The sequence below is a fragment of the Glutamicibacter uratoxydans genome (genome assembly GCF_006539925.1).
GTDB lineage: Bacteria > Actinomycetota > Actinomycetes > Actinomycetales > Micrococcaceae > Glutamicibacter > Glutamicibacter uratoxydans.
In genome coordinates this window covers 1-56,427 of record NZ_BJNY01000019.1, presented here as the reverse complement: position 1 = coordinate 56,427, position 56,427 = coordinate 1, and the positions used below count along the sequence as shown (strand labels likewise).

56 protein-coding genes and 1 riboswitch (1 of these 57 only partly in view) are annotated in these 56,427 nt (G+C 63.2%); of the genes, 24 read left to right on the top strand and 32 right to left on the bottom strand.

Annotated elements, in window-relative coordinates; translation table 11 throughout:
• Positions 1-991: the 5' portion of an amino acid permease gene (locus AUR04nite_RS14770; protein WP_141366491.1), read on the bottom strand. It extends 470 nt beyond the left edge of the window; 991 of the gene's 1,461 nt are visible here — the first part of the coding sequence; its start codon is at positions 989-991; its stop codon lies off the left edge, out of view.
• Positions 992-1,105: 114 nt separating this feature from the next.
• Between AUR04nite_RS14770 and AUR04nite_RS14765 the strand changes: the two genes are divergently transcribed.
• Both AUR04nite_RS14765 and AUR04nite_RS14760 read left to right on the top strand, forming a co-directional pair.
• Positions 1,106-2,707: a PucR family transcriptional regulator gene (locus tag AUR04nite_RS14765; RefSeq protein WP_141366489.1), complete on the top strand. Its 1,602-nt coding sequence runs from the start codon at positions 1,106-1,108 to the stop codon at positions 2,705-2,707.
• A gap of 123 nt (positions 2,708-2,830) precedes the next feature.
• Complete coding sequence (locus AUR04nite_RS14760; RefSeq protein ID WP_246055548.1) at positions 2,831-5,011, top strand: Orn/Lys/Arg family decarboxylase; 2,181 nt, start codon at positions 2,831-2,833, stop codon at positions 5,009-5,011.
• Between the two features lie 149 nt (positions 5,012-5,160).
• Here AUR04nite_RS14760 and AUR04nite_RS14755 read toward each other — a convergent pair whose 3' ends face one another.
• The 4 genes from AUR04nite_RS14755 to AUR04nite_RS14740 all read right to left on the bottom strand — a co-directional run bounded on the left by AUR04nite_RS14755 (position 5,161) and on the right by AUR04nite_RS14740 (position 7,893).
• Positions 5,161-5,544 (bottom strand): hypothetical protein, encoded by a 384-nt coding sequence (locus tag AUR04nite_RS14755; RefSeq protein WP_141366486.1) that lies wholly within the window; start codon positions 5,542-5,544, stop codon positions 5,161-5,163.
• Positions 5,545-5,645: 101 nt separating this feature from the next.
• Positions 5,646-6,119 (bottom strand): hypothetical protein, encoded by a 474-nt coding sequence (locus tag AUR04nite_RS14750; RefSeq protein ID WP_141366484.1) that lies wholly within the window; start codon positions 6,117-6,119, stop codon positions 5,646-5,648.
• Positions 6,120-6,144: 25 nt separating this feature from the next.
• Positions 6,145-6,543, bottom strand: coding sequence for a hypothetical protein (locus tag AUR04nite_RS14745; RefSeq protein ID WP_141366482.1), 399 nt, complete (start codon positions 6,541-6,543; stop codon positions 6,145-6,147).
• Between the two features lie 162 nt (positions 6,544-6,705).
• Positions 6,706-7,893: a DNA recombination protein RmuC gene (locus AUR04nite_RS14740; RefSeq protein ID WP_141366480.1), complete on the bottom strand. Its 1,188-nt coding sequence runs from the start codon at positions 7,891-7,893 to the stop codon at positions 6,706-6,708.
• Between the two features lie 46 nt (positions 7,894-7,939).
• Here AUR04nite_RS14740 and AUR04nite_RS14735 point away from each other — a divergent pair, with 46 nt between their 5' ends.
• Entirely contained in the window at positions 7,940-8,545 is a 606-nt protein-coding gene (locus AUR04nite_RS14735) for a pyroglutamyl-peptidase I family protein (protein WP_170184228.1), read from the top strand.
• On the opposite strand, the gene yczR is transcribed toward AUR04nite_RS14735, so the two are convergent.
• Positions 8,542-9,939 carry a MocR-like transcription factor YczR gene (yczR, locus tag AUR04nite_RS14730; RefSeq protein ID WP_141366476.1) on the bottom strand — a complete coding sequence of 466 codons (1,398 nt, stop codon included), beginning with the start codon at positions 9,937-9,939 and terminating at the stop codon, positions 8,542-8,544. The genes AUR04nite_RS14735 and yczR overlap by 4 nt on opposite strands.
• Positions 9,940-10,000: 61 nt before the next feature.
• Here yczR and yczE point away from each other — a divergent pair, with 61 nt between their 5' ends.
• Positions 10,001-10,627 carry a membrane protein YczE gene (gene yczE, locus AUR04nite_RS14725; protein WP_141366474.1) on the top strand — a complete coding sequence of 209 codons (627 nt, stop codon included), beginning with the start codon at positions 10,001-10,003 and terminating at the stop codon, positions 10,625-10,627.
• On the opposite strand, the gene AUR04nite_RS14720 is transcribed toward yczE, so the two are convergent.
• Positions 10,624-11,046: a DNA-binding protein gene (locus AUR04nite_RS14720; RefSeq protein ID WP_141366472.1), complete on the bottom strand. Its 423-nt coding sequence runs from the start codon at positions 11,044-11,046 to the stop codon at positions 10,624-10,626. The genes yczE and AUR04nite_RS14720 overlap by 4 nt on opposite strands.
• A gap of 86 nt (positions 11,047-11,132) precedes the next feature.
• On the opposite strand from AUR04nite_RS14720, the gene AUR04nite_RS14715 reads away from it, so the two are divergent.
• Both AUR04nite_RS14715 and AUR04nite_RS14710 read left to right on the top strand, forming a co-directional pair.
• The gene (locus AUR04nite_RS14715) at positions 11,133-13,037 is read left to right on the top strand and encodes a vWA domain-containing protein (RefSeq protein ID WP_141366470.1); all 1,905 of its coding nucleotides are present in this window, start codon (positions 11,133-11,135) and stop codon (positions 13,035-13,037) included.
• A gap of 4 nt (positions 13,038-13,041) precedes the next feature.
• Positions 13,042-14,235, top strand: a complete 1,194-nt coding sequence (locus AUR04nite_RS14710) for a hypothetical protein (RefSeq protein ID WP_141366468.1) — start codon at positions 13,042-13,044, stop codon at positions 14,233-14,235.
• A gap of 13 nt (positions 14,236-14,248) precedes the next feature.
• On the opposite strand, the gene AUR04nite_RS14705 is transcribed toward AUR04nite_RS14710, so the two are convergent.
• Positions 14,249-15,457 (bottom strand): serine/threonine-protein kinase, encoded by a 1,209-nt coding sequence (locus tag AUR04nite_RS14705; protein WP_170184227.1) that lies wholly within the window; start codon positions 15,455-15,457, stop codon positions 14,249-14,251.
• A 91-nt stretch (positions 15,458-15,548) separates the two neighbouring features.
• Between AUR04nite_RS14705 and AUR04nite_RS14700 the strand changes: the two genes are divergently transcribed.
• Complete coding sequence (locus AUR04nite_RS14700; protein ID WP_141366464.1) at positions 15,549-16,151, top strand: hypothetical protein; 603 nt, start codon at positions 15,549-15,551, stop codon at positions 16,149-16,151.
• A 74-nt stretch (positions 16,152-16,225) separates the two neighbouring features.
• Positions 16,226-17,650: a DUF222 domain-containing protein gene (locus tag AUR04nite_RS14695; RefSeq protein ID WP_141366462.1), complete on the top strand. Its 1,425-nt coding sequence runs from the start codon at positions 16,226-16,228 to the stop codon at positions 17,648-17,650.
• Between the two features lie 7 nt (positions 17,651-17,657).
• Here AUR04nite_RS14695 and AUR04nite_RS14690 read toward each other — a convergent pair whose 3' ends face one another.
• Positions 17,658-18,488 (bottom strand): HAD family hydrolase, encoded by an 831-nt coding sequence (locus AUR04nite_RS14690; protein WP_141366460.1) that lies wholly within the window; start codon positions 18,486-18,488, stop codon positions 17,658-17,660.
• Between the two features lie 105 nt (positions 18,489-18,593).
• A complete protein-coding gene (serS, locus tag AUR04nite_RS14685) occupies positions 18,594-19,871 on the bottom strand; it encodes a serine--tRNA ligase (RefSeq protein WP_141366458.1) in 1,278 nt (425 codons plus the stop codon).
• Positions 19,872-19,909: 38 nt separating this feature from the next.
• Here serS and AUR04nite_RS14680 point away from each other — a divergent pair, with 38 nt between their 5' ends.
• Positions 19,910-20,956: a diacylglycerol/lipid kinase family protein gene (locus AUR04nite_RS14680; RefSeq protein WP_141366456.1), complete on the top strand. Its 1,047-nt coding sequence runs from the start codon at positions 19,910-19,912 to the stop codon at positions 20,954-20,956.
• Here the strand turns inward: AUR04nite_RS14680 and pheA are convergent.
• Positions 20,953-21,876, bottom strand: coding sequence for a prephenate dehydratase (gene pheA, locus AUR04nite_RS14675; RefSeq protein ID WP_141366454.1), 924 nt, complete (start codon positions 21,874-21,876; stop codon positions 20,953-20,955). The two genes, AUR04nite_RS14680 and pheA, sit on opposite strands and share 4 nt — an antisense overlap.
• Complete coding sequence (locus tag AUR04nite_RS14670; protein ID WP_141366452.1) at positions 21,873-22,199, bottom strand: rhodanese-like domain-containing protein; 327 nt, start codon at positions 22,197-22,199, stop codon at positions 21,873-21,875. Before AUR04nite_RS14670 ends, pheA begins: the two co-directional genes overlap by 4 nt.
• A gap of 67 nt (positions 22,200-22,266) precedes the next feature.
• Here AUR04nite_RS14670 and AUR04nite_RS14665 point away from each other — a divergent pair, with 67 nt between their 5' ends.
• Both AUR04nite_RS14665 and AUR04nite_RS14660 read left to right on the top strand, forming a co-directional pair.
• Positions 22,267-23,619 (top strand): amidase, encoded by a 1,353-nt coding sequence (locus AUR04nite_RS14665; protein WP_141366450.1) that lies wholly within the window; start codon positions 22,267-22,269, stop codon positions 23,617-23,619.
• 52 nt (positions 23,620-23,671) lie between these two features.
• Positions 23,672-25,129: a peptide MFS transporter gene (locus AUR04nite_RS14660; protein ID WP_141366448.1), complete on the top strand. Its 1,458-nt coding sequence runs from the start codon at positions 23,672-23,674 to the stop codon at positions 25,127-25,129.
• Positions 25,130-25,183: 54 nt separating this feature from the next.
• Here the strand turns inward: AUR04nite_RS14660 and AUR04nite_RS14655 are convergent, their stop codons facing one another.
• From AUR04nite_RS14655 to AUR04nite_RS14645, 3 genes are all read right to left on the bottom strand, one after another.
• Positions 25,184-25,405 (bottom strand): helix-turn-helix domain-containing protein, encoded by a 222-nt coding sequence (locus AUR04nite_RS14655; RefSeq protein WP_246055549.1) that lies wholly within the window; start codon positions 25,403-25,405, stop codon positions 25,184-25,186.
• The gene (locus AUR04nite_RS14650) at positions 25,396-26,109 is read right to left on the bottom strand and encodes a hypothetical protein (protein ID WP_141366445.1); all 714 of its coding nucleotides are present in this window, start codon (positions 26,107-26,109) and stop codon (positions 25,396-25,398) included. The genes AUR04nite_RS14655 and AUR04nite_RS14650 overlap by 10 nt, the downstream gene beginning before the upstream one ends.
• A gap of 121 nt (positions 26,110-26,230) precedes the next feature.
• On the bottom strand, positions 26,231-26,551 hold the full coding sequence (locus AUR04nite_RS14645; protein WP_141366443.1) for a DUF4190 domain-containing protein: 321 nt from the start codon (positions 26,549-26,551) through the stop codon (positions 26,231-26,233).
• 56 nt (positions 26,552-26,607) lie between these two features.
• Here AUR04nite_RS14645 and pgm point away from each other — a divergent pair, with 56 nt between their 5' ends.
• The gene (gene pgm / locus AUR04nite_RS14640) at positions 26,608-28,206 is read left to right on the top strand and encodes a phosphoglucomutase (alpha-D-glucose-1,6-bisphosphate-dependent) (protein ID WP_141366441.1); all 1,599 of its coding nucleotides are present in this window, start codon (positions 26,608-26,610) and stop codon (positions 28,204-28,206) included.
• On the opposite strand, the gene AUR04nite_RS14635 is transcribed toward pgm, so the two are convergent.
• Both AUR04nite_RS14635 and AUR04nite_RS14630 read right to left on the bottom strand, forming a co-directional pair.
• Entirely contained in the window at positions 28,203-29,651 is a 1,449-nt protein-coding gene (locus AUR04nite_RS14635; protein WP_141366439.1) for an amino acid permease, read from the bottom strand. The genes pgm and AUR04nite_RS14635 overlap by 4 nt on opposite strands.
• 80 nt (positions 29,652-29,731) lie before the next feature.
• On the bottom strand, positions 29,732-31,165 hold the full coding sequence (locus AUR04nite_RS14630) for an aldehyde dehydrogenase family protein (RefSeq protein ID WP_141366437.1): 1,434 nt from the start codon (positions 31,163-31,165) through the stop codon (positions 29,732-29,734).
• 84 nt (positions 31,166-31,249) lie between these two features.
• Between AUR04nite_RS14630 and AUR04nite_RS14625 the strand changes: the two genes are divergently transcribed.
• From AUR04nite_RS14625 to AUR04nite_RS14595, 7 genes are all read left to right on the top strand, one after another.
• Entirely contained in the window at positions 31,250-32,764 is a 1,515-nt protein-coding gene (locus tag AUR04nite_RS14625) for a hypothetical protein (protein ID WP_141366435.1), read from the top strand.
• Positions 32,761-33,129 carry a GntR family transcriptional regulator gene (locus AUR04nite_RS14620; RefSeq protein WP_141366433.1) on the top strand — a complete coding sequence of 123 codons (369 nt, stop codon included), beginning with the start codon at positions 32,761-32,763 and terminating at the stop codon, positions 33,127-33,129. Before AUR04nite_RS14625 ends, AUR04nite_RS14620 begins: the two co-directional genes overlap by 4 nt.
• A gap of 36 nt (positions 33,130-33,165) precedes the next feature.
• A riboswitch (TPP riboswitch) is annotated at positions 33,166-33,260 on the top strand.
• Entirely contained in the window at positions 33,250-34,044 is a 795-nt protein-coding gene (thiM, locus tag AUR04nite_RS14615; RefSeq protein ID WP_141366431.1) for a hydroxyethylthiazole kinase, read from the top strand. Its footprint overlaps the riboswitch before it by 11 nt.
• On the top strand, positions 34,037-34,678 hold the full coding sequence (thiE, locus tag AUR04nite_RS14610; RefSeq protein ID WP_141366429.1) for a thiamine phosphate synthase: 642 nt from the start codon (positions 34,037-34,039) through the stop codon (positions 34,676-34,678). The genes thiM and thiE overlap by 8 nt, the downstream gene beginning before the upstream one ends.
• Positions 34,675-36,081, top strand: coding sequence for a bifunctional hydroxymethylpyrimidine kinase/phosphomethylpyrimidine kinase (gene thiD / locus AUR04nite_RS14605; protein WP_141366427.1), 1,407 nt, complete (start codon positions 34,675-34,677; stop codon positions 36,079-36,081). Before thiE ends, thiD begins: the two co-directional genes overlap by 4 nt.
• Before the next feature lie 47 nt (positions 36,082-36,128).
• A complete protein-coding gene (locus tag AUR04nite_RS14600; RefSeq protein ID WP_141366425.1) occupies positions 36,129-37,400 on the top strand; it encodes a uracil-xanthine permease family protein in 1,272 nt (423 codons plus the stop codon).
• Between the two features lie 119 nt (positions 37,401-37,519).
• Positions 37,520-38,926: a sugar porter family MFS transporter gene (locus AUR04nite_RS14595; protein ID WP_141366423.1), complete on the top strand. Its 1,407-nt coding sequence runs from the start codon at positions 37,520-37,522 to the stop codon at positions 38,924-38,926.
• Between the two features lie 58 nt (positions 38,927-38,984).
• Here the strand turns inward: AUR04nite_RS14595 and AUR04nite_RS17970 are convergent, their stop codons facing one another.
• From AUR04nite_RS17970 to AUR04nite_RS14585, 3 genes are read right to left on the bottom strand one after another with little or no spacing between them, the layout of a single operon-like run.
• Positions 38,985-39,161, bottom strand: coding sequence for a hypothetical protein (locus tag AUR04nite_RS17970; protein WP_170184226.1), 177 nt, complete (start codon positions 39,159-39,161; stop codon positions 38,985-38,987).
• 19 nt (positions 39,162-39,180) lie between these two features.
• Positions 39,181-39,705, bottom strand: a complete 525-nt coding sequence (locus AUR04nite_RS14590; protein WP_141366422.1) for a hypothetical protein — start codon at positions 39,703-39,705, stop codon at positions 39,181-39,183.
• 51 nt (positions 39,706-39,756) lie between these two features.
• A complete protein-coding gene (locus tag AUR04nite_RS14585; RefSeq protein ID WP_141366419.1) occupies positions 39,757-42,945 on the bottom strand; it encodes an HAD-IA family hydrolase in 3,189 nt (1,062 codons plus the stop codon).
• Positions 42,946-43,038: 93 nt separating this feature from the next.
• Between AUR04nite_RS14585 and AUR04nite_RS14580 the strand changes: the two genes are divergently transcribed.
• Positions 43,039-44,016, top strand: a complete 978-nt coding sequence (locus tag AUR04nite_RS14580) for a hypothetical protein (protein WP_141366417.1) — start codon at positions 43,039-43,041, stop codon at positions 44,014-44,016.
• A 285-nt stretch (positions 44,017-44,301) separates the two neighbouring features.
• Positions 44,302-45,030, top strand: a complete 729-nt coding sequence (locus AUR04nite_RS14575; protein ID WP_141366415.1) for a CDP-alcohol phosphatidyltransferase family protein — start codon at positions 44,302-44,304, stop codon at positions 45,028-45,030.
• Between the two features lie 4 nt (positions 45,031-45,034).
• Here the strand turns inward: AUR04nite_RS14575 and AUR04nite_RS14570 are convergent, their stop codons facing one another.
• The 10 genes from AUR04nite_RS14570 to uriH form a co-directional block, all read right to left on the bottom strand.
• Positions 45,035-45,820, bottom strand: coding sequence for a hypothetical protein (locus AUR04nite_RS14570; RefSeq protein ID WP_141366413.1), 786 nt, complete (start codon positions 45,818-45,820; stop codon positions 45,035-45,037).
• A 333-nt stretch (positions 45,821-46,153) separates the two neighbouring features.
• Entirely contained in the window at positions 46,154-46,882 is a 729-nt protein-coding gene (locus AUR04nite_RS14565) for a glycerophosphodiester phosphodiesterase family protein (RefSeq protein ID WP_141366411.1), read from the bottom strand.
• Positions 46,879-47,673, bottom strand: a complete 795-nt coding sequence (locus AUR04nite_RS14560) for an HAD family hydrolase (RefSeq protein WP_141366409.1) — start codon at positions 47,671-47,673, stop codon at positions 46,879-46,881. The genes AUR04nite_RS14565 and AUR04nite_RS14560 overlap by 4 nt, the downstream gene beginning before the upstream one ends.
• Positions 47,674-48,570: a carbohydrate kinase family protein gene (locus AUR04nite_RS14555; RefSeq protein WP_141366407.1), complete on the bottom strand. Its 897-nt coding sequence runs from the start codon at positions 48,568-48,570 to the stop codon at positions 47,674-47,676. It lies immediately after the preceding gene.
• Positions 48,571-48,579: 9 nt separating this feature from the next.
• Entirely contained in the window at positions 48,580-49,251 is a 672-nt protein-coding gene (locus AUR04nite_RS14550; protein ID WP_141366405.1) for an alpha/beta hydrolase, read from the bottom strand.
• Entirely contained in the window at positions 49,248-50,036 is a 789-nt protein-coding gene (locus AUR04nite_RS14545) for an enoyl-CoA hydratase/isomerase family protein (RefSeq protein WP_141366403.1), read from the bottom strand. Before AUR04nite_RS14545 ends, AUR04nite_RS14550 begins: the two co-directional genes overlap by 4 nt.
• A gap of 39 nt (positions 50,037-50,075) precedes the next feature.
• Positions 50,076-50,795 carry a substrate-binding domain-containing protein gene (locus AUR04nite_RS14540; RefSeq protein WP_141366401.1) on the bottom strand — a complete coding sequence of 240 codons (720 nt, stop codon included), beginning with the start codon at positions 50,793-50,795 and terminating at the stop codon, positions 50,076-50,078.
• Positions 50,796-50,859: 64 nt separating this feature from the next.
• Positions 50,860-51,291 carry a universal stress protein gene (locus AUR04nite_RS14535; protein ID WP_141366399.1) on the bottom strand — a complete coding sequence of 144 codons (432 nt, stop codon included), beginning with the start codon at positions 51,289-51,291 and terminating at the stop codon, positions 50,860-50,862.
• 55 nt (positions 51,292-51,346) lie between these two features.
• Positions 51,347-52,045: a dienelactone hydrolase family protein gene (locus AUR04nite_RS14530; protein WP_141366397.1), complete on the bottom strand. Its 699-nt coding sequence runs from the start codon at positions 52,043-52,045 to the stop codon at positions 51,347-51,349.
• 117 nt (positions 52,046-52,162) lie between these two features.
• Positions 52,163-53,131 (bottom strand): uridine-preferring nucleoside hydrolase UriH, encoded by a 969-nt coding sequence (gene uriH / locus AUR04nite_RS14525; protein ID WP_141366395.1) that lies wholly within the window; start codon positions 53,129-53,131, stop codon positions 52,163-52,165.
• A gap of 148 nt (positions 53,132-53,279) precedes the next feature.
• Between uriH and AUR04nite_RS14520 the strand changes: the two genes are divergently transcribed.
• Together AUR04nite_RS14520 and AUR04nite_RS17965 are read left to right on the top strand one after the other, a co-directional pair.
• Complete coding sequence (locus tag AUR04nite_RS14520) at positions 53,280-54,305, top strand: LacI family DNA-binding transcriptional regulator (protein ID WP_246055547.1); 1,026 nt, start codon at positions 53,280-53,282, stop codon at positions 54,303-54,305.
• Positions 54,306-54,458, top strand: coding sequence for a hypothetical protein (locus AUR04nite_RS17965; RefSeq protein WP_170184224.1), 153 nt, complete (start codon positions 54,306-54,308; stop codon positions 54,456-54,458).
• Here the strand turns inward: AUR04nite_RS17965 and AUR04nite_RS14515 are convergent.
• A complete protein-coding gene (locus tag AUR04nite_RS14515) occupies positions 54,455-54,991 on the bottom strand; it encodes a YdeI/OmpD-associated family protein (RefSeq protein WP_141366393.1) in 537 nt (178 codons plus the stop codon). The two genes, AUR04nite_RS17965 and AUR04nite_RS14515, sit on opposite strands and share 4 nt — an antisense overlap.
• A 125-nt stretch (positions 54,992-55,116) precedes the next feature.
• On the opposite strand from AUR04nite_RS14515, the gene AUR04nite_RS14510 reads away from it, so the two are divergent.
• The gene (locus AUR04nite_RS14510; protein WP_141366391.1) at positions 55,117-55,839 is read left to right on the top strand and encodes a Pr6Pr family membrane protein; all 723 of its coding nucleotides are present in this window, start codon (positions 55,117-55,119) and stop codon (positions 55,837-55,839) included.
• Positions 55,840-55,952: 113 nt separating this feature from the next.
• Here AUR04nite_RS14510 and AUR04nite_RS14505 read toward each other — a convergent pair whose 3' ends face one another.
• Complete coding sequence (locus tag AUR04nite_RS14505) at positions 55,953-56,330, bottom strand: DUF3021 domain-containing protein (RefSeq protein WP_141366389.1); 378 nt, start codon at positions 56,328-56,330, stop codon at positions 55,953-55,955.
• Positions 56,331-56,427: the final 97 nt, after the last annotated feature.

Below are 56,427 nucleotides of genomic sequence, written 5' to 3'. Positions count from 1 at the left end.
CGGTGGAGTACATGCCGGCGTTCAGCGAGCTCATCGCCGCGGTGAGCACCACGAGGTTCATGATCACGTCGGTGCCCTCGATGCCGGTGCTGGAGAAGAAGGTCACGAACGGCGACTCGTCAGCCTTGTAGGCGGTGAAAGGGAGCAGCAGGCACAGCAGCACCAGCGAGCCGATGTAGAACAGGCCGATGCGCAGCAGCACGGTGTTCACCGCGCGCGGGATGAGCTTGCGCGCGTCCTTGGTTTCACCGGCGGTGGTGCCGATCAGCTCGATGGCGGCATAGGCGAAGATGACGCCCTGGATGGCGATCAGGCCCGGCAGCACGCCGGTGGGGAAGATGCCGCCGTTGTCGGTGATCAGCGAGAAGCCCACCTGCTGGCCCTCGACCGGGGTGCCGAAGATGACCATGTAGATGCCGATGCATAAGAAGCCCACCAGGGTGGCCACCTTGATCACCGAGAACCAGAATTCCATCTCGCCGAAGAGCTTGACGGAGACCAGGTTCAGCGCGGTGACCACCACAAGCGCCACCAGCGTGTAGACCCACTGCGGGATGGCGGTGAACACCGGCGAATACTTGCCGAAGAACTGCAAGTACAGGGCCACTGCCGTCACGTCGACCACCGCCGTCATGACCCAGTTCATCCAGTACAGCCAGCCCGAAGCATAGGCCGCCTTCTCGCCGAAGAATTCGCGGGCGTAGGAGACGAAGGATCCGCTGGATGGGCGGTAAACGACCAGCTCGCCCAGCGCGCGCAGGATCGCATAGGCGGCAAGCCCGCACAGCAGGTAGGTGATGATGATCGACGGGCCGGCGGTGCGCAGCGCGCCGCCTGCTCCCATGAACAACCCGGTACCGATGGCGCCGCCGATGGCGATCATTTGGATCTGGCGGGCGCTCAGCCCCTGCTGGTAGCCGCGGTCTTCTCCGGTCTGCCAGGAGGCATCGTTTGATGCCTTTGCGGACTGTTGTTCGGTGCTTGCACTCATGCGGTGGATTTGCCTTCCCTGGACCCATCGGTGATGCGGGTCACTCATTGACTAGGTGCCATCCTAAAAGAAATGTATAGGGTTCATTTTGTATTTTTCCCCTAAACTTTTCCCATGGCTTCATGGATTCCACCAAATGTGCCCGACGACGATGCCGGCGCACCGGTTACTATTTCCGACCTAGTCACCGCCTTGGGATCTTCCAATGTCCAACTGCTCAACCCGCAGACCACCGGCCACCCGGTAGTCACCGGCACCGAATTCGCCGACTCCTCCGCGGCCCTGAGCATCGACCCCGGAATGCTCTACTACGTTGTCTCCGCAGAGTCGCTGGGCTTCAGCGTGGGCGGCGGGCTGGAAAGCATGCTGCGCCGCGCGGCGGCCGCCAATGCCAGCGCCGTGGGGCTGAAGGCGCCGCTGGATGCGCTGCCGACGCTGGCCGAGCTCGGGGAGCGCACCGGTGTGCCGATCCTGCACTTCGCGCAGAACATCCCCTGGCGCTACCTGGACGCAATGATCTCCCGATCGCTGGGCGAGCGCGACTGGCAGGGCAGGCCGCTGGGCACCGGCAGCGGCTCGCTGCACGACCTGGTCAACGCACTGGCCAGCCACTTCGGCGGAGCGGCGGCCATTGAAGACCTGGGCCGCGCGGTCCTCGCCTATTCCACCCACCCGGGCCAGCTCATCGACCCGCTGCGCACCGCGGGCATCCTGGGCCGCCACGCCTCGCAGTCCCCGCATAACAACGCCCGCTACCGCGATGTGCTGCGCACGGAAGGAGCCCTGGTCTTCCCGGGCGATGGGCAGCAGCTGCCCCGCGCGGCCATCGCCGTTCGCTCGGGAACCATCAACCTGGGCAGCATCTGGGTGATCCGCTCCGACCATTCCCCGCTCACCGACGCACAGCACGAAGCGCTGGACACCGCAGCCGCCAGCGCAGCCGGGCTCATGATGGAATCAATGCGGCGCGCCACCGAATCAAGCAGGGCACGCCTTGAAGCCGTCCGGAAGCTGCTGGCCTCCGAGGAATTATCTGCCTCGGACCTGGACGAGTTGCAGGTGCGCTCCGCCCCGCTGCAGCTGGTGGCCTTCCAAATGCTCTCCACCGAGGTGCCTCCGCTGATCATGGACCAGATCCGCGCCCTGCTGGGCCGCGCCTTCCAGGCAATGCTGGGGCCCACCGCGCTGGTGACCGTCGGCCACCGCTTCTACGCGCTGAGCCAGCCGCGCGATGCCCAGGGGCTGGAGCGGCTTGCCCAGCTGGGGCTGGAACAGGTCAGCTCTGCCATTGGCCAGCAGATGCGCGCGGCCGTCGGCTCCGAATTCCCTGCCATCGCCGACTTCGCCGCCGCCAGAACGCAGATCGACGAGATTCTGGACGCCCAGCTGCCCGGCGATGTCGTCACCGCACAGGCGGCCCAGCCCACACTGCTGCTGCGCGCGGTGGCCCGCACGGTGAATGCCACCAGTTGGATCCGCGGCGATCAGGTGCAGGCGCTGCTTGACCACGACGCCGCCCATGACACCGACTACGGACCTAATGTCCTGGCCTGGCTGCGCGCCCACGGCAACTATGCACAGGCAGCCCGGGATTTGGATGTCCACGAGAACACCGTGCGCTACCGGCTGCGCCGTGCGCGCAGCCAATTCCATCTAGACCTCGATGATCCGGCCCGACGCCTGGCCGCCTGGGTGCAGCTCGAAGCTAGTTTGTAGAAATCCACCAAGCTCCTGCCAAATTCCCACAAACTCCGACAAATCCCGGCGCCCCGCCGGCTGGCACAATGATCTGGTTATTGTGCCGCCCGGTCTCCCGGGCACCAGTTGAGGAGTGGATGAGTGAAGCTGGAATTCCCCATCATGATCGTGTCGAACGAGGCAGGCCAGTCACATGCTGGCTCGGCCGCACTGACCGAACTGTCCGAGTCGCTGAGCGCGCTGGACTTGGAAGTGGTCCACGTTCCCAGCGCCCATGAGGCGACCATCAGCTCCATGACCAGCCGCGTCTCCTCGGTGATCGTCTCCGACGCGAACCCGCAGCCGCTGGTGGATGCCATCCGCGAACGCAATGAGAACCTGCCGATCTTCCTATTCGGCGAACGGCTCACGGCGCGCGTGATCCCTTCCGAGGTGCTGCGCAATGTGCACGGCTTCATCAACGCCTATGAGGACACCTCTGAGTTCGTCGCGCGCTCCATCGCCCGCGAAGCATCGCACTATGTCTCCCAGCTGGCCCCGCCGTTCTTCTCCGCGCTGATGAACTACGCCAACGACGGCGCCTACTCCTGGCACTGCCCGGGCCACTCCGGAGGCACCGCCTTCCTCAAGAGCCCCACCGGCACCCTGTTCCACCAGTTCTTCGGCGAAAACCTGCTGCGCTCGGACGTCTGCAACGCGGTGGAGGAGCTCGGCCAGCTGCTCGACCACACCGGCCCGGTGGCCGAGTCGGAAAAGCGCGCCGCCCGCACCTTCAACGCCGACCACCTGTACTTCGTCACCAACGGCACCTCCACCTCAAACAAGATCGTGTGGAACTCGATGGTCGGCCCCGGGGACATCGTGATCGTAGACCGCAATTGCCACAAGTCGGTGCTGCACGCGATCATCCTCACCGGGGCCATCCCGATCTTCCTGACCCCGACCCGCAACCTGGCCGGCATCATCGGCCCGATCCCGCGCAGCGAGTTCACCGCCGAATCCATCCAGGCCAAGATCGACGCGAACCCGTTCATCAAGGACAAGACGCGCAAGCCGAAGATCCTGACCATCACCCAGAGCACCTACGACGGCATCATCTACAACGCCGAAGAGATCAAGCACCAGATGGACGGCCGCGTAGAGGCGCTGCACTTCGACGAGGCGTGGCTGCCGCATGCAGGCTTCCACGAGCTGTACTCCGGCATGCACGCCATCGGCAAGGACCGCCCGCGCGCCAAGGACACCATGGTCTATGCGACCCAGTCCACGCACAAGCTGCTCGCCGGCCTGTCCCAGGCATCCCAGGTACTGGTGCAGGAATCCGAATCCCGCGAGCTGGACCAGACCATCTTCAACGAGTCCTTCCTGATGCACACCTCCACCAGCCCGCAGTACGCGATCATCGCCAGCTGCGATGTCTCGGCCGCCATGATGGAAGGCCGCGGCGGCCATTCGCTGGTCGAAGAGGCCATCACCGAGGCCATGGAGTTCCGCCGCGCGATCATCCGCATCCGCGAGGAGCAGGACTGGTGGTTCGACGTCTGGGGCCCGGACACCCCTGCCCGCGAGGGCCTAGCCGCCCGCGAAGAGTGGGAGCTGACCAGCGAGCAGTCATGGCACGGCTTCGAGAACATCGACGACGGCTTCACCATGCTCGATCCGATCAAGGTCACCGTGATGACCCAGGGTCTGGACGTCAACGGTGTCTACTCGGACACCGGCATCCCGGCGAACATCCTCTCCCACTATCTGGCGGAGAACGGCATCGTCGTGGAGAAGACGGGCCTTTACTCCTTCTTCATCCTGTTCACCATCGGCATCACCAAGGGCCGCTGGAACACCATGATCTCCGAGCTGCACCGCTTCAAGGAGGCCTATGACGCAAATATGCCTCTGGGCCGCGCCATGCCGAAGTTCGCGGCGGAGAACCCGCAGTATGCTTCCACCGGCCTGCGCGATCTGTGCCAGCGCATCCACGAGGAATACCGCGAGCACGATGTGGCTCGCCTGACCACCGAGATCTACACCTCCCCGGTGCAGGCGGAGATGACCCCGACCGACGCATGGACCGCCATGACCGCCGGCGAGGTAGAGCATGTGCCGCTGGATCAGCTCGAAGGCCGCATCACCGCGGTGCTGCTGACCCCATACCCGCCGGGAATCCCGCTGCTGGTGCCAGGCGAGCGCATCAACGCCACCATCATGGGCTACCTGCGCTTCGAAGAGCAGTTCAACGCGAAGTTCCCGGGCTTTGAAACGCTGACCCACGGCATGACCGAGGCCAGCGGCGACGCACCACGCACCGTGGTCTGCATCCGCTAAGCACCACAACAGGCGGCGATCAATTGATCGCCGCCTGTTTGCTTTAACCTCTTATTTTGCTGATCCATCGACGGCACGCAGGTCTTTTCATCGCCCCACGTGGCTTCTCTACAGCGAAAATCTGCGACTACCGCCCTCGGGGAAAACCGCTACCTTGCATTGTCGCCGCTCGTTGGAAGGTAGATAAATTCGAAAGCTTCCATAGGGCTCAACCAGTGAACGTTCAGACTGCGGAATTTCTGATTCAGCAGTTCAAGTTCTTCAATGGGCCAAAGTCCTAAAACATCTCTCAATAGCCGATGGGAATCCTCCGACAGGTCAAAAGGAGTGTCAGCCATGAACCTGATTCCACCCGGCTGCTCGCCATCCCAATAGATCGCACACGTCAAATACGTTATGGAGCCATGAGGGTCTTCATATACTCCAACGAAATCCTCTCTGCCTTGAACGATGGCATCAAGAGTAGGACCCCACCCCTCAACCGGTTTACCAAGATCTTGAAACCGTTGGAATTCCGGGCGAATCTTACGCACACGCCACTGACGATACTGCGCTCTCAAACCACTAAAATTCATCCGTCGCCCCCACAAATATCAACAGAAATAACCTCACCCAGGATTCTCGGCTCGAAAAACTACGACTCCCATGACTCTAGATCAGCCTTCTGCTGCAAAAGTTCAGGCTCTTCACCAAAGTCTTCAATAAGGACATCCAATGCCAAAAGAGCCTTGTCCAACCCGGGTTTATCAATGCGTCCAGTAAGCCGAATCAAGGCAAAGGCAGCAGAGACGACCAAAGCGGCATCGAATGAGGCGTCGTCCTCATCAAAGGCTTCGTCCCAATCGATATTAAGAGGAGCATCAGCAACATCTAAAAGTTCCTCGACAGTGGTCTGAGCCGATACTTCCCTTCTGCACTCTGCTGCCGAGAAAATCATGTCATAGCCCTCATCCGAGCCAAATGGGGCAAGGTCGTTGGCTACATCTTCATAGATATCTGCTGTGAAGTGCTTCAGGAAATTTGGGTGTGCCACCGGCAATCCGTCTTCGTTCATCGCGCCGCTTCCGATAGAAACTATTTCTCCCGAGGAAAATTTTGTTGCCTTCATGGTTGACGCTTAGGCTCCTACCCCGTCAGAAAAAGTTGTCAAAATCCTTTTCTTGAATTTTTGACTCTTGATGGCTGAACCAGCGGATCGGCTGAACGCTAAGCCATTCATCACCCTCCCACGGACCCAGAGAATGAAGGTCCCAAGCCTCTGCATCATCGGGAAAGAGCGTATACGAGCCTGGCCCCACTGATCTGAACAACACTAGAACGTCCAGGTCCTTAGGAAACATGACCTGACCAGCATTAGCCTCAACGAGACGTTTGGTTGTTCTCCGTGATGATTCGACAGTGGCAAGGACGCGTGTGCCGCGCGCCGGCCCTTCAGAATACTCACCGTAGAACACCCGATGGCCAGCCCGAAGGGCTTCGATACTCGGACCGCGCAGTCCATCATCGTTCTTCTTGCCAAATAGAGAAAACAATAAACTTCACTCTCTGCAGATCAGGTTCGGCAAATCTGTATCCAAGTTCAGGTAGCTACCAGTTGCAGTGTTTACCACGTCCAGATAGGCAATTGCCAACCCATAGCCTCTGAGGCAGTGCCGGCCCCTGTTTCTCTTGAACTTTCCTTAAAAGCGTTTTCCTCAGATCTCCGGCAGGATCCCGGGCAGCTGCGTCTCAACGTTCAGCGACTGTACATCGCGCAAAGTCCGCTCCACCGCACGGGTCCTGGTCCCAGCGGCCTGCACGGTATTCTGCGCCGCGGAGAGCTGCTTGCCCAGCTTGTCCCAGACATCCCCGTACTTCCTGAACTCCTCCTTGGCTGCCGCCAGCACCTGCCACACCTCGCTGCTGCGCTTTTCGATGGCCAGGGTCCTGAACCCCATCTGCAGGGAGTTGAGCAGGCTCATCAACGTCGTCGGCCCGGTAACCAACACCCGGTGTTCGCTCTGCAGCCGGCTGGCCAGCCCCGGACGGCGGACCACCTCTGCAAACAACCCCTCGGTAGGCAGGTACATGATGGCGAAATCGGTGCTGTGCGGAGCTGCGATGTACTTGGAGATCAGCTTGGCCTGCTCGATGATCGCACGGTCCAGCCCCCTGCTTGCCTGCTCCAGCGCCGCCGGGTCACCCGATTCCTGGGCATCGAGCAGCCGCTCGTAGTCCTCCTGCGGCAGCTTCGAGTCGATCGGCAGGTAGACCACGCCGTCCTCGCGCCCGGGGAGGATGACGGCGAATTCCACCAGCTCGCGGCTGCCGGGAACAATGCTGACATTCTGCGCGTACTGGTCTTTGGTGAGGATGTCTTCCAGCTGCCGCTCCAGCTGGACCTCGCCCCAGGTGCCGCGGCTCTTCACATTGGTCAGCACGCGCTTGAGGCCGCCCACGTCCTGGGCCAGCGACTGCATTTCGCCCAGCCCCTGCTGCACCATTTCAAGGCGCTTGCTCACCAGCTCGAAGCTTTCGCCCAGGCGCTTCTCCAGCGTGCCCTGCAGCTTCTCGTCCACTGTCTGGCGCATCTGGTCCAGCTTGGCCTCGTTGCCGGCACGCAGCTTGTCCATCTGCTCTTGCATCAGCGTCTGCAGCTGCAGGTGACGCCGTGCATTCGCCTCCGCCATGGACCCGAGCTTTGCGTCGATCTCGGCACGGATCTCCGCAAGGTTCTGCCGCAGCTCCCCGCGCTGCGCGCCGAGGTCTTGGCGCAGCTCTCCATGGGTTGAGCGCACAGCTTCGCTGACAGCATCGCCTCCGGTGCGCCGCACCAGTAGCAAAGCAATACATGCCGTTGCGAGAATATTGATGACCACCAGTACAAACACAGCAATAACCATGGGATCAACCTACCGCTGCACACCGACAGTTGGGCATAATGGGCTCATGCGTATTCTGGTGACAGGCTTCGAGCCCTTCGGCAATGACAGCATCAACGCCAGCGGCGAAGTGGTCCACCGGCTGCCCTCGTCCATCGGCGCGCACCAGATCACCACCGCGATCCTGCCGGTCGCCTTCGCCAGCTCAGGACCCACCCTGGAACAGCTGATTACCGAACACCGGCCGGAGGCTGTCATCTGCCTCGGCGAAGCCGGCGGACGCGATGCGATCACCCCTGAATCCCAGGGCGTCAACATGGACGACGCCCGCATCCCCGACAACGACAGCGACCAGCCCCGCAACTCCCCCATCGACCCAGCCGCCCCGGATGTACGGCCCGCCACCATCGACCCGAACGCCGTGGTCCAAACCCTGATCCGTCAGGGCTTCAACGCCGCGGTGTCCGATGACGCGGGCAGGTTCGTCTGCAACCATATTGCCTTCACCGCCTACGGCAGCGGCGTCCCCGCGCTGTTCATCCACGTCCCCGCGGTGCGTCCGGAAGGAGCACAGGCATTGGTCGGCGCGGAAACCGACGGGTCGACTACGCAGTCCAGCTGGAGCTTCGATCAGCTGGCCGATGCCCTCAAAACTGCCCTGGCAGGCCTCTAGGCCACCTGCTTCCAGGCCTGGACGATCGCCGGCAGCGCCGCCTCCAGCTCTGCCCGGCTCTGGGCAAAGGGGAGGCGCACATAGTGCTCCAGCCCGTGCCCGTCCACCGCGAAGGTGGACCCGGGTGCGAGGATCACCGATGTCAGCTTTTGCGCCAGCGCGGTGGAGCGCCCGGTCGGCAGGTGGCACCACAGGCTCAGCCCGCCGGCAGGGTGGTTGGGCTCCCAGTCCGGCAGGTGCTGCGCCAGCTGTCCGCGCATCCAGTCGCGGTTGCCGCGCAGCGCGGCCCTGGTTTCATCACTGAGCGCGGCGCCGGAATTCAACAGGTTTTTCAGCACCAGCTGCTCGAGGACCGGCACCCCCAAATCCATGCTCATCCTGGCCCGGGCCATGGCGCCTGCCAGGTGGCGCGGGGTGCGGATCCAGCCTAGGCGCAGCCCGCCCCAGTGCGATTTGCTGGCGCTGCCCACGGTGACCAGGTTCTTTGAATAGGCGGCCATGGGCAGCACCTGCGGGCGCTCATCCAGCCAGAGATCCACGCAGGTTTCATCCACGATTCCCACCGCACCGGCTCGATCCAGCTGCTGCGCCCAGGCTTTGCGGCCGGCATCGTCCAGCAGCGTTCCCACCGGATTGTGGAAGTCCGGCAGGCAGAGCATGGCCTTGGCCCCGGTGGTGTGCAGCATCTGTGAAATCTGGGCGATGTCCGAGCCTTCCGCGCCAATGGGCACGCCCACGGCCCGGGCGCCATGGGCCTTGAGCGCCAGCAGCGAGTTCGGGTAGGTGGGAGATTCGGCGAGCACCACCTGCCCGCGGCCCAGCACCGCGCGCCCGGCGGCGGCGACCCCCGGCAGCGCCCCGGTGGTGACGATAATCTGGTCCGCACCGGTGGGCAGGCCGCGCTGGGTGTAGTAGTCGGCGAGCGCCTGGCGCAGCGGCTCGATGCCCAGCGGGTAGTAGCCCATGGTCGCCGCGTAGGCCGGCAGCTCTGCCACCGCCTGCGCGTACTGGTCCATCATGCCTGCAGGTGCATTGGGTGCGGCGCAGGTCAGGTCGATGACGGTGCTGCCGGGAACCGGGCCGAATCCGCCCAGCGGCAGCGGTTCGGCCCCTCCGGCAACGGGTCCTCCGGGAATCTGGGCGATGGTTCCCGAGCCCTGCCGGGAGACCGCGTAGCCGGCCTCGCGCAGTTCTGCGTAGGCGCGGGAGACGGTGGTGCGGCTCAGGTTCAAGGCAGCGACCACGTCGCGTTCGCTGGGCAGGGCTGTGCCGTGCAGGATGCGGCCGTTGGCAATCAGCGAGCGCAGCGTCGAGAAAAGCCAGCGGTAGGCCGGCTGGCGCTGGTCGATCTCGCCGAGCATGCCGGCCAGCGCAATGGCGGTGATGCGCCCCATGATGCCACTCCCTGGAAATTGGCTATTTTTTCAAGGTCCAATCTAGTCGAGAATTTTTAGCATGACGATCACCAACTTCACCCCGCGCCAACAGCTGAGCTCCGGCCGGGTGCCGCTGCGCCTGCTCAACCTCTTCATCGGCCTCACGCTCTACGCGCTGGCCATGGCGCTGATCATCCGCGCGCAGCTGGGCGTGGACCCCTGGGATGTCTTCCACCTGGGACTGGCCAACTATCTGCCGCTCTCCCTGGGTGTCATCGTCATCCTCACCGCTGCAGTGGTCCTGCTGGCATGGATTCCGCTCAAACAGTGGCCGGGTATCGGCACCATCGCCAATGCGCTCTACCTTGGCGTGGCGCTGGACTTCTTCCTCTGGATCCTGCCCGAGGTGCAGGGCCTTGGCTGGCAGATTCTGGTGTTCGCGGCCGCCATCATCATCAATGGGCTGGGTGGTGCGATGTACATCGGCAGCCACTTCGGCGCCGGCCCGCGCGACGGGCTGATGACAGGGCTGCACCTGCGCACGGGCCTCTCCATCCGCCTGGTGCGCACGGTCCTTGAACTTTCGGTGCTTGGCATCGGCTGGCTGCTGGGCGGACCGGTGGGCGTAGGCACCGTGGCCTACGCGCTGCTGATCGGACCCGCCACCCAGCTGTTCTTCCGATTCACGATCGTGCGCCTGCCCTAGTCCCCCGCGGCTTCCAGCAGCAGGGCCGCCAGCGCCGGGGCAGATTCCCCTGCTTGGCGCCCCGCTTCGCGCAGCTGCCGCGCGTCGGCCAGCTGCCGCAGATAGTCCACCGCGGCCGACCGCGGGCCCGATACCGAATGCGTCGCCGTCACGGGATCTGCCTGGCTCACCTGCTCAAGCACCTGCTGCAGATCCGGCTCTTGCACCCGGCCTTCGAGCATCAGCAGGCGCCCGTACACGGCGGGGTTGCCGATCTTGATGCGCCGCCCGCTGATCAGCTGGGAGAGCATGGGCGCGCTGATGCCGAGCACCGAGGCCAGCGAACGCTGCGAGAGGTCGTAGTGCTCCATCATGGCGCCGAAGCGTTCAGCCAGGGTGGAGCCGTACATTGCCCGCTGCTGCGCCAGTGTCTCTTCCATGGAAATATTTTTGCACGTATATTTGCAATCGCAAATCCATCGGTTATATTTGCTATTGCAAACACTCGCTATGGAAGGACCGACCCGTGCGCCGCCTATCCAAACTCCTGGCCCTGCTGGCCGCCTTCGCCCTGCTCATCCCGGGGCTTCCGGCCGCCGCCGATGAAGCGCCCACCGAGCTCGAACCGGTCATGCTGGTCATGGACTACTCCAGCTCGATGCTTGAAAAGGACGCAGACCCCCAGGGCACCAGCCGCATCGACGCGGCCAAGAAGGCCACCAAGCACCTGATCAACAACGCGCCGGACGACGCCACCATGGGACTGGTGGTCTACGGCTCCACCACACCGAAGAAGTGCGATGACATCACCACCGTGCAGCAGCCCGGACCCGTGGACAAGTCGGCGCTGAACTCGAAGATCGACGAGCTCAAGGCGGTGGGCGAGACCCCCATCGGCGCTTCCCTGCTGCACGCGGCCAAGGATCTGGAGAAAGTCAAGGGCGCCAAGTCCATCATCCTGGTTTCCGACGGCGAGGAGAACTGCTCCCAGCCGCCCGCCTGCGAGGCCGCCAAGGACCTCGCCGCCCAGGGCATCGACCTGACGGTGCACACCATCGGCTTCAAGGTGAACAAGAAGGCCAAGGGCGAACTTGAATGCATCGCCAAGGCCACCGGCGGCAGCTATGTCACCGCCGACGACGCCGACTCGCTGACCGAGCAGCTCACGGTGCGCACGCTGCGCGCCTTCGCTGGCTACCAGGCCTCCGGCGCCCCGATCGCCGGGGCCGAGCAGATGCACCGCGCACCGGCCATGGCCCCTGGCCAGTACCTCGACACCCTGGAAAAGGGCGAGTCCCAGGCCTTCACCTCCAAGGACGGCACCACCAAGTACTACAAGGTCGGCCCCATCAAGCCCGGCGAGCGCGTGCACTTCTCCGCCACGATCATCCCGGACCAGTCGGATCACTCCGAGGTTAGGCTCCAGGAAGTTGTCCAGAGCCGCGTCGAGCTGGTCAACGGCCAGGGCCGCGAATGCTCCACCGGCACCAGCGACACCAGCGACAACTCCAGCCTGGGGCGTCCGGTCAGCGCCTACGCACTGAGCCCGGACTACCGCGAAGACACCACCGTCGGCTGCTTCGCCGACGGCACCGGGGAGCTCTACGCCAAGGTGATGCGCATCGGCGAGCTGCAGAAGGACCAGCCGATGGACGTGGAGCTGCTCTACGTGCTTGAACCTGCCGTCGACGCCACCCTGCTCGGCGCCCAGGCCGCCAAGGAAGATGCGCCCCAGTCGGTCAAGGTCACCGCAGCCCCGCAGCCCGTGCTCGGCGGCTCCAGCTTCAACGACGCCCTGCAGGTTGAATCGGAGAAGAGCTACTCGGACTCGGTGATGTCCAACGAGGCCCGCTACTACAAGATCCACGTCGGCAACGGGCAGAAGCTCAATGTGCGCACCACCGGCAAGGCCAGCGAGGACTCCGCCGTCGCCGGCCTGCGAACCCGCGTCTACTCCTCGGTGCGCAACGACGTGTCAATGATCGGCAGCAACTCGATCTCCAAGGTCTCCAACGACCAGGTGGCCACCTTGAACATGCGCACCGCGGTGAGCCAGTCCAACCGCGAAGGAACCTACGGCAAGGACTCCTACCTGGCCGGCGACTACTACGTCGTCGTCCACGCGCAGACCTTCAACAAGAACAACGGCGTGCCCTTCGACTATGAGCTGGCCTTCGACGTGAGCGGCGCCGAGCAGCCCTTTGCCGGCGAAGCACCGATCTTCTCCGCGCCGCCGGTTGACCAGCCTGCTGAGGAAACTCCGACAGAAGCTGCAAGTCCTGAACTTACCGCCACCCCAGTAGCCCAGGCGCCGGCCGCGCCCACCGACGGCCCGCTGTGGCCGTGGTTCATCGGCGGCCTGGCAGGCACCGGCCTGCTGCTGGGCGTCGGCGCCTTCCTGTACTCGAACCGCGCTACCACCAGGAACTAGGACCATGAAAACAGTTCTCATCGCATTGATCGCGGCCAGCGCAGCGGTGCTGCCGGCCATCGCGCCCGTCGGCCCGGAGGTGGGCGGCGCCGAAGACCTGGCCTCCGCGCCGCTGCTGGGCGCAGGCAGCTCCACCGACAAGATGCCGGGGGACTCGGTGCGCTACTACAAGCTGCCCACCCCTGCCGAGGGCGAGCGCCAGGCCGTCACCGCGCAGCTGCTCATCGACCCGATGATCGAGCCCAGCAGCACCGGCTATGTCAATTTCGAGGCGAACCTGGTGCGGGCCGACGGCAACAACTGCGACTTCGGCGGCTCCACCACGGTGGACCGCTCGGGCATGTACCGCTTCGCCCTGGCAAGCCTGGACACCGGCGTCTACAACCCGGACCGCTTCACCGGCTGCTATTCCGGAGGCAACCATGAGGTCTTCCTCAAGGTGGCGCGTTCGGGTGCCTGGCAGGCGGACAACGAGATCCCGCTGCAGCTGAACCTGGTGACCGAGCCGGCAGTGGACGCCACCACGCTGTCCGGTAGCACCCCTGAAAAGCTGCCTCCGGCCAATGTCGACCTGGACCAGCCCGCCGCGCCCGCCACCGGCGGCTCAAGCTTCCTGGCCGCCGCCGAGCTTGCAGGCACCTCGGTGTCCAGCGACCAGCTGCTGCCGCTTGAAACCAAGTACTACAAGGTGCACCTCTCCGAGGGCCAGCGGCTGAACTACCGGGTGACCATGGGCGATTCGCGCGATGCCAGCGCCACCGAGCTGGTGGCCCAGGAATTCAGCCCCACCCTCGGCTCTGGGATCTCCTCGCAGCCGCGCAGCGAGCTCAAGCGCGAAGACGTCGGCGCCTCGATCACCCGCAGCACCGACACGGCGGTCTCCCGCGACCTGTTCGACGCCTCCGGCACCAGCCGCGAACTGCGCAACCCCGGCTACTACTACATCGCACTCACCGGCAGCGCCAATAATCCGCGCGGGCTGAACCCGATGAAGTACGAGATCGCCGTCCAGGTGACCGGCGAGGCCTCGGGCAACGGTGCCTGGGAGCCGCAGCTCGCCTCCGATGCCGCGGCCCAGGGTGCCGGCAAGGATTCCTGGCTGCCCTCCAGCGCCCAGCTCGGTGCGCTGCTCGGCGGCGCGGCGGTGGCCCTGGCAGGCTTCGCCGCGCTCTGGATCCTCCGCCGCAAGTCCGCCTAGGGCAGGCTGCCAGCTAGGGCGCCGGGTGCCATTGGTACCCGGCGCCTTCGCGTTCACAGACCAGCTTGGCGTGCTGCGCACCGGTCACCAGCAGCCCCTCTTCAAGCTGGGTGCACTTCTCTCCTGCGCTCGCATTCGAGCTGATGCCCACGTCCAGCGGGCTTGGCGAAACTGAAGATTCCGAGCTTTTAGCGGGGCTCGGCGAAGCTGGAGTTGAGCTTCCTGACCGGGTCGGTGAGGCCGCCACGGAGGCCGACGGAGCCGCTGGGGCAGGTTCCGCGGCGGGCTGCCCGAAGACCAGCCACAGCGCCAGCACTCCCAGAAGCACCGCCACGCCCGCCGCAACCCACGGCATCACATGCATTGCCTTCGCCGGGGCAACTGCCGGGGCAATCGTCTCGGGAACCGCCTGGACGACCTTCCGCGTCGACTCGGCCTCTTCGGGCTCGAAGTGGTTGAAGACTTCGAATTCCTCTCCGCTGGCCACTAGGTAGCCGTCGGCATTTAGCAGACCCTCCAGCAGCGCAGGCGCCTGCGCCGCCATCCGCACCCGCACCGTGGGGTCCTCGTCCAGCAGCGCTGCAATTACCCGGCCCACCGCGCCCGATCCTGGACCACCCAACATCCTGGTTCCCAGCACCCCCAGCGCGTAGAGATCGCCCGCAGGATGCGGCTCCGCGCCCAGCTTCAGCTCCGGCGCCAGATAGCCCTCGGTGCCCACCGTCATTCCCAGTTCGGTCAGCCGCGCGGCGTCCTTGTGGGCGGCGATCCCGAAATCCGCCAGCCTTACGTGCGGCACCCCGGCCCCGGTGGGCTCAAGCAGCACATTGGCGGCCTTCACGTCCCGGTGCACCCAGCCCGAGGCATGCACATGGGCCAGCCCGTCGAGCAGCTGCACCAGGATCTGGGCGGCGAGCTCTTCGGAAAATGCGCCGTAGTCGGCCATGGCGGTGTGCAGGTTTCCGCCGCGCATCAGCTGACTGGCGATCACCACCTGGTCGTCCACCGCCGCCCAGCCATAAGGGGTGAGCAGGTGCTCGTGGTCGAATTTCACGCCCTGCTCGCGCACAAAGCGCAGCAGCTCCCCCGAGTAGCTCTGGCGCATCACCTTGGCAGCGCACAGCTGGCCGGAGCGCAGGTCGCGCGCCAGCCACACCGACCCCGAACCACCCTGGGCGATGTGCTCGATCAGCTCGAACCGGCCGGCGACGACCTCAGCCATGAGAACTCCTTGCATGAAACTTAATCGCCTCAAGCCTAATATGCCCGCGATCTTCCGCGACAAATGAAGCTCCACACGCAATACTTAAGTCATGTTTGTCGTTGCGCTCAGCCCCCGGCCCCGGTCCGTCACCGACGTCGCGGCCGCCAGCGAGCAGCTGTGGGAGCAGCTCGACCAGGTGTGCACGCTCGCGCCGTTCACCGCGCTGTCCGGCCAGCTGCTGCTGGGCGTGCCTGCGGATGCCGACGCCGCGGTGGACGCCATCCTGCGCACCGCACGGCTGAACTTCTGCAACATCGGCCTGGGCGTGGGCAGCCTCTACGAGCCGGTTCCCGCCGAGGCCGACCTGGTCGACGGCCGCGCCCTGCGCCGCGCCCAGGGAGCCCTAGATGCCGCCGAGCACCGTGGCGAACGCGTCCCCATCTGCGTCTCCACCGCCAACACCGAACTGGACGGGGAGCTCGAAGGCCTGCTGCGCCTGATCGGCCAGTCCATCCGCACCCGCACCGACTCGGAATGGGCCGTGGTCGACCTGTTGACTCCGGGCGTGCGCGGCCAGCAGAAGGCGGTGGCCCAGATTCTGGGCATCACCCCGCAGGCAGTCTCCGCGGCCATCGTCCGCTCCGGATACAACGACGAGCTCGGCGCCCGCTCCGGCATTGCCCGCCTCTTGGACCTCGCCGACCAGCTCTAGGACCATCTGGGCCTTGGTCTAATCGTTACCCTATATTCGAATGTATGTTCGATCAATAAAAGTATAATTAGTACATGCACGAAGCAAGGGCGCAAAGGCATCGCTCACCGTCGCCGACGCTGCACCAGGAGGTCAAGGACCTGATGCAGGAGTTGGAAACCAGGCTGGCATGGATCGAATACCATGGCACGAAAGACGAATGCGCCCGGGCCATCGAGGAACTTGAAACGGTCACCTCCGCCTACCACTACCACCAGTCGGCTCTTGCCCACCAGCTGGAAAAGGAAGTCTTCCGCGACCACGAAGAACGCGGCGTCAACATCGACGACCTGACCCGCGGAGCCGCCAGCACCGTGGCCATGGCGCGGTCGCAGGATCCTTCCACCTATCGCGGCAAGCTCGTCAGTTACCGCATCCTCTTTGAAGACACCCCAAATCTCGCCCAGTGCTATTCACGCGGCGAATATACCGAAGCTCAGATCGAGGCGATCCTCAGCCCGCTGAAGAAGATCGACGCCGAATACCGCACGGCCTTCGACGACTTCCTCCGGCAGAACCCCGACATGTTCGAATCCCAGGGAACCCGCCAGATCCGCGACACCGTCACCAAGTTCACCCTGCAGTACCTGGAAGACGACCAGTGCCACGAGGCAGAGGACGCCGCCCAGAAACGCCACATCCGCTTCCACCGCGACGGGGACCTCATCAGGTTTAGCGGCTGCCTGCCAGTTATCCAGGGTGTAGCCCTGCGCGAACATCTGCGCCACACATCATTCACCATCAAGCAGCACGGAGATCCACGCACCAGGTCCCAGATCGAGGCCGATCTGCTTGTCGCCAATCTCGTCTCTGGCAGCAGGAAAAAGCTTCCCCTGGCCTTGAGCCTCAACCTGATCATGACCGACAGGAGCCTGTTCCTTGGAGACAAGGAGCCAGCCTTCCTGGAGGGATATGGCTATATTTCCTCGCAGATCATCAGGGAAATGATTGCCGGACCGCCGATAGACGGCGAAGTCAGCTACAGGAACAGCACCCAAGAGAACTACTTGGAACAGCTGGATACCGTCACGGAAATCGTCCGGCTCTACACCGCCCCGGGCGACAGCGAACTCGTGGCCATGGATTCAAAAGCCAGGCTGTTTCCCGAAAAGCTGCGCGCATTCCTCCGCGTGCGGGACCGCTACTGCCGCACTCCGTTTTGCAACGGGCTGGTGGAAGAGGCCGACCATATCATCCAGCACCATCTGGGCGGAGAAACCAGCGCCGGCAACGGCGACGGCAAATGCTCGCTGTGCAATAAAGCCAAGGAACTTCCCGGCTGGGACGAATATATGGCGCTGGATAATCCGCACAGCATCATCATCAACAACATGGGCATGCGATACCTGTCGAAATCGCCCCCGGCCACCGGGCTGGTCCACCAGCCATTCCCGCAGCTGATGTGCGACTCGAAATGGATCCAGGGATTCAGGCGCCGGTTGGTCCAGCACCCTGGGTAATAGCCACTTAGTGGTTCAGCAATTCTTCAAGAACTATCGCCAAGCCGTCGTCGTCAACACCCTCGGTCACCGCGTCGGCAACTTCCTTGACCTCCTCGGGAGCCTGGCCCATAGCAACACCCATGGCGGCCCACTGCAGCATCTCGATGTCGTTGCGGCCATCGCCCACGGCCAGCGTGTCCGCCGCGTCGAACTTCAGCACCGTGCGAAGGCGCTCCAGGCCGCTGGCCTTGGTGGTTCCCTCTGCGGCAATGTCCAGCCAAGCGGTCCAGCCAACCGAGTAGGTCACGCCAGACAGCCCCAGCCCCTGAACCGCTCTGCCAAAGTCCTCCGCGGTCGCATCGGTGGAGAAGACCACCACGCGCACTGCCTTGCTGTTGACAAGTTCTTCGAAATCTACGACCTGGGATTCGGCGCCGAAGCTGGCATCGGTAAAGACATCGCTGGACAGGAATTCTCCGCGCTCATTCTCCAAGGCGTATTTGGCGGTCGGCAGCGAACGCCACAGCGCCGCCAGGGCAAGCGACGGGTCGAACACTTCGCGGTGGATGACCTGAACGTCATCACCCTGCACCTTGGCCAGCACTCCGCCATTGCTGGCGACGACGTAGCCGTGCTCGATGCCCAGCTCCCGGACGATGGGCAGGGCGGCGCCGAGGGAGCGTCCGGTGGAAATCACCACCTCGTGCCCACGCCACACGATTTCACGGGCTGCTTCGCGCACCCGCGGGCTCATCACGCCCTGGTGGTCGACGATGGTGCCGTCGACGTCGAGGCAGATCATCAGTTTCCGCTTGGTCAGCCGGTCGTCGTTGCCGGTCTTAGTTAATACAGTCATGTTTCCAGTGAACCATCACCGGCTGAATTTAGCGATGACACAAAGCACAAGGACAGGTGAACTGCCGATAAACAAACAAGCCGGCCCGAAGGCCGGCGTGTTCGTCTACTTCAGGACTTCAAGTCCACCGAGGTAAGGCTGCAAGGCCTTCGGCACGTTGACGGTGCCGTCGGCATTCTGGTGGGTTTCCAGAATCGCAACGATCCAGCGGGTGGTGGCAAGGGTGCCGTTCAGGGTTGCCACCGAACGGGTCTTGCCCGGCTTGCCGTCGACGATCTCGCGTTCGCGGATGTTCAGGCGGCGCGCCTGGAAGGTGGTGCAGTTGGAGGTCGAGGTCAGCTCGCGGAAGGTCTCCTGGGTTGGAACCCACGCCTCGCAGTCGAACTTGCGGGCGGCGCTCATGCCCAGGTCGCCGGCGGCGGTGTCGATCACGCGGTAGGCCAGCTCCATGCGACCGAGCATGTCCTCTTCCATGGCCAGCAGCTTCTCATGCTCTGCCTCGGCGTTCTCCACGCTGGTGTAGATGAACATCTCCAGCTTGTTGAACTGGTGCACGCGGATGATGCCGCGGGTGTCCTTGCCGGCCGAACCGGCTTCGCGGCGGTAGCAGGAGGACCAGCCGGCGTAGCGGATCGGGCCCTCGGACAGGTCCATGATCTCATTGGCGTGGTAGCCGGCCAGGGCGACCTCGGAGGTGCCAACCAGGTACAGGTCGTCGCGCTCCAGCTTGTAGATTTCGTCGTCGTGCTCGACGTCGAAGCCGGTGCCCTGCATGGTTTCCGGGCGCACCAGGGTCGGGGTGATCATCGGGATGAAGCCGTGCTCCATGGCCACGTCAAGCGCCATGTTCATCATCGCGATTTCCAAGCGGGCGCCGATGCCCTTGAGGAAGTAGAAGCGGGATCCGGAGACCTTGGCACCGCGTTCCATGTCAATGGCGTCCAGCTTTTCCGCGATCTGCAGGTGGTCCAGCGGCTCAAAGCCCTCGGCCTTGAAGTCGCGCGGGGTGCCCACGTGCTTGACGACGGCGAAGTCGTCCTCGCCGCCGGCCGGAATGCCGTCGATGATCAGGTTCGGAATGGAGCGCTGCAGCGCCACGGACTTCGCACCTGCCTCGTCGGCGGCCGCCTGCGCGGACTTGACCGACGCGGCGAGTTCCTTGACCTCTGCCAGCAGCGCGGTGCGCTCCTCGCCCTTGGCCTGGCCGACCTTCTTGGAGAACGCGTTCTGCTCTGCGCGCAGGCGTTCGAAGGTGGCGATGGTTTCGCGACGCGCCGTGTCAGCTTCGATGAGCTGGTCAATCAGCGACTCGTCGGCACCGCGCGCGCGTTGCGAGGCGCGGTACAAATCCGGATTTTCGGTGAGCATTTTCAGGTCGATCACATGTTAAGGGTAGCAACCATGAGTACGATGAGAGCACTATGCAGACAAATCGAGCAATCATTTTCTCTGCCGCGGCCGCAGCAGCCGCCGTCGCGGCGACCAGCTGGTACTCGGTGCGCAAGCTATCTGTGCCCGGAAAGCCGCTGAGCAAGCCAGCGGAATCAGTGGTCCAGTCCGAGCCCGCCAAGATCGCGCTGATCGTCAATCCTTCCAAGTCACGCGGTGATGAAGCCGAAGAGGCAATCATCCGCGTCTGCTCCGAGGCGGGGCTTGAAGCGCCGCTGATTCTGCATACGACCCCTGAGAACGCGGGGCAGGATGCGGCCCGCGAGGCGCTGGATGCAGGCTGCGACACGGTCGTCGCCGCAGGAGGCGACGGCACGATCCGCGCGGTGGCAGAAGTGCTCGAAGGCAGCGAAGCCACGCTTGGCATCATCCCCTTGGGCACCGGCAACCTGCTGGCGCGCAATGTGGAAGTGCCACTGGACGACCTGCATACGGCCGCCTTGGTCGCCGCCCGCGGCACCGTGCGGCGCGTCGATGTGGGCCACATGAAGCTGCACCTGCTGGATGGCACGGAAGCAGACCATGCGTTTTTGGTGATTGCCGGTGTGGGTACCGACGCCGACCTCTTCGACGACACCGACGAAGAGCTGAAGTCGAAGGTCGGCTGGCTGGCCTACTCGGAAGCCGGCCTGCGCCAGCTGCCGGGGCGCCGCAAGCGCGTGCATTTCAAGCTTTCCGGAGACTCCCAATGGCAGACCCGCAAGGTTCGCTCGGTGTTATTTGCCAACTGCGGCAAGCTACAGGGCCTTGACTTCGTGCCCGATGCGAAGATCGACGACGGCCTGCTCGATGCCGTCGTCCTCTCCCCGCGTTCGGCCGCTGGATGGAGCTGGATCTTCTTGAAAACCGCGTTCCGCGCGAAGAATAAGATCCCGGTAATGAGCTTCTACCAGACCAGCGGGGTATCCCTGCGCTGCGCCGAGCCGATGAACACGCAGATCGACGGGGACCCCACCGGCCAGGTCAACGAGCTCGAGGTATCGGTGAACCCCGGCTCGCTGCGCCTGCGCACTCCCTAGAGCCGGTCGCGCAGCGACTGGATCCAGCCGCGGGCGTCGATGAAAGCCTCATCGGAGTTGTGCGTGTCGATGAACGGGGCCGCGCCCTGGGCCGCCGGATAGGAGCCCAGGAAGCGAAGCTCCGGGCACAGCCGGTGCAGGCCCGACAGGGCGGCGGCAACGCGCTCCTCCCCTACGTGGCCCTCGACGTCCACGGAGAAGAAGTACTTCCCCAGGCCTTCGCCGGTGGGACGCGACTCGATGCGCGACAGGTTCACGCCGCGCGCGGTGAACTGCTCCAAGATGCCCATCAGCGCACCGGGGCGGTCCTCCGCCAGCGGAAGGATCAGCGTTGACTTGTCCACGCCGGTCATCGCTGGGATCTTGCCTTCGGTCGTCACCAGGATGAAGCGGGTGACCGCGCCGAGGTTGTCTTCCACCCCGCGCACCAGCACCTTCAGGCCGCGCTCTTCGGCAACCAGCGGGCTGCAGATCGCCGCGTCGTGATGCTGCTCGGGATCCAAGAGCCCCAGCGCGCCGGCCGCGGTGGAGGATGCAGGCGAGAATACCGCACCGGGAATATTAGCTTCCGCCCACAGGCGGCACTGGGCCCAGGCATGCCCGTGGGTTGACACCTGCTTGATCTGGCTCAGGTCCTCAATGCCTTCACGCACCGCAAGCACAAAGGTGATCGGCACCAGGATCTCCGCAATGATCTGCAGGGACTGCCCGGTGGCAATGGAGTCCAAGGTTGCCGAGACGCCGCCCTCCACCGAGTTCTCGATGGGGACCACTGCCGCGTCGACATCGCCGTCGCGCACCATGGACAAGGCTACGTTCACATTCGCCGCGGGGATGCGCTCGGCGTCGGCGGCCCCTTCGACCTGCAGCAATGCCGCTTCGGTGAAGGTTCCCGAGGGGCCTAGATAGGCATATTTCATCGGACGGCTGGTTCCTGGCCGTTTTCCGATTCCATCGGCAGCTTGGCCTCGATCCATGCGTCCGAACCGCCGGCGATGTTGAAAGCGGTGTAGCCCATGCCGGTCAGCCAGGCGGCGGCCTGCGCCGAACGCCCGCCGGTGCGGCAGATGACATAGGTGTCGACATCTGGATCCAGCTCCGATACGCGCTCCGGCAGGGTGCCCAAAACGATGTGGGTTGCTCCGGCCGCGTGGCCTGCTTCCCACTCGAAGTCTTCGCGCACATCCAGAATGAAGGCGTCCTTGGGCACGTCGGTCACTGATACGGTCTCGAAATCGCTCATGGTTGGCGTTCCTCTCCAATTGGGTGTTTGCTTTTAAGACTAGTCATTTCCTGCGTCGAAAGCCGACATGTTGCCCCAAAGCGCCCTGATATTGCGCGACCAGCTGGCCAGTGGAGAAGTCTCCAGCCGCGAAGCCACCGAGCACTACCTGAACCGGATCGCCGATCAGCGCGAGCTCGGCGCATTTGTGCACGTGGCCGAGAATGCCATGGACGCCGCGGCGCGGGCCGACGAGGCTTTCGCCAAAGACCCTGCGGCGATCGGCAGGCTGCATGGCATGCCCACGGCATTCAAGGACCTGAACGACGTGGCTGGCATGCCAACCACCTTCGGTTCGGCCGCGGTCGAGCACAAGACCGCGCTGCGGGACCACTCGCTGGTTGCCCAGCTGCGCAGCGAGGGCGTGGTGATCCTGGGCAAGACCCAGGTACCCGAGTTCGGGCTGAGCAGCTACTCAGAGAACCTCGTCGCCGCCCCCTCGCGCAATCCGCTGGATCCCGCGCGCTCCTCCGGCGGCTCTTCGGGCGGACAGGCGGCCGCCGTAGCCGCCGGCATGATCCCTTTCGGCCCCGGTTCCGACGGCGGAGGATCTGTGCGCATTCCCGCGGCCGCGTGCGGACTGGTGGGGCTCAAGCCATCGCTGGGCCGCGTTCCCAGCGATGTCATCGAAGGGTTCTCCGACTCCTTTGGAGCGCCGAAGCTGACCGTGTCGGGCCCCTTGGCCGCAAATGCCTTGGATGCGGCCCTGCTCATGGATGCCATGCGCGGGGTGGATGAATATCTGCCGCTGCTGCGCTCGGGATTTGCCGAGCAGCTTTCGGGATTAAAGATCGGCTACAGCGCCCATTCGCCCTTCGAGTCCGCCTATGACATCAGCTTGGACCAGGCAGCGCGAGAGGCCTTCGAGGCCGGAAAGAAGCTGCTGACCCAACGGCATCACCTGCTTCCGGCCAAGTTGAACTACGCCAGCGACTACCCTGAGACCTTTGCCGCCGTCTGGACCAACGGCCTCAAGGACCTGCCGCTGGATGACGAGTCCAAGCTTGGCGTGCTGGCCCAGGATTTCCGGCGGCGCGCCCAGCGGCGCAGCATCTCAGAAAGCGAACAGGCTGCGAGTCGGATGCGGCAGATCGCCGCCGACTTCGTCACCCAGTGGTCGGCCTACGACGTGGTCCTCACCCCGGCCCTCGCCTCGGTCCCGCCGCTGCTGGGGCACTATACCCAAGGCTCGGCGGATCGCGATTATATGTTGCAGTGCCAGTACTCCCCCTTCAGCTCCATGGTGAACGTCGCCTCAGTGGCCGCAATTACTGTACCTGTCAGTACCACTAAAGAGGGGTTTGTCATGGGAATTCAGCTGATTTCACCCCGTTCCAACGAGGGCATGCTGCTTGCTTTAGCGTCACAGATCTCAATGTGAGCTTTCCTACATAAGTAGGTAATCACGTAGAGAAAAGCGAAAAATATTACGTATGTCTACTGCAACATCGAGCACCCAAAGCACGGGAAAGACCTTTTTCGGTCACCCGAGAGCGCTCGCAAACCTGTTCAGCGTGGAAATGTGGGAGCGCTTCAGCTTCTACGGCATGCAGGGTTTGCTGGCCTACTACATGTACTACTCCGCCACTGAAGGCGGCCTGGGCATGGACAAGACCTTGGCCTTGTCCCTGGTCGGCGCCTACGGCGGCGCCGTGTACCTGTCCACCATCCTGGGTGCTTGGCTCTCCGACCGCCTCTTCGGCTCGGAGCGCGTGCTGTTCTTCTCAGCCATCGGCATCATGGCCGGCCACGTGGCCCTGGCCCTGATTCCGGGCTTCGTCGGCCTGATCCTCGGCCTGGTCTTGATCGCCGTCGGGTCCGGCGGCTTGAAGGCGAACGCTACCGCCCTGGTCGGCTCCCTGTACTCCAAGGAAGATCCGCGCATTGACGCCGGCTTCTCCATCTTCTACATGGGCGTGAACATCGGCGGCCTGGTCGGCCCGCTGCTGACCGGCTGGCTGCAGGTTAACTTCGGCTTCCACGTCGGCTTCGGCGCAGCAGCCGTGGGCATGGCCATCGGCCTGAGCATCTACACCGCTGGCCGCAAGAACCTGCCGGAGTCGGCAGGCATCCCGAACAACCCGCTGCCTGCCGATGAGCGCAAGCGCTACGTGGTCATCTTCGCCGCCGTGATCGTTCTGATCATTGCAGCATTCGCCACCGGCATCGTCACCCCGGCAAACTTGGCCAGCACCCTGGCCTACGTGGTGATCGCGGCTTCTATCGTGTACTTCACCCTGATCCTGCGCAGCAAGAAGGTAGACGCCACCGAGCGCAAGCACGTCCTGGCCTTCATTCCGTTCTACATCGGCTCGGCGGCTTTCTGGGCACTGTTCCAGCAGCAGTTCACCTTCATCGCCGCCTACTCGGATGCTCGACTGGACCGCACCATCGGCAACTGGGAAATGCCGCCGAGCTGGGTCACTTCGATCAACCCGATCTTCATCATCATCTTCGCTGGCGTCTTCGCGGCCATGTGGACCAAGCTGGGCAAGCGCCAGCCGGCTACCGGCATCAAGTTCGGCCTGGCGCTGATCGTGGTGGGCATCGCGTTCCTCTCCTTCATTCCACTGGAATCCTTCGAGAAGACCCCGCTGCTGGCGCTGGTCGGCATCCTGCTGCTGTGCACCTTCGCTGAGCTGCTGCTCTCCCCTGTGGGCCAGGCAGTGGCCACCAAGCTGGCGCCAGCCGCCTTCGGCACCCAGATGATCGCACTGTTCTTCCTGTCGATCTCGCTGGGCACCACCCTGTCGGGCGTGCTCGCCGGCTACTACACCGAGGGCAATGAGATCGCATACTTCATCGGCATGGGCGGCACCGCCGCCATCCTGGGCGTGGCAATGATGGCCGCTACCCCAGCGCTGAAGAAGCTCATGGGTTCGGTCCGCTAGGACTTCCCGTGCAGGCGGCCCCTTCGGGGGCCGCCTGTTTGTTTAACCGGGAAATCAGCGAAGGACCAGCAGTTCGCCGATCTCGCAGTCAAGCGCCTGGCAGATAGCCACCAGGGTGCTGAAGCGGATGGCTTTGGCTCGGTCGTTCTTGAGCACCGAGAGGTTGACGACCGAAACATCGACCAGCTCGCTGAGCTGAACCACAGTCATGTTTCTGGCCGCCAGCAGCTCCGATAATCTGCAGTGGACATTGCGTAGCTGCACGTCTATACCAATCCATCCGTATCTGCCTTCAGTGTTTCATTCTGCCGAGCCAGCTGCATGCCGGAGCTGATCAGCTCCACCACGACGAGAATCGCCAATGCAGTGAACAACGGCGCAAATTCGAAGTTGACGCTGAAGCTGGGGATGGGCCACGGAGAATCAGTCGGAAAATTTTGATCGCCCAAGGATGCGTATGAGAATCCGTTGACCCTTAACGTTTCCTCTCCAACCCGTGCGCTACCGATTCCGATCAGTATCTGCCCGATAAGGCCGCCGAAGGCTACTGCTGTGGCAGCGAGGTGTCCCGAACGACGCAGGGCCCTGTCAAAAGGCGAACCAGCGAGCAGCTTGGTACAAAGCATGATGACCGAGCCCAGAACAGCGATCGTTCCCAGCGTGGAGACTAGCATGCCTGATATGAGCAGGAAGCGGGATGCGAAGCTCAGGTGCGAGGCAGTAACCATGACCGAGGTGATCTTGCCTTCCACCAAATCCCCGTGGTCGGGCACGACATCGGTGACATTAGGGAACTGCGGCCAGTAGGGTTCCACCGGGACCTCAACGGTGATCTGCTCATTAGATACCAAGGTGGCAATATTCGGCACTACCGCGATGAGCATAATTCCCATTCCCGCCCAAGCGGCGATGCGGGCGACCGCGACTGCGCTTGACACCGAGCGGCCCGAATACCTGGATCGCAGAAATAAAATACCCACGATCAGGAGCATCGGGATGGCAACGAACACCAACAGTGAGGTAAAGACAAAAGACATCACAAACCTATCGATAGTCGTTAATAACGATTATCGATAAGATAGCACCCGGTGCCCCGCCGATCTAGGCGTAGCTCAAGTCCTCGTAGTAATAGTCGTTGAAAGACTCGGGAACGAAGTAGATCAGCCAGGCGAAAAAGGCGATCACCAGCAGCCACAACGCCAGCGCCGCCCAGGAACAAATAAGTCCAGCCAGGGACAGCCCGCGGGACGCCGGTTCGCGGCGGTATCCGAGGTGGCCGGTAATGATTCCTGCCAGCGGAACTAGAATGAGAATGCCGAACCCCAGCATTGAAAGAATGCCAAGCACCAATGACGCCACCGACAATCCATTAGATTCAGGCGGCCGCTGGTAATAGTTTGGAGGGTAAGGATAGTAGCTCATCACCACCCATTGTTCTATGAGCTTGCAAAAAACGCACCATCGACGAGAGGTACGCAGTGGCACACGAACGGGCAGGCCAACCGGCCCAGGAATCCGACCTGATCGATCTCCAGGAGGTGCTCGACGCCTACAGTGCGATCATTCCCTCCACCGAGAATCCAGATCAGGCAGTGGTCTTCGGTACCTCGGGACACCGCGGAACTTCCCTGAACGGCACCTTCAACGAAGCCCACATTGCCGCCATCACCCAGGCCGTCGTCGACTACCGCACTGCTGCAGGCATCACCGGGCCCATGTACGTCGGCAAGGACAGCCATGCGCTCTCCGAGCCCGCCTACCGCACCGTGCTTGAAGTATTGGCCGGCAACAGCGTGCAGGTGCTGGCCGAAGACGGGCTGACTCCTACTCCGGCGCTGAGCCATGCAATCCTCGTACACAACGCGGCCGGCGGAGAGCTGGCCGACGGCCTGATCATCACCCCCTCGCACAACCCGCCCACTGATGGCGGCATCAAATACAACCCGCCGCACGGCGGCCCGGCAGAATCCGAGATCACCGACCCCATCGCCGCCCGCGCCAACGAGCTGCTGGGCAGCGCAGAGATCAAACGCGGCGAGCCGAACGCCCAGCCATTCGACTTCCGCGAACTGTACATCACCGACCTGGCGCAGGTCATCGATTTTCCGGCCATCGCGGCCTCGGGAATTTCCATTGGGGCCGACCCGCTGGGCGGGGCCTCGGTGCACTACTGGGGAGAAATCGGCCGCCGCTATGGGCTGAACCTGCACGTAGTCAACGACCAGGTCGATCCACGATTCAGCTTCATGACGCTGGATAAGGACGGCAAGATCCGCATGGACTGCTCCTCTGCCCACGCCATGGCATCACTGGTATCCAACCGGGACAAGTACGATATCGCCACCGGCAACGACGCGGATGCCGACCGCCATGGCATCGTCACCCCTGATGGAGGGCTGATGAACCCGAACCACTTCTTGGCAGTTGCCATCGACTACCTGCTGACCCACCGTCCGCAGTGGCCTGCCGATGCCAAGGTCGGCAAGACCCTGGTGTCCTCGGTGCTCATCGACCGCGTGGTCGCAGCCCACGGGCGCGAGCTGCTGGAAGTGCCTGTCGGATTCAAGTACTTCGTCGCGCCGCTGGCATCTGGCAGGGTCGGCTTCTGCGGCGAGGAATCCGCCGGCGCCAGCTTCCTGGACTTCGCAGGCAGGGCTTTCAGCACCGACAAGGACGGCCTGATGCTGGCGCTGCTAGCCAGTGAGATCCGCGCAGTGACAGGCAAGAGCCCTAGCCAGATCCACGCCGAACTGGTGGCGGCGCACGGCGGCAGCTTCTACGACCGCTTCGACGCGCCTGCCGGCCGCGAGCAAAAGGCGGTCCTCGGCAAGCTCGACCCGTCGATGGTCAGCGCCACCGAGCTCGCCGGAGATCCAATCACCGCCAAGGCCACCGAAGCATCGGGGTTCGCCATCGGCGGCTTGAAGGTCTCCAGCGATCACGCCTGGTTCGCAGCCCGCCCGTCGGGCACCGAGGACATCTACAAGATCTACGCAGAATCAACAAAATCACCCGAACATCTGCAGCAGGTGCTGGCAGAGGCCCGGGTGATTGTGGATGCGGCGCTGAACGCCTAGTGCAGCTCGGCCGTCCAAGGATCGACCTTCACGGCTGGCTGCTTTCGGGTAGCCAGCCAGTGGCCCAGCCAGAGCAGCAGGAAGATCGGTAGGCCGATGTAGCTGGAGACGACCTCCATGACCCGCCCGTCGATCACCGCCTGGTAGTTTTGGCCGGCGATGACGACGATCAGGATCACGAACGCCAGGATTGGGCCCAGCGGGAACAGCGGCGCCTTATATGGCAGCGCCTTGAGGTCTTGGCCGCTGGCTATGTACTGCTTGCGGAATTGATAGTGGCACACGGCAATGCCGATCCACGCAATGAAACCGGAAAGCCCGGAGACGTTCAAGAGCCAGGTGTAGGCTGCGCCCTGGCCGATGATTGCCGTGAGGAATCCAAAAAGTCCTACTGAAGCGGTCATCAGCATTGCCGGGACCGGAACGCCTCGGCGGTTGAGGCGGCCGAAGATCTTCGGCGCCTTGCCATCGAGCGCCATTGAATAAAGCATGCGTGCTGAGGCATATAGGCCCGAGTTGCCGGCTGAAAGGATCGCCGAGAGGATCACGGCGTTCATGAGCGCGGCGGCGAAGGCAATGCCTGCACGCTCGAAGACCAGCGTGAACGGCGAGGTGGCGATGTCGGTGGCTTCGGCCGACAGCAGCGAGGGATCGGTGTAGGGAATCAGCATGCCGATGACGAAGATGGCGCCGATGTAGAAGAGCATGATGCGCCAGAAGATCGCCTTGATGGCCTTGGGGATATCCCGCTTCGGGTTTTCAGCCTCGCCAGCGGCGACGCCGACCAGCTCGGTTCCCTGGAAGGAGAAGCCGGCGATCATGAAGACCGAAACGATCGACAACCAGCCGCCGACCACTGGAGCTTCGCCCGTGGTCCAGTTGCTGAATCCAGGCGAGGTGCCGCCGATGATGCCGAAGATCATCGCTACGCCGCAGACCAGGAACACGATGACGGTAACGACCTTGATCATTGCCAGCCAGTACTCGCCTTCGCCGTAGGCCTTGGCCGACAGGGCATTCAGGCCGGTCAGCAGGGCGAGGAATACCGCCGCCCAGATCCAGCTTGGAACGTCGGGGAACCAGTAGGACATCACGATTCCGGCCGCGACGAGTTCCGCGGCAACGGTGATCGCCCAGTTGAACCAGTAGTTCCAGCCGATGGCAAAGCCGAAGTGGCGGTTGACGAAGACCGTTGCATAGGTCTGGAAGGAACCTGCCACCGGCAGCCTTGCGCTCATCTCTCCCAGCGACTGCATCAGCAGCAGAACCATGAGGCCGATCAGCGCATAGGCGATCAGCGAACCGCCGGGGCCCGCTTCGGAGATGGTGCCGCCCGAGGCGACGAATAGTCCGGTGCCGATCGACCCGCCGATCGCAATCATTTGCAAGTGGCGGGCCTTGAGACCACGCTTCAGGCCGTCTTGAGACGGTGCGGGCTCGCTCATGCGTTACATCTCCTGATGCTTAGAAAAAATTCAACCTTTCAATCCAAGCACCCTGACAAGCCCAAACGCTATGAAGCGCGCTACAGTAAGCGATCAATAATCTTTCGCTTAGCCCAAGAATATGGAGGATATATCGCGCTCAGGGTGTCAACAACCGTAGTTTTGCTCAGTTCCGCCCGGTTCTGCGAAAGCCTGTCGAAGCCATGCTTGCCGTGGTAGGAGCCCATCCCGCTGGCCCCGACCCCGCCAAACGGCAGGGATGGAACGATCATTTGGGCCAGCGGCGCGTTGTGGACAATCGACCCGGCGCGCACCCTGTCGGAGAAGATCGACTGCAGGCGCGGGCTTTCACTCATCAGGTAGGCGGCCAGCGGGGTTGGCCGGGCAGCGATGAACTCCAGCGCTTCCTCAAAGTTGGCGACCTCGATGACGGGGAGGATCGGCCCGAAGATCTCCTCCTGCATCAGAGTTCCCTCAAGGTCGACATTGCGCATGATCGTCGGGGCGATGCGCAGGGACTGCTCGTCGTATTCTCCGCCATGCACCACCTCGCCCTGTTCAAGCATCGCCAGCAGGCGGTCGAAGTGCCGCCGACTGATGATCCTGCCCAGATCCTGGTGGGTCAGCGGATCCTTGCCGTAGAAGCTGGTGATCGCCTGGGCCAGGCGGTCGATCAGGGGCTTGGAGTCGCCGATGCACAGTACATAGTCAGGTGCCACGCAGGTCTGGCCGACGTTCATGAACTTTGCGTAGGCCAGACGCTTTGCGGTGGCCGGAAGGTGGTTGTCCACCACCGCCGGCGACTTGCCGCCGAGCTCCAGGGTGACCGGGGTCAGGTGCTTGGCAGCCGCCATGGCGACGACCTTCGCCACCTTTTCGCCGCCGGTGAAGAAGATATGGTCCCAGCGTTCTGCCAGCAGGGTCGTGGCGGTATCCACGCCGCCCTCGATCACTGCGTAGACGCGCCGGTCCAGGTACAGCGGCAGGAACTTCGCCAGGGAGCCGGAGGTGGCAGGTGCGATCTCCGAAGGCTTGAGCACCGCGGCATTTCCGGCGGCAATCGCCGCGACCAGCGGGGCAAGCATCAGCTGCAGCGGGTAGTTCCACGGGCCGATGATCAGCACGACGCCCAGGGGGCGCGGCTCGACCTTCGCCATGGCCGGCTGCAGGGCCAGCGGCACCTTTACGCTGTCGCTGTCCATCCATTCGGCGAGGTGGCGCTGGGCGTAGTCGATTTCCGCGCGCACCACGTCAACCTCGGAGAACTTCGCTTCGGTGGGTCCCTTGCCGAGGTCCTCTTCCAGCGCTTCGAGGAATTCCTGCAGATGCTCGTCGAGCATCTTCTCCAGCCCGCGCAGCTGCTGGGCGCGGAAGCGGCGCGGGTGGGTGATGCGGGAGTCCGCAGATTGGCGCAGGTTCTCCAAAGTGGCGGCGATATTCGACGGATGCTCATCCACCGGCGGAGCTGAATCGCCGACGGGCTCGGGCAGCGGATTGGAAGTAAACAGACCCATGTCTCGAGACTACGGCAACTGCCCGAAAGGAGTGTGTGCGAAACAGCCTTTTCTTTGTATCAATCAATTGATACATTAACGGCTATGTCGGAACTATCAGCAAGCGCCCTCGGACTGGCCATCATGGCAGGGGTCGCCTATCTTTGGCTGCGCGCCGTCGCGGGCAATCGGCGAGCGCCCGCCTTGGACCGCGCCAAGTCGCACTCGTTTTGGTGTGCGCTGATCGCATTCTTCGCCAGTACCTCGGGCCAAGGCACCCCGCTATGGAGCACCGAGGATGCGCAGACGACAGCTGTCGGGATATGGCTGGCGGCGCTGGGACCGGCATTGTGGATGGGCGCAATTTATTTGATTGGTTCGTACAGCTGGCCCCGGGAGCTCAAGAGCGTCCGCAGCGCTTCGCTAGAACCTCGCTCGCTGTCCACGCCAATGCCGCGCAGCCTTTTGGCAACGGTAGCTGTGATTGCCCTGCTTGCCTGCGGCGGGTTGTGGTTCGTCTACGGCCAGCTGGGCGCCGCGCCCACGCCGGCCCTGGAGATCGTCACTTCCCAGAGCACCGAGTATGTTGATGCCACGGGTGGAAGGATCAGCGGGGAGCAGGCGTCAGGCTACTTCGCCGTGTCCATTGCTTCGGTGCTTTTAGCCGCGCTGGCAGCCTCGGTGGCCATCCTGCGCCGGCCGCCGCTGGAAGGCTTGAGCCATCATGACAACCAGGTGCTGCGCTCGGTGTGGTTGAACCGCCTGCTGCGCATGTCAGGCTATCTACTGGCTGTCATTCTGGGCAGCATGTCCCAGTACAGCGCGGCCGCTTCCGGCAATGAAAATACTCCGGCGGCAACCAATCTGCTGCTCCTTGGAATTTCGCTGCTGATGTTCTTCTGGGCACCCAAGGCTCAGTTCGACGCGGAGGCCCAAAGCACGCAGTACTCCGCCTTCGGCAGGGCCCGGGAGTTCCAGTTGGCGGTGGTATTCGTTACCACCCTTACGGCAATCCTGGTCTTCTACATCACCCAGGTCAGCTGGGAGCATGACATCGAATCAGATGCTTGGGACAGCGTTGCCGGCCGCAACGCGGAGCCGATCATGCTCAGCATGATGACGGTGGTCCTTTTCTATCTGGCGGCAGGCGCCGGGTTCGCGCTCTACGCGCATCTGCGAGCAGGAAAAAGCCGTGCGCTGCCGCGGATGAGCCGGCCGCTGCCGGCGTATGTCTACGCTGTTGCAGGCATCGTCAGCACCTGCGGCATCTATCTGGCGTTCTTCCCTTGGCAGAGCGCGGACTCGCACCTGCTGATGGCGTCCGCTGAAATCCCGGCGCTTGTCATCCTTACGATCATCCTCGCCTCGCTGGCCGCCATCTGGTGGGCCCGAAATTGCGCGGTGCCGTGGAAGATCAACGAGCGCGAAGAGATCTGGTGCCGGCAGGTCATGGAGCTGCGCATCCTCCGCACCTCCAGCGCCGCGCTGCTGGCAATGCCCAGCTGGGCCTATGACCTGGGTCCGGTGCCGATGGCCGCCGCCGTGATCGTCCTGTGCATCCCGGCCATGGTGGTGCTGGAGCAGCCCAAGGCTTCGCTGCCGAACTGGCAGGCTGCATGAGCGCCCAGATCACGCTGGACCTCGATTCGGCACTGCCTCCCTATGAGCAGATCCGCGCGCAGGTCGCGGCGCTGATCTCCCTGGGCGAACTTCCTGCCGGAGCCAAGCTGCCCACGGTGCGCGCCCTGGCCACGGACCTCGGCGTAGCCGCCGGAACCGTCGCCCGCGCCTACAAGGAACTGGAGGCCGAGGGACTGATTTCCTCGCGCCGGCGCGCAGGCACGGTGGTCAACGACGTGGCGGTGCAGCAGGCGTTCGACGAAGACCTGGTGCAGGCGGTGGACCGGGTCTGGGAGCTGGCAGGCAGACTGGGCGTGGATGCGGCAACGGTGAAGGCGCTGGTTGAGCGCAGGGCGCGTTCATGAAGTTGGCCTTGGGCACTGAAACTGCGTAACCTCGGGACTAGTGACACGGGGTGTCGGAGACGCCGACTGAGATGAGACCCGTTGAACCTGAACTAGGTCAAGCTAGCGGAGGGATGTCGCATGACACTGCCTAACGTTGCCCAAAACTTCCGGCAGCAATCGCCACTGGTGTTCTGTTTAACGAACGCCGTGGTCACCAACTTCACCGCCAATGTCCTGCTGGCAGCGGGAGCCGCCCCGGCAATGACAAACCTGCCCGGCGAAGCAGGGCCCTTCGCATCGGTTGCCTCGGCGCTGCTGGTCAATCTGGGCACCCCCACCACCGAACAGCTAACCGCCATGCGCGAAGCTGTAGATTCGGCGAGCGCCGCAGGCACCCCGTGGGTCTTGGACCCGGTGGCGGTGGGCGCGCTGCCGGTGCGCACCGAATTCGCCAAGCAGATCGTCGGCCAGCGGCCTACGCTGATCCGCGGGAACGCCTCGGAGATTTTGGCGCTGGCTGGCTGGGATTCCACCGGCCGCGGCGTGGATTCGCAGGACAGCGTGGATACTGCCATCGCCGCTGGGCGCGAGCTGGCGCGCAAGCATGGGTCCGTGGTCGCGATTTCCGGCGAGGCCGACGCAATCATCGACGCGGAGCGCACCACACTGGTGCACACCAACGGCATCGGCCTGACCAAAGTGACCGGCGGCGGCTGCGCGCTGGGCGCCTTCTGCGCCGGCATGCTTGCGGTGCACGAGGATCCATTTGAAGCCGCCGTGGCGGCCCACGGCTTCTACGGGCTGGCCGCCGAAAAGGCGCTGGCCAACAGCGGCGGGCCGGGCAGCTTTGCCGTGGCCTTCCTTGACGCCTTGGCGGCCACCGAGCCGCACGAACTTGAAGAACTGAATTATGAGGAGCTACCCCATGCGTGATCTCGGAGCCTACCTGGTTGCCAACACCGCCAGCTGCACCCCGCGCAGCACCCTGGAAGTCATCGAAGGCGCCGTGGCCGGCGGGATCCAGTGGATCCAGCTGCGTGCCAAGGATGAGACCGCCCGCGAATTCTATGAGCTGGCCCTGGCGGCGGCCAGGTTGACCGAGGGCAAGGCGGAACTGCTGATCAACGACCGCATCGACGTCTACCTGGCGGCCAAGGCCGCAGGCGCCGCGGTGACCGGCGTGCACATCGGCCAGAAGGACCTGCCGGTGCGGGTGGCCCGCCAGATCATCGGCGACGGGATCCTGGGCCTGAGCGCTTCCAGCCGCGAAAACATCGAGCAGGCGAACCTGGACGCCGAGGTCATCGACTACCTGGGCGTGGGAGCGGTGCGCGCCACCCCGACCAAGAAGGACCACCCGACCCCGCTGGGCCTTGACGGCTTTGCCCTGCGCACCACCTGGACGCAGCTTCCCTGCGTGGCCATCGGCGCGGTCACCGCGGAGGATGCCGGAGCCATCCGTTCCGGCGGCGGCGCAGGGCTGGCGGTAGTCCGCGCGATCTGCCAGGCCGAAGATCCGCAGGCCGCCAGCGCACAGCTGGTCGCCGCCTGGGAGGCGGCCAAGTGAACATCCTTTCCATCGCCGGTTCGGACCCTTCGGGCGGAGCCGGAATCCAGGCTGATTTGAAGGCCATCGCTGCCAACGGCGGCTACGGCATGGCTGTCATCACGGCACTGACGGCGCAGAACACCCGGGGCGTGAGCGGGGTGCAGGCCATCAGCGGGGACTTCGTCACCGCGCAGCTTGAGGCGATCAGCGCGGATGTGCGCGTGGACGCGGTGAAGATCGGCATGCTCGCCAACCAGGAGATCATCAACGCGGTGGCGGCTTGGCTGGACACCGTCGATGCCCCGGTGGTGCTGGATCCTGTCATGGTGGCCACCAGCGGCGACCGGCTGCTGGAAGATGCCGCCGCGCTGCGCCCGCTGCTTGACCGCGCCGCGGTGATCACCCCGAACATCATCGAGCTGGCGGCGCTGCTGGGCACTGAACCGGCAGGCGAATGGGCCGGCGTACTTGAGCAGGCGCAGCGCCTGGCGCAGGAGCACGACGTGCTGGTGCTGGCCAAGGGCGGGCACCTTGCAGGAGAAGACTGCCCGGATGCGCTGGTCTCGACCTCCGAGGTGCTGGCTGAATTCAGCGCACCGCGCGTTGCCACGAAGAACACCCACGGCACCGGCTGCACCCTGTCCAGCGCGATTGCCACCCGCTTTGCCGCCACCGGCGACTGGGCGCAGGCACTGGAAGAGGCGAAAAGCTATCTGCACCGCGCCATCGCCGGGGCAGATGCCCTTCAGGTGGGCGGCGGACACGGCCCGGTGAACCACTTTGTGGACTTCTTCGGCGCCGGGGATCCGATGGATGCCTGGTGGGAGGACATCGCCGGCCTGCGCGCAGGGATCGACGATCTTGAATTCATCGTGCAGCTGGCCGACGGCAGCCTGGATCGGGCGAAGTTCGACTATTACCTAGCCCAAGACGCCCTGTATCTGCAGCACTATGCGCAGGTGCTCGCGCAGGCAAGCACGCTGGCCCCGGAACTGGATTCCCAGCGCTTCTGGGCCAAGGGCGCCGGGGAGATCCTGGAGGGAGAGCTGCAGCTTCACCGCAGCCACCTGGTGGAGGGGCAGGCGAATCCGTCGGCCACTACCTTGAACTACGTGAACCACCTGCACGCGAGCAATGCCAGCTACGGCGAACTGATCGCCGCGATCCTGCCCTGCTACTGGCTGTACCAGGACATCGGCAACCGCTTGGCGGCGGCGAACCATGAGGCCCACCCGTACAACGACTGGCTGGCCACCTATGCCGATCCGGGCTTCGACGAAGCCACGGCGCAGGCCAAGGACATGGTGCGCCAGGCCTACCGGTTGGCGGACCCGGCGCAGCGCGAGCGCATGCGGGCCGCGTTCATCCGGTCCAGCGAGCATGAGCTTGCATTCTTCGCGCAGGCGCATGGCAGCGAGTAGAATTCTCTAGGCCCAAAAACGCGTCGGGCCGGTATCTGGAGGATTTCATGAGTTGGAGCATTCACGGCAACGGCAAAACCATCACCCCCGGTGAGGTCGTCGCCCCGGATGAGCGCCTGCACTGGCCGCAGACCATTTCGATCGGCAGCCAGCACATCCTGGCGATGTTCGGCTCCAGCATCCTGGTTCCGACGCTGACCGGCTTCCCGGTGACCACCACGCTGTTGTTCACCGGCGTGGCAACGATCATCTTCCTGCTGATCACCAAGAACAAGGTCCCCAGCTACCTGGGCTCCTCCTTCGCGCTGATCTCCCCGGTGATCGCAGCAACCAAGGGCCATGACATGTCCGCCGCGCTGGGCGGCATAGTGATGACCGGCGCGCTGCTGTTCATCGTGGGCGTGGTGGTGCAGAAAACCGGCACCGGCTGGATCCACCGGCTCATGCCGCCGGTGGTCATGGGCACCATCGTGGCGCTGATCGGCCTGAATCTGGCCGGCGCGACGCTGGAGCCGATGAAGAAGTTCCCTGCCACCACCTTCCTGACGGTGATCGTCACGGTGCTGGCCACCGTGGTGTTCAAGGGCATGCTCGGGCGACTGTCCATCCTGGTGGGCCTGGTGCTCGGCTATGTCATCGCACTGCTCCAGGGCCAGGTGGACTTCGCGCCGCTGGCCAAGGCCGCATGGTTCGGCCTGCCGACCTTCAACACCCCGAGCTTCCACCTGGACACTGCGCTGATGTTCCTGCCCGCGGTGTTCGTGCTGATCGCGGAGAACATCGGGCACGTGCGCACCGTGGGCGTGATGACCGGCAAGGACCTGTCCGAATTCAACGGGCGCGCCCTGATGGCCGACGGCGCGGCCACCGTCGTTGCAGGTCTGGGTGGCGGCTCGGCCACCACCACCTATGCGGAGAACATCGGCGTCATGGCCGCCTCGCGCGTCTACTCCACCGCCGCCTACTGGGTGGCGGCGATCGTCGCCATGCTGCTGGCCTTCATGCCGAAGGTGGGCGCGTTGATCGGCACCATCCCGCCGGGCGTCATCGGCGGCCTGGGCATCGTGCTCTACGGCATGATCGGCATCGTCGGCGCCCGACTGTGGATTGAGGCGAAGGTCGACTTCGGCAACCCGATCAACCTGATGACCGCCGGCACCGGACTGATCATCGCGATCGCCGTGACCAGCGAGATCAGCTTCGGCCAGTTCCAGCTGGGCGGCATCGCCCTGGGCTCGATCGCCACCCTGGTGGTCTTCCATTTGATGAGCATCGCGGCGAAGCTGCGCGGCAATGATTTTTCACAGACGACGCACTAGGCATTTCTGATCTGATCAGGCGGCGGCGGGCCCAGGCCCGCCGCCGCTGTTGTTTAACGAAAAAACAGTATTGTAAGGATGGTTTCCAAAATTGATTCCCTCCGCTACGATAGGCAACTGTGACTGCGATAACATCTGACGGAAAGATTTCCGCGCGACTCATCTTCATTGCCCTGGGTGCGGCCCTGGGCGGATTCGTCTTCGGCTACGACTCCTCGATCGTCAACGGAACAGTTGATGCCGTGGAGGCGGAGTTCTCACTGAGCGCCGTGGCCATCGGCTTCACCGTGTCCTGCGCACTGCTCGGCGCGGCCCTCGGCGCCTGGGTGGCAGGCATGGTCTCCGAACGCGTGGGCCGAGTGCGTACCATGCTCATCGCCTCCATCCTGCTGCTGGTCTCGGCCCTGGGCTGCGGGCTGTGCTTCGGCCCGGGCGATCTGATCTTCTGGCGCATCATCGGTGGCATCGGCGTAGGCTTCGCCTCGGTGATCGCGCCGGCCTACATCGCGGAGATCTCCTCGTCGGAGCACCGCGGACGCTTGGGCTCCATGCAGCAGATGGCCATCGTCCTTGGCATCTTCGTCGCATTCCTCGTCTCGGCGCTGCTGGTCTACGTGATGGGTTCGGCAGATGCCACGGGCTTGTTCGGCCTGGCCGCCTGGCGCTGGATGTACCTGTCGCTGTCGGTGCCGGCCATCTTCTACGGCCTGATGGCCCTGCGCCTTCCGGAATCTCCCCGCTATCTGGTGGAACGCGGACGCTTTGTCGACGCCGCGCTGATCCTGACCCGCGACATGGGCATGGAGCCGGGCGAATCCACCGAAGCGAAGATCGAAGAGATCCGCGCCACCGTGCATGTCGAACGCCGCCAGCGCTTGAGCGATCTGCTGGGCAAGTTCGGCTTCCACCCATTGGTATGGACCGGCATTCTGCTCTCAGTGTTCCAGCAGTTCGTGGGCATCAACGTCATCTTCTACTACTCGACCACGCTGTGGAAGTCGGTGGGCTTCACCGAGTCGGACTCCTTCACCATCTCGCTGATCACCTCCGTGATCAACGTGGTCGCCACGGTCATCGCAGTGCTGCTCATCGACGTGCTGGGACGCAAGGCGCTGCTGATGATCGGCTCGATCATCATGACCCTGTCGCTGGGCACGATGGCCCTGTCCTTCGCCCAGGCCGTCACCGTCGATGGGGCGCTGACCCTGCCGGGCTCCTGGGGCATGGTCGCGCTGGTCGCCGCAAACCTCTTCGTGATCGGCTTCGGCGCCACCTGGGGACCGGTCGTCTGGGTGCTGCTTGGCGAGATCTTCCCGAACTCCATCCGCGCCTTGGCTCTGGGCGTCGCAGCCTCGGCCCAGTGGATTGCCAACTTCGTGGTCTCAACGTCCTTCCCGGCGCTGGCTGAGGCTGGACTAGCACTGGCCTATGGCATCTATGCCTTCTTCGCACTGCTCTCGCTGATCTTCGTGATCTTCATGATCCGCGAAACCAAGGGGCGCACCCTGGAGGAGATGAAGCTGTAGGCTTCTCGGCCCTTCAACTAGAAAAGTTCTGCCAGATCATCCTGGCAGAACTTTTTGTCTAATGATTCAAAGGGACTTGCGTCGGCCGTCGAAAGATCAAATTGATAATATTTCTTAGTGGCGACTTTGCTCTGAGCTGTTCCTGATCAACCTTATCCAACGCAGAAATCAGATCCTTGAGCGCAGCCTGAACCTCAGGATCTGCGTAAACATTTGGATCCTTGTTGTCGTCCATCGCTACTCCCTCATTAAACCTAGGGGCCTTCTTTTAGTTTAGCTCCGTTGTTTTCAACTTGGCCGATCAATTTCTCGGCAATTATTCTGAAAAGCTCACGATCACTGTGGTCAGAGATCGGGGTGCTCCTGCGAAGCAATATCTTCCCTTGAGGATTCTCATTGCCAAGATGCGCAAGAATCAATGTACCTACAATGACTTCGTCTTTCTTTTCTGAAGTAATCAGATCGATCGAGTATTGGATCCTGCGCCACCATTCTGCTTTTTGATCAGCTTTCCGCTTCTGGCTCCATCCCAACAGCCCTGTAGCAAGGGCTGCCGATCCCACGATCAGAGTCGCTAGCGGGGCAGGCATTTCCTGAACTATCCATACCAGCGGTGCAGAAAATGACGTGAGCATCCAGTCGATGTCTGCTTTCAGCTCGCCCTCATGCGCAGACCAATGAACCGCCACCGACAATGCCGCAAAAGCGGCAAGCCAGAAGCCGAGCCATTGGACCGCGCGCTTGAGGGCGGCACCCGCGGGCTGTGGATTGGAAGCCATGCAGGCATGGTATCCACAAATCAGATCTCGGGTTTCTGGTTATCCACAGACCTACCAGGCCTTGGTGGGGATCTCCGCTCCAACCTCCTGCTGCAGGGAAAGGACATGTTCCAAGGTCGGGCGTCCTTCACGACGCGGTCCCTGGTCGTCCAAGGGCACGCTGATGGTCTCATCCACCGGCAGGTCGACCTGCACACCGCGCACCCACACCGGGCGGGAGTGCGGACCGCGCAGGGTGAACTCAATGCTGCGCGGCAGAATTTTCACCTGGATCCGAGTGCCATGCCATGCCAGCTTGAAGCTCATGGAACCCCACTGGTCAGGAAGCCGCGGGTCGAAGCACAGCCTGTCATCGTCATCGCGCAGCCCGGCGAAGCCGTAGACCAGCGCCGACCAGACGCCGCCGGTGGAAGCCACATGGACGCCGTCGGACGTGTTGCTATGCAGGTCTTCAAGATCCACGTTCAGCGCATGCTCGAAGTACTCCCATGCAAGATCCCGGTAGCCGACCTCGGCGGCGAGGATCGACTGCACGGTGGCAGACAGCGTCGAGTCTCCGGTAGTCAGCGGGTCGTAGTAGTTGAAGTCCGCAAGCTTCTGCTCGTGGGTGAAATCAGATGAGCGAAGCCATAGGGCAAGCACCGTGTCCGCCTGCTTGATGACCTGGAAACGGTAGATCACCAGCGGGTGGTAGTGAAGCAGCAGCGGGCGCTTGTCGGGTCCGGTGTTTGCCAGGTCCCAGACCTCGCGGTTCAGGAAATGCTCGTCCTGGGGATGGATTCCCACGGTTTCCGAGTACGGGATATGCATGCAGGCGGCGGCCTTGTCCCATTCTTCCAGCTCTTGGGCATCAAGCTGCAGCTCAGTGGCCAGCTGCTTATAGTCCCGCGGATGGCGCTGTGCGAATTCCCGCAGCAATCGGGCGCTGCGCTGCAGGTTGAAGCGCGCCATCACGTTGGTGTAGACATTGTCGTTGACCACAGCCGTGTACTCATCCGGGCCTGTCACCCCGTAGATGTGGAAGCGTTCGCTGCTGCCGCTGCCGCGCCAGAAGCCCAGCGAAACCCACATGCGCGCAGTACCCACCAGGATGGCGGCGCCGCCGGCAATCAGGAATTCGTCGTCCTCCACCGCGGTGAGGTAGCGGTTCATCGAATACACCACGTCGGCGTTGATGTGATACTGCGCGGTGCCCGCCGGGTAGTAGGCGCTGGCTTCTTCCCCGTTGATGGTGCGCCACGGGAAGAGCAGGCCTGCCTCGTTCATAATGTGTGCGCGGCGCCGGGCCGCCGGAATCATGGAGACCCTTGCCCGCAGGGTATTTCGCGCCCACTGCGGATTTGTATAGGTCAAGAACGGCATCACGTAGATCTCTGTGTCCCAGAAATAGTGACCCGAGTAGCCGTTGCCGCTGACACCCTTGGCGCTGATGCCCAGCCCATCGGCCCGTGCAGAAGCCTGGGCCAGCTGGAAGAGGTTCCAACGGATCTTGCGCTGCAGCAGCTTGTCGCGGCTTTCCACCACCACGTCGCTGCGCTTCCAATACTCTTTCATGAAGTCGCGCTGGGTGCGGAAGTGCTCGTCGATGCCGCGCGGCACCAAATGTCCCAGTGCGCGAGTGGATCGCTTGAGCATCTCCTGGGCCGGGTGACGCCGCGAGCAGTGGTACACGGCGAACTTTGCAACGCGCAGCCCTTGGGAGGCCTCCAAGCGGACGCTGGTGATCTCTTCGGCGCGGTCCTCGGCCACGGTGCGGTTGATCTCCACTTGGGGGTTGCCGCCGCCGGTGGTGCTGACCTGGTGTTCTACCATCGCAGCCACGCTCATGCCCGAGCCTGCAACGTCATAGGAAATGCCCATCCGGGCGCCCTGCTGGGTGTGGCCGGCGGGAGTCAGCGGGTTCTTGCTTGACTCCTCGGCCTTGCGCGGATCGAAGCCGGGACCGGTCTCATCAAGCTGTTCCGGGGTAGCCACCGGGCGTTGGGAGCGGTAGCCGATGATTGCAGACTGCACGAGCACATGGGCCGGGGCATCGAGCAGCCGCACATGCAGGTCCTGCACCGCCAGGTGGCGGTCGGTGAAGGAAATCATGGTGCGGGCGGTGACCGCCACGCGGTGGCCTTCGGCGGTGCGCCACAGGGTGGTGGCGATCAGCGCGCCTTCGCGGAAGTCCAGCCTCAGGTCATCGCGCAGCATCTCGGTGCGGCCGATTTCCAGCGCCTCGTCGTTGATGAACACGCGCAGGGTGCGGAAGTCAGGGGCGCAGATCATGGTCTGCCCGGTTTCGGCCAGGCCGAAGGCGCCCTCCGCATGGCGGATCTGCCAGGTCTCATGCAGGCCGTTGATGAAGCTGCCGCCCACCTGCTCCCCCAGCCCGACCTGCGCCGAACGAGCCCCGAGGAAGCCATTGCCCAGGGAGAAGACCGTGTCCTGAGCACCGGTTTCATCGCGGCTGCCCGAGCGAGTGATCGACCAGGAATCATATTCCCAGGCATCGGCGGCTTCCGCGGAAACCAGCTCGCCCAAGTCTTCGACAACGAAGTGGGCCCCGGCGTCCATCAGGTCCTCGGCGTTGTCTTCGCGGGCCACGCCCACCACTTTGAAGCCTCCTGCCCGCGCTGCAGACACGCCGCTGGAGGCATCTTCGATGACCACGCATTCCTCGGGGCGCCAGCCGAGGTCCTGCGCCGTGGCGGTGAAGGTATCCGGGGCCGGCTTGCCCGGCAGCTGCCGGGCGGTGGCCTCGGTGCCGCTCATGATGACGGGAATCAACGGCAGCAGGCCGGAGGCCGCCAGCACCGCACGGGCATTGCGCGATGATGAAACCACTGCGACATCCAGCCCGGCATCCAGCACCTGGTGAAGATATGCCAGGGACCCGGCATAAGGTTCAATGCCGTCGCGCTCCAACACGCTGGTGAAGACACTGTTTTTCAGGTTTCCCAGCGCGCAGATGGAGCCATAGCCCGGGTCATCGCTGGGGCTGCCGAAGGGCAGCGAGATATTGCGCGATTCAAGCACCGCCGCCACCCCGTCGTAGCGGGGCCGGCCGTCCAACAGGGTGAAGTAGTCGTCGACTGTATATCCGGGAACATCCGGGTGCTTCTGCGCAAAAAAGCCGCTGAAAAGTTCCTGCCAGGCAACACGGTGCAGCAGTGCCGTAGGCGTCAGGACGCCGTCGAGGTCGAAAAGCACGGCCTTGTAGTCACGGTGCCGGTAGTGGGGGCGAAAAGCGTTCACGATCGAAATCCTTCGATAGAAAAGAGCAAATACTGGCCGTAGTCCCTACGGTAGCAACTGAACGCATTTGCTTTCGCATACTACGATAAGGGTGTGGCTCAGTGGATAGATGTATGGAATAGCGATGACTGGCGTGAAGCGGCCGCCGAGTGGATCGACCAGGCCTGCAGCGCCTACGGCATTTCAAGGGTTGGCGGCCCCGACTTTTGGCCTGCCGACCTGCACCAGATTTCAGCAATTGTCCATACCGACGCGGCAGACCTGATTTTCAGCGCCGCCGCGCCAGGTCTTGCCTCCGAAGCGGCGGCAACGGTCAAAGCCGGCGAACTAATTCCCGACAAGGTAGTCATGCCATTGGCCATCGACCGCATGGCCGGCTACATGCTCAGCCCCGATTTCGGGCATACCCTTGCCGATCTGGGCGACACCGTTGAAACCTGGGAGCTTGCGCTGGCCTCGCTCGGCTCGTTCCAGGTGGCGCTGATGGGACACGAGGAGGACTTCTTCGATTCGGGCGTTACCGTGGTGGACCCGCAGTTCCTCCCGGAGCAGTTCGAGCAGGCGCTCATGCTCCACGTGTCTCTGGATCCGTCCCACCCGCTGTATCTTGATCCCTCGCGTGCTGATTCCCTGGTCGCCCACATCGACAGGCTCAATACGGCGGCCCAGGCGTTGCATGCGGGGCCAGTGCCGCTGAGCCTCGAACACGGCGCCTTTGATCTTGCCCAGGTGGTGGTCCCGGCAGAAACCGGCGTGCACGGTCGAATTTTGAACCTTGGATCCGCCCATTGGGCGCACCCCTTCTCATCGCTGGCGGTGCCATTGGCTGCGATGTGCGAAGCCTGGGACTGCAGCATGGACGACGAACGCGTCATGCGAGTCCTCGCGGCCTACCTCGGCGAGTTCGCTGCCTATGGAACCCCCGATGAGCTCTACAGCCTGATCGATCCCGCGGTCTTCGTGGCTTCCTTGTCGCAGCATGAAACCTGGCTGCGCCTGCTGCTGGACGCCGACGACGAGCAGCTGGCCGCCCACTCGCAGCTGGTCCTCGACACGCTGGCCTTGGGCTAGGCGCGCGAATAATTGTTTTTGAAAGCGTTTCAGCTATTGAATAACTCATAGGTACTGAAGCTCACATTATTTTGACGGTTGACTTTCAACCCGTGATTTCATGGCAGCTATCGCCCTCCTGCAGAGATTCTTTGATGAAAAATCCAACAAATTCGGATTTTTCGGCGGTATCATAACTCGGTGGACAAAACGCCCCGCTGATATTTTGCTTTCAGGATTCGCAGCATCATTCTGCATTGCACAGGGGGACTGCCCGGTCCGCTCCTCCCGCCAAGAAAGCATCGGATGTCATCGCTTCCACGTAATAAAGTCATTACCGCCTGGGCTGTACACGCCTTCACCCTGACGGGCATCATTTGGGCGACGCTGGCGCTGCTGGCGCTGTCGGACAATCAGCCCAAGCTCATGTGGCTGTACTTGGGCATCGCCCTTGTGGTCGACGGTGTTGACGGCTCGATGGCCCGGGCCGCCGAGGTGGGAAAATATGCGCCGAACTTCGACGGAGTCATCCTTGACTCGATCATCGACTATCTGACGTGGACCTTCATACCGGCCCTGTTCATGTTCAAGACCGGCCTGCTTGGCGAAGGCGCCTGGGGCGTCTTCCTGCTGGTGCTGATCAACCTGACTTCGATGTTCTGCTATGCCAATGCGCAGATGAAGACCAATGACTACTACTTCATGGGCTTCCCGGCGGCGTGGAACATCGTCGCCTTGGCGCTCTGGTTCATCAGTCCGTCGATCGTCGTTACCAGCATCATCGTCATCATCTTCTCGATCCTGACCTGGGCTCCCATTGCCTTTGTGCACCCGCTGCGCGTCAAGCGCCTGATGCCGGTGAACATCGCGGCGGCGGCGGCATGGATCGCGGCTTCGGCGATTATGGTTGTGGGCTATCCGGAAGCCAATATCTGGACGACCATTATTTGGATCGCTTCCGGCGTGTGGCTGGTAGCCCTTGGCCTGATCCGCTCGGTGGCGGCAACATGGAAAGCCGCCGCAGAACGCAGCTAGCCCGCTAAGCCGCCGCCGCAGCGCATGCTGTTGCGGCGGCTTTTGCATAGCGCGCCCGCAGCCGGCGTTCTTCATTGAATTTGCCCAGTTCCAGAAAAATGCTAAGCAGTGTCAGTCCAAGGATGATCAATGCTACATACGGCGGGTAGTTCCTGCCGTGCAACCAGAAATACACATAGGGCGACACAAAGGTCACCAAGGTCGTCAGCGTTCCGGCCAGGCGCACCTGCCAGCGCTTGGCAAAGAGCATCGCCAGCACGCCCCAGGTATAGGGAACCGCGGTGATGATGTCGATGGACCACAAGACCACGAGACTGCCGTGGAACTGCTTGATAAAAACCACCGGCAGGGCTCGCAGGGACGAATAAACGAAAACCAGAATATAGACCAGGAAATGCGGGCTGTGGATTGTTCTCGACAACCACCCTGCACGATTCAGCTCTATCTCGGAGCCGATTTCCTTGATGGCCGCGCTGCGCATTTTCACTGTCGACATCCCAGCCAAGGCCCGGCGCACAGCCGCCGTCTGGCCCAGCGGAGTATGAATAATACGATCCACGTTCAGCATGTACAGCCCGGTTGTCTCCGTGCTCGAATCCACCCGGTGCAGCCAAGGGCCAAAGCGCATGCCCAGTTCTGCCAGCTGCTCCGCGTCGGCTTCAATGAAGAGCACCAAGCAGCCGTTTTCCAGGAGTTCTCGAAGCGCAGTCGGAACCGATCGGGCATCGAGCAGTTCTGCTGCTCCGATGATGCGCACATTGCGGGCAGTGAGGTCGGCGATGCGCTGCACTCCCGCCACCTCGCGCACCAGCCGTTCATTCAAGCTCCTGAAAGCCAGCGCGGGGTGCGAGGCCAGCCGTTGGGGAGAGTTCGCGCGGAGGCTGGATAATGTGAACCGCTGGCTAATAGGCATGAAAGAATTTTAGCCTCAGCAGGAATTATTCAGGCCCTGCTCAATTGGCCGGATAAGCGATATAAACCGCCCCCGAAAACTGTATCTAATACCCACGTATGAGATCGCGTTTCAGAAATTCAACTTTTTTGATTAGAGAACCTTAAATCAATGCAGAATTTCTTGCCGCCGAGAGCTTGTGGCGCCCAAAGTCATCCGGAGTACTGATTTTCAGCGATTCTTCGAATTCAGCACCCTCATCAGCAGCTGGCCGTCGTCGCTCATGATTGCATCTGCCTTCTTCGCCACCAATGTGCGCATGGTTTCTTCGTCGTTGACCACCCAAACGTGTACCTGGGATCCTGCCCGGTGCACCGCCTTGATGAAGCGGGCGGTGGCAACCGGAATTTTCCCGTGCTTGTAGGGGACCTGCACCGCCCAGAAGTCCTTGATCAGCCGCTGTGGAATCCGTCCTATAGCGTGGGCAAAGAGCCAGATGAGCACCATGCGCAGTTCGCCCGGCGAGCGCCGGATATGCCGCGACAGCAGGCTGGCCACCTTCGCGCTGCGCTTGGTGTCGAAAGAGGCCAAGGCAATGTTGTTGTGGGCGCCGCGGCGCTCGATCAGCTGAGCCAGCGGGCCGACGACATGTTCGTCCTTGACGTCCAGGTTCAGCAGCGCGTGCGGAAAGGCATCAAGCATTTCATCGAGGGTGCACAACTTTTCTCCACCGGCGCGCAGCTGCGACAGCTGCTCGTCGGTGAAGTCGTTGAACGCTCCGGCTCCCTCGGTGATCCGGTCCACGGTGTGGTCGTGGAAGAGGTAGACGGTGCCATCCTTGGAGGCGTGGACGTCGGATTCAAGATGGGAGATCCCCAGGTCGACAGCGCGCTGGAAGGCGATCAGGGTGTTCTCCTCCAGGCCGTTGCGGACTCCCCTGTGGGAAAAGGCATAGGTCATTTAAGCAGGCCCTCAATCACCTGGGCTACGCCGTCGCTGGCGAGCGGCGGAGCGATATTTTGTGCGCAGGCAAGCGTCTGCGGGTGGCCGGAGGCCATGGCGTAGCCGTGTCCCGCGAACTGCAACATCTGGATGTCGTTGGGCATGTCGCCGAAGGCCATCACCTCATCGGCTTCGATGCCCAGACGCCGGCAGTATTCGCCCAGCGTATTGGCCTTGTGGATGTTGACATGCGCCATTTCCAGCAGGGAGACGTCGAACGCGGAGTGGGTGACGGAGAGCAGGTCGCTCAAATCCGGCGCCACGGCGGCGTAGAAGTCGTCGATCGCCAGGTGCGGGGAGCGCGCCAAGAACTTCACGATGCCCTCCGCGTCGATCGCGGGGTTCCCCAGGTCCAGGTCCGCCTGCACCCCGAAGTCGTGGTGCCTGTCGGCGAAGCCCGGGCCCAGGTGCAGGCCCTTGGTGGTTTCGGCGGCGAAGGCAGCCTTGGGCTCATGGTCAAGGATGATCTCGGCGGCCTGGCGCGCAGTGCTGGCAGGCAGCGTCCGGGACCAGATGACCTTGTCCTGTTCCAGGTCGTAGAGCAGCGCCCCGTTGGAGCAGATGACGGTGCCGAGCCCGCCGAAGGCCTCGACAATGGGAGTCAGCCACCTGAAGGGGCGGCCGGTGACGAAGACGATCTGGATCCCCGACTCCCTGGCGGCCAGGAATGCCTGCCGGGTGCGGTCGCTGATCGTTCCGTCCTTGGCGACGATGGTTCCGTCCAGGTCCGATGCAATGAGCTTGATCATCTACAGCTCCGCCCGGCGCGGCGGGTTGGCCCCGGCGCGCTGCACGGTGACCGAGGCAGCGCGGGAGGCGAATTCAAGGGCGCCTGACAGCTCCTCGACGCTCAGCTCAGCCAGTGCACCGCGCTGCTGCGCGCCGAGCTTGCCCTGCTCGCCCAGCCAGCACAGCAGCGCCGCGGTGAAGGTGTCTCCGGCGCCCACGGTGTCGGTGACTTCCACCTGCGGGGATTCGTGTTCCGCTTCCCCGGCGCGCACCACTCCCCAGCAGCCGCGGGATCCGGCGGTGGCGACGATGATCGCCGGGCCCAGCTTGAGCCAGGCGCGGGCGGAGTCGTGGACCGAACGCATGGGGTACAGCCATTTCAGGTCGATCCCGGAGACGCGCACCACGTCGGCCTGGGCGACGAACTGCTCCACCTGGGCGACGGTCTGCGGGTGGCTGGAGACCAGCGAGGGGCGCAGGTTCGGATCGTAGCTGATGGTGGCGTGGCCGCGGGCCTTCACCAGCAGCGGCAGCAGCTCATCGGGGCTGAAGAGGGTGGCGATGGAGCCGGTGTGCACCAGCTCGGTGTCCTGCGGCAGCTCGTCGACCCTTGGCATCTGCCAGAAGGCGTTGAAGGCGAAGCTGGCGCCGCCGGCGGGGTCCAGGATGCCGTGGGCCAGCACCGTCGGCTCGTCGTCCTTGCCGCCCACGTATTTGACGTTGTTGGCGTCCAGGTAGGATTCGATCTTCCTGCCGTTCTCGTCGTCGCCCCAGCGGGAGATGAGCGTGCCCGGGTAGCCGAGCCGGGCCAGCGAGACCGCCACATTCAGCGGGCTGCCGCCCACGAATTCCTGCGCCGGCGCGATCCCTGACGCCAGAACGTCAACCAGGGCCTCGCCGATGACCGTCGGGTTCATGCTTCTCCTTTAGTAGTGCACGGGCGACAGCGCCCTGATGCAGGCCGCCCATTGGCTGCTGTGCGGGTCGATCCAGGTGAAGTGGTCCCCGTCGAAGAGCGTGAAGCTGTGTTCCTGCCCCAGCGCGGCGGCTTTCTGCGCGGCGCTGCGCGCGATCTTGACCGGCACATCCGCATCCTCGCGTCCATGAAAGATTATGACACGGGCCGGCACCGGCCATAATTCCACCGGGTCGTAGCTGGGCCGCGGCTCCTCCCCCAGCAGCTCGTCCACCGCGTCATTGCTCAGCTTCAGGTGCTGCGCCAGGGACAGGTCGAGCAGCCCCGCCTGGCTGATGACCTGGGTGATGCGCGGATCGTGGGCGGCCAGCAGCGCGCCGAGGTGCCCGCCGGCGGAGTGGCCGATCACGGTGATCGGCCCTTCCTGGCTGATCAGCCCCACCGCGAGCTTCGCGTCGGCCAGCATCTGTGCGGCGCTGCCCGGCCCGCGCCGGTATTCCAGGTTGTAGGCGGGGATCCCGCGCGCGGCCAGGTCCTGGGCCAGCGGCGCCCCGAGCTCAGCAGTGTATTTTTCGCGCCAGTACCCGCCGTGGATGACCAGCACCGCTCCGTTGGCGGTGGTGTGCTCGGGGGCGTAGTAGTCCACCCACTGGTCCTGGTGCTGCCCGTAGTGCATCCTCATTTTCCGGGGAATACCGCCGCGCGCTTTTCGACGAAGGCGGCCCTGCCTTCCACCGAATCCTCGGTGTGGTAGGCGGCGATGAAGGCGTCGGCCTCCTTGGCCAGCGCATCGTGCACATTCAGCCCGTCCATTGACACCATGGCGCGCTTGGCGATGGCTACCGCGGTCGGGGAAACTGCAGCAATTTCGGCGATGGCCGCCACGGCCGCGTCGATGAGCTCATCTGCGGGAACCACGCGGTTGGCCAGGCCGATGCGCAGCGCTTCCTCGGCCTTGATGCGCCGCCCGGTGAAGATCAGTTCGCGGGCCATGGCCTTGCCCACGCGCTGCGGCAGGCGCACGGAGCCGCCGAATCCCGGGACCAGGCCCAGGTTGACCTCCGGCTGGCCAAAGCTTGCCCGCTCGGAGGAGTAGATGAAGTCGCAGGCCAGTGCCAGTTCGCAGCCGCCGCCCAGGGCGAAGCCGTTGACCGCGGCGATGACCGGGACCTGCAGGGCCTCGAGGCGTTCGGTGACCGAGTGCATCTGCCGGGCGTAGGCGATGAAGCTTGCCTCGTCCATGGTGTTCATCTGCACGATGTTCGCCCCGGCGACGAATGACTTTTCTCCGGCGCCGGTGATGACCACGCCGCGGTATTCAAAACCCGTGGTTTCGAACCAGTCGAGGAATGCTTCGAGGTCGTTGACCACCTCGCGGGCCAGTGCATTCATGCTCTTGGGCTGGTTGATGGTCAAAATGAGCGCCTGGTCCTTGGCGGACAGCGACAGGGTATCGAATTGCAACATACCCAAACTCTCTCATGAGTTGTGGATCACCTACTAGCCTTAGCGGCGTTTGCGCCCCTTGGAACCGCTGCGGGCCTGCTTTTTGGCCTGCTGCTTGGCTTTTTTGGCTGCTTCCTGGGCTTTGGCCTTGGCCACTGCCTTCTTCTTGTCGTTGATCCGCTTGGCCTGCTGCTCGCTGTTGCGCACAGATGTCTGCCGCGAGGAGTTGGCGCTGCGTCCGCGCACGATCCCGATGAATTCGTCGACCATGCGGGTGTCTTCCATGGCGGTGGGCCAGGCGATGCCGATCATCGTCGGGGCGCCCGGCTCGATCACGCGGTAGATGACGTCCTTGCGGTGGAAGAGCCTGGCGATGGACTGCGGTACGCGCAGCACCTGGGCTCCGGAGGCGACGACCTCCATGGCGGTGGGGATGCCGCCGACCTCTTCGGGGTAGTCGGCCAGGTCCAGCTGCGGGAAGCCGGCGGCCGCCTCTTCGGGGATCGTCTCTTCGTAGTACTCGACGTCGTGGTCCTTGGCGGCGCAGAGCACCTCCAGCTCTTCGTAGAGCGGGATCACGTGGCGGGTGGCATCCTTGGGCGAGTCTCCGCGGTAGCGCACGAACACCGCGTCAGCCTGGTCCTTGGCCAGCAGCTCCAGGACGTCGCCGAAGTCCTGGCGGGCGGCGACCAGCTCGACCTCCGGGTAGCGTTCGGTGAATCGATCCATCCACTTGCCCGGGGTGACGCCTGCTACGAAGGAAACGCGAAGTTTTTGCACGTGCTTAAGCCTACGGGTTAAACGCCGCTGGCGGGCACCGAAGTGCCCGCCAGCATGCTGTCGACTACTTGTCGGTCTTGACGACCAGCACGTCGCATGGAGCCGAGTGGGCTACCGAGGAAGCGACGGAGCCGAGCACGCGGCCCAGGCCCTTCATGCCTACGTTGCCGACGACGATCATCGAGGCCTTGCGGTCTTCCGCAGCTGAGATCAGCACATCGCCTGGCTTGCCGTGGCCTGCGGCCGCGGTGATCTTGGCACCTGGGACTGCAGCTTCAACGTCGGCAGCTACGCGCTGGGCAAGCTTGCGTGCCTGCTCTGCGTCGTCCAGGATCCAGGTATCGGAACCGATGGAAACTACCTCGGTGTTGTCCGATGCGTGGGCGGTGATGACTACCAGCTCGGCATCCAGCTTGAGCGAAAGTTCAGCTGCGCGGCGAGCTGCACGCTGTGCGGTTTCCGAACCGTCGACTCCAACGATGATGGTCTCTGACATATTTTCTCCTTGTTTAGTGATGAGTCTTTAAGTGATGCATACCACTTTATGGGTTTTAAGCTACTTTTGCCCGCAAAAAGTCCACGGCGCGCGAAAAGGCGAGCTTCGCTAGCTGCGGATCATAGTTTCCGGCGGGGTTTTCGTCGTTGTGGAAGGCGTGCTTGCCGTCGTAGTAGAAGTACTCGACCTCGGCGCCCGATTCGCGGCGGATCTGCTCTTCCTGCTTGCGGGCTTCTTCCACGGGGTAGAAGTCGTCGAAGTTTGCATAGTGGCCCTGGATGGCTGCGCGTACGCCGCTGAAGTCGTTGGGCACGCCTTGGCCGACCCCGTAGAACGGCACTGCCGCCGCAATCTTTTCGCCCTGCTGGGCTGCCAGCTGCAGGACGAATCCGCCGCCCATGCAGAAGCCGATCACGCCGAGCTTGGAGCTGGTGACTGCTTCGCTGCCCAGCAGGAAGTCGACGGCGCCAGCCAGAAGTTCTGCGCCCTTTTCTTCGGGCAGCTCGGACATCATGCGTCCTGCTTCTTCGCCGTCATGGGTGATCCAGCCGCCGAAGAGGTCGGGAGCCAGTGCCACGAAGCCCTGCGCCGCCAGGCGGTCGGCAACGTCGCGGATGTGGTCGGTCAGCCCCCACCATTCCTGGATGACGATGACGCCGGGTCCGGACCCGGATTCCGGCAGTGCCAGGTAGCCGTGGGCTTCGGTTCCCGCGGATTCAAATGTCACGTTCTGGTGCGGAGTTTTTTCTGCCATCTCACAACCTTCATTTCACTGAATATCCACTGATAATCAGTCTATGGAACTAAAGGCCTTTTTGGCATTGACGCCAATCACTTTTTGAAGAATCTTCAATGTGTTGACCACTACTTTTTACTTTCCCAAGGGGACTTCCCCGATGCGCTGCAATGCATCGACGACCAGATCCCAGAATCCTGCATGATCCAGATCCACAGCTACCGAGGTGTGGCACTCGTCGCCGGCCGGTGCGCGGAAGTCCGTCACCGTCATCCCCAGGGTCAGCTCGCCGCGCAGCTCCACGCTGACCGGGGCCTTGATCGTGCGCACGATCTGCGGGTCGATGACATAGGCGACGGCGCAGGGGTCGTGGACCGGAGGCGCGTCGAATCCCTGGGTGTCGCGGTAGGCCTGGGCGAAGAAGTCCATGAGCTCGCGCACGAACCTGGCGGGCCCGGTGCCGATCTTCTCGATGCGCTCGACCACATCCCTGGTAGCCAACGCCTGGTGGGTGAGGTCAAGGCCCACCATCACGACCGGCCACGGCTCGTTGAAGACGATATGTGCGGCTTCCGGGTCGATCTTGATGTTGAATTCGGCCACCGCGCTCCAGTTTCCGGTGTGGTAGCCGCCGCCCATCAGGACCACCTCGCGCACCCGGTCGACGATGCGCGGCTCCTTGCGCACGGCGAGCGCGATATTGGTCAGCGCGCCGGTGGGCACCAGGGTGACCTCGCCCGGCTCATGGGCCATGATGGTTTCGATGATCAGGTCCACCGCGTGGCGTTCGTCCAGCTCGATGCGCGGGTCCGGTTGGGCGGGCCCGTCCATTCCGGAGTCGCCGTGGACATCGCCTGCGGTTTCCGCCGCGCGCACCAGCGGCCGCGGGCAGCCGGCGGCGAAGGGGACGTCCACGATGCCTGCGATGGTGCCCACGGCGAGGGCGTTGGCGGTGACCTTCTCGAGGGTCTGGTTGCCCGCCACAGTGGTCACTGCCAGCAGGTCGATCTTGGGATTTCCATGGGCCAGGATCATCGCCACTGCGTCGTCGTGCCCCGGATCGCAGTCCAGAATGATCTTGCGCGGTGCTGCTGCATGGTCCATGGGTTGGCGCGTCCTTGAGCTTCGTCGATGGGGGTACCCTAATGATTCTTCCGGCAAACCGGCAGATTCGTCAAGCGCTTAACTAATATGCCGCTTCGATAGCAAAGCGAACTAGTATGGTTCCATGATCACTGAGGGAAGGCCTGCAATGAAGCAGCCAGCGCGTCGGGTTACCGCGGCCATGGTCGCCGAACATGCAGGGGTGTCGACCGCAACCGTGTCGCTCGTGGCCAACGGCAAGTCCAGCGGCCGGGTGTCCAAGAAAAACGAGGAGCGGGTGCTCGAAGCCATCCGCGAGCTTGGATACTACGTCGACAGCATCGGCAGCTCGCTGGCCAAGGGCGTGAGCTCCCTGGTGATTCTGGTGGCCCCCGACATCTCCAACCCGTTCTTCGCCAAGGTCATCACCGGCGTGCGCTCGGTGCTGGGCAACGACTACCAGCTGCTGCTCTCGGTCACCGACGCGGGCCTGTCCCCCAGCGCCGCAGAAACCCGCCGACTGCTGGGCCTGCGCCCGGCCGGACTGCTGGTGCACGCCCCCACCCAAGAATTCCTGGACGATCTGGCCGGTCCCCTGCCGCTGGTGGCCTTGGACGCGCCGCGCATCGACGAATCCATCCCGGCGGTGAATATGGATGTAGCCCAGGGCGCGGAAGATGTCGTCGCGCACTTCGCAAAGCTCGGCCACACCAAGGCCGCCTACTTGGATGCGAGCACCGGAACCGACACCCTGACGGTGCGCCGCGAGGCTTTTCTCGCGGCGGCGCAGCGCTATGGGATCGAAGTCCTTCCATCATCCATCGACAGCTGCATGATCGACGTAAAGGTGGCCTCGGAGCTCTTCGAACAGCGCTGGGATTCCTGGCGGGCAGACGGCGTCACCGCCCTCGGCTGCGCTACCGACAACCACGCCTTCGGCGTGCTGCATGCGGCGCGGAAACTGGGCCTCGACATCCCTTCGCAGCTGGCGGTGGCAGGGTTCGACGACCTTCCGTATTCGGCGACCTCAAGCCCCGGCATCACCAGCGTGCGCCTGAATGCCACCGAGATGGGCAGGCAAGCGGCCCTGAAGCTGCGCGAGATCCTTGATGGGCGCAGCCCGCAGGAGCTGCAGTCCACATTGCCAAGCTCCCTGATGGTCCGCGGGTCCACGCAGCCGGAAGGCGCCCGTTAGTTGAAGCGGGACACCAAGTTCTTCGCCATCGCCTCAGCCGTCATCGCACTCGCGGTGGTCTTGGGAATGATCGTGCTCTCCAGCGGCGTGCTGAGCCTGATCTTCGATCCGGAGCCCGAGGGCTACTGGCTGCTTCGCATCGTTGGCCCCTAGGACATGAGCTTGCCGCCCTTGGCCACGTCTGGATCGGTGCAGGACGACAGGTCAAAGCAGCAGGGGCGGCGCTTGCCGCCGCGCAGCTCGGAGATACTGACCTCCACGCGGCGGCTTCGGGTGGCAGGGTTCTTTGTAGCTCCAACCCACCGCACCCATTCCCAGCGGGCCATCGGCGTCAGCGACCGCCAGGTGTCATGCAGCTCCGGCGCTTCTTCCAGCGCCTGAGCCAGGTCCGCCGGAACGAGCACCTCGGGCCAGTCAGCTCCGGTCGCCACCTGCAGTTCAAGCGTCTGGCCGTCGGCTGCATCAACGGCCAGCGGGCCGCGGCCGTCAATTGCCACCCAATGCCCTTTGCGCCCGTCGGGCTCGATGACAACCGTGAAGATCCCAGTTTCATCCATGACATCCACGGCAACTTGACCGCGGCTTGGCAGCTGCCGGCTGGAGTGCTCGTCGAATGCAACAATGCGGCGGCCGGCGGCAGTTCTCACTGTGCCAGTCAAGTTGATGGTCTCGCGCTTTTCGGCCATGACTACTACTTTCACCTCAAATAACTTTCAGCCCGACTCTTAGCCGACCCTCGTGCGGAAGCTTCCATCATGATAGGTTTCGACATGTCAGATGTCGTATTTTAGCGTGAGATGAAAGCTGCACCATGACCGAGGTCCACGGAAGAACATGGCACGCCTGGCTGGCTGCACGAGGCTCGGCCGCAGTACTGATCATTGCGGCGATCATAGCCCAGGCGCAGATGACTATCTCGGTCACCCTTGACCTGCACCGCGACCTTGCAACGACCATGGTCAATTTCTTCAGCTACTTCACGATTCTGTCGAACCTGTTCTGTGCAGTAACCCTGTTCATTGCCGCTGCCTGGATGATGCGCTCTTCCCGCCCTGTCCAAGAACCGCTGTGGCTGGCCTTGCTGCTGGCCTGCGCTTCGACCTACATGATCGTCACCGGAGTGGTGTACAACCTGCTGCTGCGCAACATTGCGCTCGACCAGGGGACCACCGTGCCTTGGTCAAACGAAATTCTCCACCTGCTCGGCCCTGCCTACATGCTGATTGACAGCCTTTTTGCCCGCAGTACCAGGCCGCTTCCATGGAAGCATGCCACCGTGGCATTGATTTTCCCAGTACTTTGGCTCGCCTATACGTTCATCCGGGGTCCTTTCACCACTGCACCAGCAACCGGACTGCCGTGGTGGTACCCCTATCCCTTCCTCAACCCGCACATCCAAGGCGGCTGGGGCCCAGTCCTCGGTTATGTTGCAGGCATCGCCGCGGCGATTGTCATCGTCGCCTTCCTTGTCGTGGCAATGGGGCGCCGTCCTCGGGGAGCAAAATCTCAGGCGCCTGCAAAGCAAATGCATTGACGGGCGTGCCTGAACCCAAGCAGAGGTTTAAAAGGGCCAATAGCGGAATGCCTACCCAGATCGATATCAATCAGCGCAGAACACCGCTCTTCCCAAGAGGAAGTACGGGCGACTTATCGGTTCAGCTTTGGCAGGACTTTGGTGAACAGCAGAAACATCGAACCCCACAGCACCACGCCAAAGGCAGCAAAGATGCCCAGAATGATCAGGAAGTCGATTGAAGACCTCATCGGATACCAGCCGGCAAGCATAAAAGCGGGCAATACGGTGACAAGCATCAGCACACAATGAATCACCGTCTGCTTAAGCAGGCCCCACTTTTCGACCTGATAAATAAATGCCGCACCCGATACAGCGGCAATGACGACGCCTACTGCCAAAGTCGAACGTCCTGCGTAGACATCGCCCTGGATGAGAAGTGCCGTCCCAATGCCGCTCATAATCAGCAGGGGAATCCCAGCGGCCAAGACAATTTTCAGCGGCGTTCTCATATTCGGAGGCTAACAAACTGGAAGTTGTTTTCCTAGAGTTGTTAAAGCAAATGATCCCCAATCAATCTGATTGAGGATCATTTCCATTTGTGCGCGA

Coding starts and splice junctions, on each gene's coding strand:
- AUR04nite_RS14765 (WP_141366489.1), top strand. CDS start 1,106: ATGGCTTCATGGATTCCACCAAATGTGCCCGACGACGATGCCGGCGCA.
- AUR04nite_RS14750 (WP_141366484.1), bottom strand. CDS start 6,119: ATGAAGGCAACAAAATTTTCCTCGGGAGAAATAGTTTCTATCGGAAGC.
- AUR04nite_RS14740 (WP_141366480.1), bottom strand. CDS start 7,893: ATGGTTATTGCTGTGTTTGTACTGGTGGTCATCAATATTCTCGCAACG.
- AUR04nite_RS14735 (WP_170184228.1), top strand. CDS start 7,940: ATGCGTATTCTGGTGACAGGCTTCGAGCCCTTCGGCAATGACAGCATC.
- yczR (WP_141366476.1), bottom strand. CDS start 9,939: ATGGGGCGCATCACCGCCATTGCGCTGGCCGGCATGCTCGGCGAGATC.
- yczE (WP_141366474.1), top strand. CDS start 10,001: ATGACGATCACCAACTTCACCCCGCGCCAACAGCTGAGCTCCGGCCGG.
- AUR04nite_RS14720 (WP_141366472.1), bottom strand. CDS start 11,046: ATGGAAGAGACACTGGCGCAGCAGCGGGCAATGTACGGCTCCACCCTG.
- AUR04nite_RS14710 (WP_141366468.1), top strand. CDS start 13,042: ATGAAAACAGTTCTCATCGCATTGATCGCGGCCAGCGCAGCGGTGCTG.
- AUR04nite_RS14705 (WP_170184227.1), bottom strand. CDS start 15,457: ATGGCTGAGGTCGTCGCCGGCCGGTTCGAGCTGATCGAGCACATCGCC.
- AUR04nite_RS14700 (WP_141366464.1), top strand. CDS start 15,549: ATGTTTGTCGTTGCGCTCAGCCCCCGGCCCCGGTCCGTCACCGACGTC.
- AUR04nite_RS14695 (WP_141366462.1), top strand. CDS start 16,226: ATGCACGAAGCAAGGGCGCAAAGGCATCGCTCACCGTCGCCGACGCTG.
- AUR04nite_RS14690 (WP_141366460.1), bottom strand. CDS start 18,488: ATGACTGTATTAACTAAGACCGGCAACGACGACCGGCTGACCAAGCGG.
- AUR04nite_RS14680 (WP_141366456.1), top strand. CDS start 19,910: ATGCAGACAAATCGAGCAATCATTTTCTCTGCCGCGGCCGCAGCAGCC.
- pheA (WP_141366454.1), bottom strand. CDS start 21,876: ATGAAATATGCCTATCTAGGCCCCTCGGGAACCTTCACCGAAGCGGCA.
- AUR04nite_RS14670 (WP_141366452.1), bottom strand. CDS start 22,199: ATGAGCGATTTCGAGACCGTATCAGTGACCGACGTGCCCAAGGACGCC.
- AUR04nite_RS14665 (WP_141366450.1), top strand. CDS start 22,267: ATGTTGCCCCAAAGCGCCCTGATATTGCGCGACCAGCTGGCCAGTGGA.
- AUR04nite_RS14660 (WP_141366448.1), top strand. CDS start 23,672: ATGTCTACTGCAACATCGAGCACCCAAAGCACGGGAAAGACCTTTTTC.
- AUR04nite_RS14645 (WP_141366443.1), bottom strand. CDS start 26,551: ATGAGCTACTATCCTTACCCTCCAAACTATTACCAGCGGCCGCCTGAA.
- AUR04nite_RS14635 (WP_141366439.1), bottom strand. CDS start 29,651: ATGAGCGAGCCCGCACCGTCTCAAGACGGCCTGAAGCGTGGTCTCAAG.
- AUR04nite_RS14630 (WP_141366437.1), bottom strand. CDS start 31,165: ATGGGTCTGTTTACTTCCAATCCGCTGCCCGAGCCCGTCGGCGATTCA.
- AUR04nite_RS14625 (WP_141366435.1), top strand. CDS start 31,250: ATGTCGGAACTATCAGCAAGCGCCCTCGGACTGGCCATCATGGCAGGG.
- AUR04nite_RS14620 (WP_141366433.1), top strand. CDS start 32,761: ATGAGCGCCCAGATCACGCTGGACCTCGATTCGGCACTGCCTCCCTAT.
- thiM (WP_141366431.1), top strand. CDS start 33,250: ATGACACTGCCTAACGTTGCCCAAAACTTCCGGCAGCAATCGCCACTG.
- thiE (WP_141366429.1), top strand. CDS start 34,037: ATGCGTGATCTCGGAGCCTACCTGGTTGCCAACACCGCCAGCTGCACC.
- AUR04nite_RS14600 (WP_141366425.1), top strand. CDS start 36,129: ATGAGTTGGAGCATTCACGGCAACGGCAAAACCATCACCCCCGGTGAG.
- AUR04nite_RS17970 (WP_170184226.1), bottom strand. CDS start 39,161: ATGGACGACAACAAGGATCCAAATGTTTACGCAGATCCTGAGGTTCAG.
- AUR04nite_RS14590 (WP_141366422.1), bottom strand. CDS start 39,705: ATGGCTTCCAATCCACAGCCCGCGGGTGCCGCCCTCAAGCGCGCGGTC.
- AUR04nite_RS14575 (WP_141366415.1), top strand. CDS start 44,302: ATGTCATCGCTTCCACGTAATAAAGTCATTACCGCCTGGGCTGTACAC.
- AUR04nite_RS14565 (WP_141366411.1), bottom strand. CDS start 46,882: ATGACCTATGCCTTTTCCCACAGGGGAGTCCGCAACGGCCTGGAGGAG.
- AUR04nite_RS14560 (WP_141366409.1), bottom strand. CDS start 47,673: ATGATCAAGCTCATTGCATCGGACCTGGACGGAACCATCGTCGCCAAG.
- AUR04nite_RS14555 (WP_141366407.1), bottom strand. CDS start 48,570: ATGAACCCGACGGTCATCGGCGAGGCCCTGGTTGACGTTCTGGCGTCA.
- AUR04nite_RS14550 (WP_141366405.1), bottom strand. CDS start 49,251: ATGAGGATGCACTACGGGCAGCACCAGGACCAGTGGGTGGACTACTAC.
- AUR04nite_RS14545 (WP_141366403.1), bottom strand. CDS start 50,036: ATGTTGCAATTCGATACCCTGTCGCTGTCCGCCAAGGACCAGGCGCTC.
- AUR04nite_RS14535 (WP_141366399.1), bottom strand. CDS start 51,291: ATGTCAGAGACCATCATCGTTGGAGTCGACGGTTCGGAAACCGCACAG.
- AUR04nite_RS14530 (WP_141366397.1), bottom strand. CDS start 52,045: ATGGCAGAAAAAACTCCGCACCAGAACGTGACATTTGAATCCGCGGGA.
- uriH (WP_141366395.1), bottom strand. CDS start 53,131: ATGGACCATGCAGCAGCACCGCGCAAGATCATTCTGGACTGCGATCCG.
- AUR04nite_RS14520 (WP_246055547.1), top strand. CDS start 53,280: ATGAAGCAGCCAGCGCGTCGGGTTACCGCGGCCATGGTCGCCGAACAT.
- AUR04nite_RS14515 (WP_141366393.1), bottom strand. CDS start 54,991: ATGGCCGAAAAGCGCGAGACCATCAACTTGACTGGCACAGTGAGAACT.
- AUR04nite_RS14510 (WP_141366391.1), top strand. CDS start 55,117: ATGACCGAGGTCCACGGAAGAACATGGCACGCCTGGCTGGCTGCACGA.
- AUR04nite_RS14505 (WP_141366389.1), bottom strand. CDS start 56,330: ATGAGAACGCCGCTGAAAATTGTCTTGGCCGCTGGGATTCCCCTGCTG.